The organism is Mucilaginibacter flavus (assembly GCF_030409315.1).
In the GTDB taxonomy this organism is placed as follows: domain Bacteria; phylum Bacteroidota; class Bacteroidia; order Sphingobacteriales; family Sphingobacteriaceae; genus Mucilaginibacter; species Mucilaginibacter flavus.
In genome coordinates this window covers 1-57,671 of record NZ_JAUFPS010000025.1, presented here as the reverse complement: position 1 = coordinate 57,671, position 57,671 = coordinate 1, and the positions used below count along the sequence as shown (strand labels likewise).

Genomic DNA, 57,671 nt, shown 5'->3' with positions numbered 1-57,671 from the left:
TTATAGTTCGCAATCAAGGTTTTTAACCAGGCTGGTTGATAAAATTCCGCTTATTCATACCAAGGCACCGTCATCGGTTAATTTTTCGGGCGAGTTTGCACAGCTGATACCGGGTAGCCCAGGGGCGTTAAATTTTGCAGGCTCCAAAAACGGAACATCATATCTTGACGATTTTGAAAACAGCCAATCCATTATCGATGTAAAAAGTGCTAATGCCTGGCAAATCTCGGGTACGCCGCAACTTTTTTCAGAGTCGGCTTTGTTTGATGATTTGAGTTACGGTTACAATCGTGCACGCCTGGCATTTTATAATATCGATCCTATATTTTACACCAACTCTGGTACTATCAATGTTTCCCGTAATGACCTATCCAACCATTATGCAAGGCAGGTATTGGAACAGGAAGTATTTCCTTATAAACAGTCGGCAACCGGGCAGCCTTTAAGTTTGGCTACCCTTAACATGGCATTTTATCCCAATGTGCGTGGGCAGTATAACTATACTACTACCGGCATAAATCCCGATGGTACTTTGCAAAATCCAAAATCGCGTTGGGGCGGTATGTTCAGGAAACTGGAGACTAATGATTTTGAATCGCTCAACGTGTCATACATTGAATTTTGGATGCTTGATCCGTTCATCTATAAACCCAATTCAACCGGTGGCGATCTGTATTTTAACCTGGGCAGCATCTCTGAAGATATTTTGAAAGATGGGCGTAAAAGTTTAGAGAATGCCTTACCCGTAAATGGCGACTACACCCAGGTTGATGAAACCAACTGGGGGCGCGTATCAAAATTACAGCCGGTTATTAACGCGTTTGACAATAACCCCGATGCCCGCCGCTTGCAGGATGTTGGTTTGGATGGGTTGAACGATGCGGATGAAAGAACTAAATTTGCCCCGGTGGTAAACCAAATTAAAGGCCAGTTAAATACCGCTGCCGCCACCGCCTTTGCCAATGACCCATCATCTGATGATTATCAGTATTACCAGGGAGCGGCGCTTGACCAGGCCCGTTTAGGTATCCTTGATCGTTATGCCAAATACAACGGCACCGATGGTAACTCCAAAACATCGGCACAATCACAGGCAGAGTTGGGCATCCAAAACTCGGCATCAACATCGTTACCCGATGGGGAAGATATTAACCGGGATAATAACATGAGCCAGGAAGATGCCTACTTCCAGTACAAAGTGTCTATCCGCCCGGGCGATATGGTGGTTGGGCAAAATAACATTAGCGATAAAGTAACGGCTAACGTAAAACTGCCAAACGGCACAACCCAGGCAGTAACCTGGTACCAGTTCAGGATTCCGATTAATGGTTACGATAGTAAAGTTGGTAATATAGATGATTTTAAAGCCATCCGTTTTATGCGGATGTTTATGACCAACTTTGCCGATACTTCCATTTTACGTTTTGCCACTTTGGAGTTGGTACGCGGCGAGTGGCGGGCCTTTAATACCGAGCGGAATTTGCTCAACGTAATTGCCGATCCATCCATCAGCAACCCACCTATAGATAATTCAAGTATTGATGTGCAGGCGGTAAATATTGAAGAAAACGGTAACCGCACGCCTATCCCTTATGTGGTGCCGCCGGGTATTCAGCGCCAGCGTAATTACAATAACCTGCAAACCAATACCAAACTTAATGAGCAATCATTATCAATTGAAGTAAAGAGTTTGCGCGATGGTTATTCAAGGGCTGCGTTCCGTACTTTTTATAATGATTTGCGCAAATACAAACGCATTCAAATGTTTGTACACGCCGAGGGCGATCAATTAAAGGATAATGATATTAACGCCTTCATCCGTCTTGGAGTTGATTACCAGGATAACTACTACGAGTATGAGGTGCCGCTTAAAATAACTAAACCAGGTACCGCCGACCCAGACGCGATATGGCCCGCTGATAACGCTGTTGATTTGGAACTTGGTTTGCTTACCCGCGCCAAACTGAAACGTAATCACTCAAACGTGCCTTACAACGAGGTGTTTAAATATACCGAGGGCAGTCAAACCGTATACATTAAAGGGCAGCCGGATTTGAGCAGGTTGCGAACCATTATGATAGGTGTACGTAATCCGCTCAAAGGCACCAACACCACGGTTACCGATGATGGCCTGGATAAAAGCGGAATAGTTTGGTTTGATGAATTACGCCTTACGGATTTTGATCAGCGCGGTGGCTGGGCCGCAACCGCCAGGCTGGATACCAAGCTGGCCGATTTTGCCGATGTTACCTTTTCTGGCAGTAAAACTACTGTTGGTTTTGGTACGTTGGATTCACGCCTGAATGACAGGAGCCAGAGCGATGACCAGATCTACGATATTTCGGCCACTGCCGAGCTTGGTAAGTTTTTCCCTGATAAAACAGGTATTCATATCCCGGCTTATATCAACGTATCATCGCAACGGAGCATGCCACAGTATGATCCCGGATCGCCGGATATTGAGCTGAAGCAAACCCTTGCCGCGGCTACCAGCAAACAGGAGCGCGACTCGATCAGGAATGCCGCTGTTGATTATACTTTGCGCCAGAGTATCAACTTTACCAATGTACATAAAGCTAAAACTAACCCCTCCGCGGCAAACCATGTTTGGGATGTAGAAAACTGGAACCTGAGTTACGCCTATACTCAGTTTTTGCATCATGATTTTACCACGCAGAATGATTTGGAGAAAACTTACCATCTAAACTTGTCTTACAACTATACCAACACGCCGAAGTATTATAGTCCGTTTTCAAAGATCATTAAAAGCAACCTGCTCGCGTTGGCGCGCGATATCAACTTTAGCATATTGCCATCAAGGTTAAATTTCAGCATTAACTTTGATCGCTTTTATTCAGAAAATACCCTGCGGGATAATGATCCTAATAACTTTATCCCGATACCAACCACCACGTTTAACAAGTATTTTAATATCACCCGGGTATACGGTATAGGTTGGAACCTCACCAAATCTTTACAACTGGATATTGATGCTACCAACTTATCGGTAGTTGATGAGCCAGCCGGCCGTATCAATGGTTTAAAACGCGATACGCTTTGGGATAACCTTAAAAAATTAGGCCGTACAACCAACTACAACCACACCATTAATCTTAACTACACCCTGCCGATTAGTAAAATTCCGGGTATGGATTGGGCATCGGTGGTAACCCGTTACAGCGCGCACTTTAACTGGCAAACCCAGCCGCTGTTTGCCATTAATGATCCATCATATGATGTTGGTAACAGCATTAGCAACCTGCGCGAAATTAACGTAGCGCCAACCTTAAATATGGTATCGTTGTATAATAAGTTTCCGTTTATCCGTAAGGCTAATAATCCTAATACACCAAACGGTATAAGCAAAGTATTGGTGGGCTTATTAACCAGCGTTAAAAATATAAGTGGTACTTACTCGCGCAAAGGGGGGATTTACCTGCCGGGCTACCTGCCGCAATCTGGTATTTTTGGCGAAAACTCCCAATACAACGCGCCGGGTATAGGCTTTTTATTGGGCAGCCAAACGGATATCCGTGCCAAGGCCGTAGCCAATGGATGGATCAGTACGGATACGCTGCAAAACCAGCTATATACCAAATCTGTAAACGAAGACCTGCATTTAAGGGCGGTTGTTGAGCCGTTTAAGGATTTGAGGATAGAATTGATTGCCCTTAAAACGCAGGAACATGATTACCAGTCAAACTTCAAATACCTGGCATCAAGCAATAGCATTGAAACCTTAAGCCCGGTAACTACGGGTAGCTACACCATATCATACTTAACTATAGGTACCGCGTTTAAAAAAACAGTGGGTATTGATAATACATCGCCCTTGTTTCAAAAAATGCTGGATAACCGTAAGTATATTTCACAAAAGCTGGCGTCCCAAAACCCAAACTCAACACGCTTGTTAGATTCGGTTGGGTTTTCGGATGGTTACGGGCAAAACTCGCAAAATGTGTTGGTGCCGGCGTTTATAGCGGCTTATACTGGTAAAGATGTAAAGAAGAGCAACCTTTCGCAGTTTCCTAAAATACCTATCCCTAACTGGGATATCAGGTATACTGGTTTAAGTAAGCTGCCCTGGCTATCGGATGTTTTTGATTCATTTGATTTGAGCCATGGTTACCGTTCATCATACAACGTAAACGGCTTCACCACTTTGCTTCAATACCAGGAAACCCATGGTGCCAGCAGCGCGCGCGATTTAAATAACGACTTTTTACCTTATTACCAGTTTTCGCAGGTTACCATATTTGAGCAGTTTGTACCATTACTGGGAGCCAATATGAGGTTTAAAAATAGCATGACCGCCAACCTGGAGTTCAGGCAAAGTCGTACGTTAAGCCTCAGTTTGCTCAATAGCCAACTGGCGCAACAAAATGAAAAAATAGTTGTGTTTGGTTTTGGTTACCATACCAAAAACTTCCATTTCCCATTTGGGTGGATGGAAGGAGGAGCGCCTAAGGATGTTAACTTTAAAGTCGATTTTTCGTTACGTGATAACAAAACGTTGATCTATCGTGCCGATGTGCAGGCCGCCGAAATATCATCGGGCGCGCAAAACATTACCGTTCGCCCATCAATTGACTACGTAATTAATCAGCGCTTTAACCTTAACCTGTTTTACGATTCAAACCTAACCAGGCCATATACTTCGCAAACTTTTAATACAGCATTTACCAACTTTGGTATTAACCTGAAATTACTACTACAATAAATTATATTAGTGACATGGAAGAAATTAAAATAGTAAGTGATATTGATTTAAAAACATATTTCAATATTTCTTTAAGGGCATACCTAAAACCCCGAAACATGTTGATTGTAGTGTTTTTCTTAATGATAGTCCAATATACCGTGATTATTGAAAAACCCTTTAAATGGTCGTCGGAAGTTATATTCCTTGCAATTTTTTTGACGGTATATGGAATAGTTTTGCCAGTAAAAATTTACTACGCCTGTAAGAGAAATATGACTAAAACTCCGTTCCTTGCCGAAACTTTAGTTTATACATTAAACAACGATGGCATTGAAATAACCGGTGATACAATAAAAACAACCACCGGTTGGAATTATATTGATAAGCTTGTCGAGCGGGAAAAATACTTTTTACTAAGATCTCAACGGTCTTTCCACTATTTACCTAAACATGGTTTTGGTGTAAAAGGAGATATAGCAAGTCTTAAAGAGACAGTTAAAGCAAAGGGTATAAAATTCTCTTATAAATAGACATTATCTCCCCTGCTCTTTTTCGAGCTTTCGTTCTTCCCTGTGTTTTTTTCGCTCAGCCTTTTTAATGAGCCTGTCCTTTTTGTTTTGGTTGTGTTGTGCTATCCGCTGATTGGCAGCAGATTTACTTTTTTCGTCGAGACCAACTGCAGGCTTTATACCGGTGAGCAGGGTACGCCAAATGGTTTTAAAAAATGGCGAATTTTTGGGACGCTCATAAACTACATGTGAAATCCTCGGTGCTACACCCGCGGCATCCGGGTTATTACGCTTGATTACAAACAGGTTGGCAAATATTGACATCAACGATTGTTTCTTCAGTTGATTATGCGCTGTATCCGCTTTTAAAAGCGAAACTTTCAAATCATTATATAACAGGGATACATCGCCCTTAAATACCTTGCTGTTGGCCTTAATATCAAAGTTGAACTGCTTAACAGAACCCGACGATATTTTGACCATGGCGAGCGCCATACTGGCCTGGTTTACTTTATTAGCCGCAAACGGACCAAGGGAGCCTTTGTAGCTAAAGGCGGCATCTTTATCGGTAAGGTTAAATAAAAATTGCGTGGTTAGGTAACCTCTATTCATAAAATAACTGCTCAAATCTGCCCGGGTGATGTTATTTTTTTCGATGGCTTTTTTGTTGGTGGTTACATTATAAAAACTGCCGCTGGTGTGATTAAAAAGCACAGTGCCCGTTTTTTTTGAGTCGCTGTTAAATTCGGCATATTCAACCCCGATGTTTTTTAGGCGAACGGTATCGATAGTAATATCGGCATTGGTATTACGCACTATCATGTTGGGGAAGGTAGATACCGCGTCGGCATCGTTCTTTTTTGTTTTGTTTGGGTTGTTGGATACCTTTAACCACCCGTTATGCAACTGAAGACTGGACGCGGCAACTATGCGGTATTTATGATAAAGCAGGTAATCAAAATTGTTAAGTTGTAATGAGTCTATGCCAACACTAACCCGGTCGCTTTCGGTTTTATAAAAAAAAATATCGGATTTTGCCGGCTCAAACTGAAGGCCTGTAATGTTAAGTTTTGAAGTTAAGGTAGACAGCTTCAGATATTTTATCTTGTAATCATATAAACCATTATCGGTTTTGCCGGTGTAATTATTTAATTCGGTAACGATCTCTTTACAATAAGAAAATCGCGATTTGTCAGTTTGCGTTAGCGAGTCTATCAGCAGGTCGGTAACGCTGATGTTCATTTCCTTTAAAGTAGATATGGCCAGTTTGTGGCCCGAGTAGTCCTCGTACTTGAACTTTACATCGTTTAAATAAATATGATCTATTTGTATAGAATGCAGTACTTTGGATATTTTTTGCCAGGCGGTGCGATGATCCTTCAGCACCGTATCCTGGGTATGGTTTAACGAATAGCTTACGTTTAACTCCGGTTCGTTCAAAATGATCTCGTTGATCCTTAATTTTTTTCTGAAATAATAGCTAAAAGGGTGTACATGTTGCAATACCAGCTTTTTCACGTGTAGGGTTACCAGGTTGTTGTTGGCAACGTGCTGTTGTTTTCTTTTGTTGTAAAGGGCGGTATCCGGTACCATGTTGATGTTGTAAAAGGTAACCTTACCTTCTAACAGGTGCAGTTCGGCCTTCGAAAAATCGGCATGATACAGGCTGTCGCTCCCGGTTAAAACGGCATCGCGCAACTCGGTAGCCAAAATAGGGGCCAGGTACTGATTGAGTATTAAAGCGATAATGAAGAGTACCGTTGCCGGGATCAACACAAAATTAAATGTTAGTTTTTGCCACTTTTGCTTTAAAAATTTAAGCTTCATTTATAGATGTTTCCTTCGGCTTTTAATGTTCCCGTTAACTTTATACGTATTACCTGAGGAATATAGTATATTTTTTTCGATTTTATTAAATACTGACAATATGTCATCCGTGTATTTAAAATTTGTGTATTTTTGCAAACTAATTTTTAATTGAATGATGGATTTGGTTCTTCCGGATAAGGCACATGACGAGAGCAGGCAAGGAGAGGCGTTGGTTTTGGAGCCAACAGGTAAAAACAATGGCCGTAAATTATATATAGAAAGCTATGGCTGCGCTATGAACTTTAGCGATAGCGAGATAGTTGCATCGATATTATCGGAGCAAGGTTTTGAAACTACCGGTGACCATAACCAGGCAGATGTTATTTTTATTAACACCTGCTCTATTCGTGAAAATGCCGAGCAGCGTGTACGTAACCGCCTTAAAGAATTTACTATAAGCAAGGTTAAAAACCCAGGACTGGTAGTAGGTGTGTTAGGCTGCATGGCCGAACGCTTGAAATCTAAATTTTTAGAAGAAGAAAAACTGGTTGACGTAGTGGTTGGGCCGGACGCGTATCGCGATTTGCCAAACCTGATAGACCAGGTTGATAGCGGCCAAAAAGCCGTGAACGTATTGTTATCCCGTGAGGAAACCTATGCCGACATTAGCCCGGTACGCCTAAACAGCAATGGTATCAATGCCTTTGTATCTATCATGCGCGGTTGTGATAACATGTGTTCGTTTTGCGTAGTACCATTTACCCGGGGCCGCGAGCGTAGTCGCGATCCGCAATCAATTATTGCCGAGTGTAAAGATCTTTTTGATAAAGGCTACCGCGAGGTAACTTTGCTGGGCCAGAACGTGGATTCGTTTAAGTGGAGGCCTCACCCTGCCCTCTCCAAAGGAGAGGGGGCTGATGAGCACGCTGTAACTACTACAGCGCAGGACAAAAAAGTCCTCTCCTTTGGAGAGGATTTAGGTGAGGCTGTCACCAACTTTGCCAACCTTTTAGAAATGGTAGCATTGATCAGTCCTGATTTGCGTGTACGTTTTTCAACTTCGCATCCAAAGGATATTACCGACGAGGTTTTATATACTATTGCCAAATACGAAAACATTTGTAACTATATCCACCTGCCGGTACAATCGGGCAATACCCGTATTCTGGATATTATGAACCGTACTTATGATCGCGATTGGTATATCAACAGGATTGATGCTATTCGTAATATTATTGGCGATTGCGCGATATCTACCGATGTGATCACCGGCTTTTGTACCGAAACAGATGAAGAGCACGCCGATACCGTAAGCATGATGGACTATGTAAAATACGATTTTGCCTACATGTTTAAATACAGCGAACGCCCGGGCACGTTAGCCGCAAAACGTTATGCCGACGATATCCCGGAGGAAGTGAAACAAAAACGTTTAACAGAAATAGTAGCCAAGCAGCAGGAGTATTCATACTACCGTGCGCAGGCCCGCATTGGTAAAGTAGAAAAGGTACTGATAGAAGGTTTCTCCAAAAAATCAAAAAACGACTATTGTGGCCGCAGCGATCAAAACGCTATGGTGATTTTCCCCGTAGGCGAAAACTACAAACCCGGCCAATACGTGAACGTGCTGATAGAAAGAACTACCACGGCTACGTTGATAGGGAAGGTGGTAGAATAGAGTCAAGAATCAAGAGTCAAGAATCAAGACCGAAGCCTGGAATGAGACATAATTTTAAGAATTTGAAGATATGGCTGAAGGCGATGGATTTGACAGATATGGTTTTTGATTTTAGCAGGGAATTGCCGGCAAATGAACGTTTTAATTTAATTGATCAAATAAACAGGAGTTGTTGTTCAATTCCTTCAAATATTGCGGAGGGGTCGGGAAAGAACACAGATAAGCACTTTGCGGAGTTTTTATCGATAGCGATTTCATCTTCGTTTGAATTGGAAACACAATTGTTAATATGTGAGCGTAGAAAATACGGGTCATTAGATAAACTGAAGGATTGTATAGATCTGGTATCTGAAGTTCAAAGAATGTTATTTTCTTTTAGGGAATACATCTTAAAAACGGAAGTAAAAAGTCTTAATTCTTGACTCTTGATTCTTGACTCTTTTTTAAACAAATGGAAATACAAGAAATAAAACAACGCTTCGGGATCATTGGCAATTCGCCATTGCTTAACCGGGCTATAAATATTGCCAACCAGGTGGCGCCTACAGATATCTCGGTACTGATAACCGGCGAAAGCGGGAGCGGTAAAGAGGTGTTTTCGCAAATAATACACCAGATGAGTCCGCGGAAGCATGGGGCTTTCATTGCGGTGAACTGCGGTGCTATACCAGAGGGAACTATCGATTCGGAATTGTTCGGTCATGAAAAAGGTGCTTACACCGGTGCCGTTGGCGAACGTAAAGGTTACTTTGAAACCGTTAACGGCGGTACCATATTTTTAGATGAAATTGCCGAAATGCCGCTGGGCACCCAGGCCCGTTTATTAAGGGTACTGGAATCTGGCCAGTACATTAAAGTAGGTTCATCAAAGGTTGAGAAAACCAATGTGCGCGTTATTGCAGCCACCAATGTGGATGTTTACGATGCCGTAAAAAGCGGAAAATTCAGGGAGGATCTTTATTATAGGTTGAATACCGTTCCGTTGAAGATTCCACCTTTGCGTGATAGAAAAGAAGACGTTTACCTGTTGTTTAGAAAATTCACTTCAGATTTTACCGATAAATACCGCACGCCACCCATTCAGTTAGATGACGACGCGCAACAGGTGCTCATCAATTATACGTGGCCCGGCAACGTAAGGCAGCTTAAAAATATGGCCGAGCAATTGGCTGTTTTGGAGCGCGATCGCATCATCACCGCGCAAACGCTGCTTACTTACATCCCGCATGAAACCGGTGGCCGCAACTTGCCAATGCGACTGGATAATCAGCCCAAAGAGGATTTTTCTGAGCGCGACATCCTGTACAAAGTGCTGTTTGATATGAAACGGGACATGGTGGAACTTAAAAAACTGGTAGCCGATATTATTGAGCATGGCGGTGTATCAACCAATTATGCCAATCATTCCCAAACAATTAACCAATTGTACCGCGATATTGAGCTGCCCGGAAATCCCGAATCGCAATTTACTTTGCAACAACCCGTTAATAATAACAATAACGGGAGCGACGCGTATAACATAACCCACGAGGCCGAAGAGGTGGAAGAATCACTTTCTTTAATTGAAAAGGAGTCGGACCTGATTCGTAAAGCCTTGAAAAAGCATAAAGGCAAACGTAAGCTTGCCGCTAATGAACTGGGTATATCTGAGCGTACATTGTACAGAAAAATAAAAGAGTTAAATTTATAGTTGATGAAAAGGTTATACGGATTGATCATTGTTTTAAGTTTTGGTTTGCTTTCATCATGCTATACACTTAAAAATCAAGCGATACCTGTTGATGTAAAAACCATCAACATCCAGTTTTTTGAAAATAACGCGCCGCTGGTAGTAAATAACCTGAGCCAAACTTTTACAGAGGCTTTAAAAGATCGAATCCGTACGCAAAGCCGCTTAAGTATTGTAAGGAATGAGGGGGATGTGGTTATGTCTGGTGCTATTGTTGGTTACCAGATAGCACCGGTATCTATTGAGGCTACCAACAACAATACCGCGCCAATTGCCGATGCCAATAAATTGAGTATCACCGTTAGGGTAAAATGTGTTTACGATAAAGATAAGAAGGATAAAAATCTTAACTTTGAGGAAAGTATGACACGGTTTGCTAACTACAGGGGGGATATAAACTCGCAGGAGCAAAACCTTATCCAGGAGATTACAAAGCAGCTAACCGAAGATATTTTTAACAGGGCCTTCTCTAATTGGTAGGCTTTTTGTAATTTCAGCCACGTGGATCAATATTTAAATAACAGGCAGAACGAGATTTTATGGGAACTATTGGCCAATCCGGCCAATAACGGCCAGTTGCATAACTATGATTTACAACAACTGGTAAGCGAGTTTCCGCAAAGCGGTATCCTTAGGGCCATGCTTGCCCATGCGGGTAACGGCACCGATTTAAAACATGCTGCCGCCTATTTTAAACCACAACTATTACACAAGCTGATTAATGACCCGGATAGTTTACCGGTAGTATTACCGGAGCAAATAGCAGGGCAAAAAAACGGTGTGCCGGTTTACGCTAATCATCAAGGCGAGAACTATTTTAATATAGGTACCACTGCCGAACCGGAGACTACAGATGATAGCCCGTCAACACATACCAACACTTTTGAAGCACAAGCCGAAACCCGGGTAGCCGAGCCTGAATTGGCCGGGCATGTAACCGAAACAGCTTCGCCGCTGCCGGCAAAAGAGCAATTACCTGCCGAACCTGTAGTAGCTGCAGCAAAACAAGAAGAAGATATTGAGGATGAGGTTTTTGACGAAATTGTAGGAATCGAAAATATAAGCTTTACCGAAAACGCGGCTGATGGCCAGGCGGAAGAAAAAGCTGAGGAATCTAAAGCTACAACACAAGAGCAGCCCGAACCTAAAAGCATCCCTAACGATTTTAATGATAACGCAGGGGCCGATATCAACTTTGAAACAGAAAAATGGGTTATTGGTAACGTAGCCTCTACTGATTATTTTGCATTTGATAATTCAATAGTCGATCATAAAGATACCGCCGAAACAAAGGCAGAAGAGCCCGCGGTTGCAGCGGAGCGTGTTGTTAATTTACCGGCATCTGTTGAGGCAGCGGCGGATGACATGCTGTTTGAAGCCGATACAGTTTCAAAATATCATGACGATAAGATGCCATATTCTTTTATGTGGTGGCTTGATAAAACCCGTAAAGAACATGCCGCAATTTACCAGCCATATTCGCCGGCCGGTCCGGTTGCTGCACAACCGGCAGCCGTTGCTGTAAACGAAGAGAAAAAAGCACAGGCTTCAGATGAACTGCAACAGCAGTATTTTGAAAATATTTTTCATGATAAATCGTTGCAGGATCTTGAAGGCACCCCGCTCCCCGATGCGCCGGAGGTGAAGCGTAAGGAAGATATCATTATTGAAAAATTCATTAAGGATGAGCCGCAGATAAGGCCACCATCTATCAATAAAATAGATAATGAGAATAAAGCCAAAAAAAGTTCTGAAGATAAAAACGACCTGGTGAGCGAAACCCTGGCGCATATTTATGCCGAGCAGATGCTATATCACAAAGCAATTGCTACTTATAAAAAATTGATATTGAAATTTCCGGAAAAAAGCCGTTACTTTGCCCACCAAATTGAATTGATAGAAAAGAAAACTAATTAATATAAATAAAGATGTTGTACCTTTTACTTGTTGTTACTATTATAGTATGTGCTCTTTTAGGGCTTATTGTATTGATCCAGAACCCTAAAGGTGGTGGTTTATCATCAAATTTTTCAAGCTCATCGCAATTAATGGGTGTGCAAAAAACCGGCGACTTTTTAGAAAAAGGTACCTGGTTTTTGGCCATTGGCGTAATGGTTTTAGCATTGGCTATTAACGTTGTTGCCAAAAGCGGTGGTGCAAGTTCAGACAACTCTGGCATGCGTGAGCAGGTAGAAAAAGCTTCAAAACCATCTACTACTGCACCGGTACAACAGCAAACAATACCATCGGTTCCGGCTAACCAGCCAGGCACTAAAAAACCATAACAGGATACTACTCTTTGATAGAGTAAAAAGGGCTTTGGAGATATCCAAAGCCCTTTTTTATTGTTATAATCATTACTGACACGATGGCACGACGACGTTAAAATTATGTTAACTTCAAAAAGGCAGTATACATTTTGCTGACAATAAAACAGGTTAAATGCCAATTTTTGCCATTACATTCGCTTGGCATAATTGATGTGTAATTGGGGTGAAACTTAAATAAAATAAACACATATAACTATGTCATTAAACATTAAACCAATCGGCGACAGAGTGGTTGTAGAGGCAGCAGCTGCCGAAGAGAAGACCGCTTCGGGAATTTTTATCCCGGATACCGCTAAAGAAAAACCTCAGCGTGGAACTATCGTTGCAGTTGGTAACGGTAAAGTAGATGAGCCTTTAACAGTACAAGTTGGCGACCAGGTTTTATATGGTAAATACGCCGGTACCGAAATTACCTACGAAGGCAAAGAGTACTTAATTATGCGCGAATCTGATATTTACGCGGTTCTTTAATTAATTATTGAATTATTGAAGGATTGATTTATTGAATTATCCTGCACAAACAATAGTTCTTCAACCTAAAATCAAAAGTTAAAACGAAAATAGTTATTGATCACTGTATGAAAAGATTGGCAACGCGCTTAAATCAATAATTCAGTAATTCAATAATTCAAAACTAAAATCATGGCAAAACAAGTTAAATACAATGTTGAAGCACGCGACGCCTTAAAACGCGGTGTTGATATTTTAGCTAATGCGGTTAAAGTAACATTAGGTCCTAAAGGCAGAAACGTAATTATCGATAAAAAATTCGGCTCACCGGCTATCACTAAAGACGGTGTAACTGTTGCTAAAGAAATCGAACTGAAAGATGCTTTAGAAAACATGGGCGCTCAAATGGTTAAAGAAGTTGCATCAAAAACTGCAGATATTGCAGGTGATGGTACTACTACTGCTACCGTTTTGGCTCAGGCTATTGTTACCGCTGGTATTAAAAACGTAGCAGCCGGTGCAAATCCAATGGATTTAAAACGCGGTATTGATAAAGCTGTTGCTGCTGTTGTTGAAAACTTAAAAGCACAGTCACAAACTGTAGGCGAAGACAATAACAAAATCAAACAAGTAGCTTCAATCTCTGCAAATAACGACGAGGTTATCGGTTCGTTAATTGCTGAAGCTATGGCTAAAGTTGGTAAAGACGGTGTTATCACTGTTGAAGAAGCAAAAGGTACCGAAACTGAAGTTAAAACCGTAGAAGGTATGCAGTTTGATCGTGGTTACCTTTCTCCTTACTTTGTTACCAATGCTGATAAAATGGAAGCAGAGTTAGAAAATCCTTACATCCTGATCTATGATAAAAAGATCTCTTCGATGAAAGAATTGCTTCCTATCCTTGAAAAACAAGTACAGACAGGCAAACCATTATTGATCATTGCTGAAGACCTTGATGGCGAAGCGTTGGCTACATTGGTAGTTAATAAAATCCGTGGCTCACTGAAAGTTGCTGCTGTTAAAGCACCAGGCTTTGGCGATCGCCGTAAAGCGATGTTAGAGGATATCGCTATCTTAACCGGCGGTACTTTAATTTCTGAAGAAAGAGGTTACAAATTAGAAAATGCTGATTTATCATACTTAGGTACTGCTGAGAAAATCATCATCGACAAAGATAACACTACCATCATCAATGGTGCTGGTTCTGCTGATGAGATCAAAGGCCGTGTTGGTCAAATCAAATCTCAGATTGAGTCAACTACTTCTGATTATGACCGCGAAAAATTACAGGAGCGTTTAGCCAAATTATCTGGCGGTGTTGCTGTACTTTACGTAGGTGCTGCTACAGAGGTTGAAATGAAAGAGAAAAAAGACCGTGTTGATGATGCTTTACACGCAACACGTGCTGCTGTTGAAGAAGGTATTGTTGCAGGTGGTGGCGTTGCCTTCATCCGCGCGGTTGCTTCTTTAGCTGATTTGAAAGGTGATAACGAAGACGAGAACACTGGTATCCAGATCATCCGTCGCGCTATCGAAGAGCCTTTACGTCAAATCTGTGCTAACGCGGGTATCGAAGGTTCTATCGTTGTGCAAAAAGTTAAAGAAGGCACTGCCGACTTTGGTTACAATGCACGTACCGATAAATACGAAAACCTGATTGGTGCAGGCGTTATCGACCCTACTAAAGTAGGTCGTGTAGCTTTAGAAAACGCGGCTTCAATTGCAGCTATGTTGTTAACAACAGAAGTTGTATTGGCTGATGATCCTGAAGATGCTCCGGCTGGTCCTCCAATGGGCGGCGGTGGCGGCATGGGCGGTATGATGTAAGATAAGCCCAAAGCTGAAGGCAGAAAGCTAAAAGCCGTTTAACAACGAGCGTATGCTTTAAACTTCACCTTCGTACTAAAATAAAAACCCTGTATGCTTTTGTATACAGGGTTTTGTTGTTAATGGCGTTCACTTTGGTCATTTTAAGGTAAATGGATGGTCATTAGTTAATCATTTGATTAATTCTGAAAACTATCTTAACATGCAATACGTAATTTTGTGTAACAAATCAGAAAGGTGGCGTATTAGGCACATGATTTGAATAGAATTAAGTACCATGAAAAATATTACACAAAAAACAAAACAACTGCACAGCACCCTGGTGGACTGGTTGCTGTTTAAAGGCCCTGAATTATTTGTTACCATTTACGGTAAGTAATTAATTTATACTTTTGCTTTCATAAATTTTTATGAAAGACAAAAGCATTTACAAAGTAGAAGATTTTTATACCGATTTCCACAACTGGTTGGTCACCCACGGCCCAAAATACTTAGGTGGAATAATCATATTTTTTATTGGTCTTTGGGTAATCCGGTTTCTGCGCAACAGGCTCCGTACCCGCATGCTCAAAAGAGGGGTGCACTCGTCGTTACAACCATTCTTTTTAAGTTTGTCAATTACCACCCTTTACATTTTACTCATTATTTGGGTGATGAATATCATCGGGTTGGAGATGACCATTTTCACCACCATCATAGGTGCTTTTTCGGTTGCTGCCGGTTTGGCCTTATCCGGTACTTTCCAAAACTTTGCCGGTGGAGTGCTTATTTTGCTGTTAAAACCTTTTGAGCTTGATGACAGCATTATTGCGCAAGGCCAGGATGGTAAAGTGGTATCTATCCAGATATTTTACACGGTGCTAATTACTGCCGATAACAAAACGGTTATTATCCCGAACGGGAAGCTTTTTAACGAGGTGATAGTGAACGTAACCCGCGAAGGAAAGCGCCGGCTTGATTTTGAGGTGAAGATAGCTTACGCCAATGATTTGGATAAGGTAAAAACCATCATTGATAATGCTGTTAAAAACACAGACAACCTGCTGCATGAACCCGCTGCCCGTGTTGGTGTCATCGCGATGGAAATTGACTCGGTACGGATCACCATCAACGTATGGGTTGAACCTGCAAATTATCTCACCGCTAAAATAGCCCTCATGGAAAAAATCTTAAAAGATTTTGGCGCGAATGGAGTGGCTTTCCCTAAAGCGGGGTAGGGGAAAGAGGCAAAAGGTTAAAGGCGAAAGGTAAAAGGTTTTCGCTTTTAACCGCTGCCATAATGTGCTGCCTTGTGGTCTGCGGTTAGATATAGGTTGTTTTGCTTGTGATCGGTGTTTTCACCGCACCATGCCAATGTGACGCAGCTTCAAAAGTTTTATGTATTACAACCGTGTATGTGAGTGGTGCGGTGAAACACCAACCACAGGCTGAACGGAGTATAGCTAATAAGTGATGTTAGCTATTTTATACTTTGCGAATAACTTGTCAAGATGATTGTCAGTTATCAGACCATGATTTAAAAATAATTCTTTTATACTTTCTAAGTTCAACGTCGATGGGTACTCTATTTTTTTCGATAATAATTTAAGTAAAGTAGATGCTTTAATTAGTGTTGTAACAACATTTGTTGCCTTCATTATATTTTTTAATGGAGTTTCTGCAATTGGTTTAAATTCACTTGAAACAATTACAAAATATACAATGCTATGCCCTGTTCTATTTAAATTATTAGTATGTGTTTTAATATATTCTATAAACTTTCGATCTTCCGTCCCAATTTGATAAACTTCTCTTCTTGCTTTAGCATCAATTAATAATGCATACCCAAATTGCGATGCTTTTGCTATGGTATCAGGGTTTCTACCTGTCCCTTGTCCAAAATAAGCAGTCTCAAATCCTAACATTTGAAATATCAAATTTACTTGTTTTTCAAATTGGTTATTTTTTCCTTCTTCTATAGAAAACGTCAAAAAGCTATTTAGTATGGGGGGTAAAAATTGAAGATACTTAAATTCTAATTGTGACGCATCATCATTTAGTTTAATAGCCTCATCTTTTTTTTCGAATAGAAACAAATGAATTATATCATTCCATTCCGATTTGTTTATTGCATAATTATAAAACAACGACGGTAGTTCAGTCCAATTCTTTCCGAACTTTTTAAAAAAAGATGTTTTTAGTGGTTTACATTTATAAAATAGCCACTCTGAACTACTTGGTATCTTATTGAGTTTTCTTGTTAAATCACCATAATTATTCCAATATTCTTCCACGTCATAATATTTCTCGCCGAACGATTTTTGAAAGTCTCCCATTTCAGCGACAAGAGATGTGTATTTATGGAAGTTTTGTATGACTTGATATTCAGAAATGCCTGTTTCCTTATAAAACTCTTTACTCCCAGGCTGTCTTCCCAAGAGAAGTTTTAACTTTAAATACTTTTCCTTGATTTGTTCCTTATCTATATTCATAAAATGTTCGCGATACTTTGTTGAATAATAATTAAAGCTATCAATCTTTATTACAGTATACCGTGAGTTTAGTCTATGGTCGGCATTTTCACCGCGCCCACCCGCAAATTTTAAATCTTCTGCTTAGCCTTTAGCTCCAGGTATTTATTAATAGTATTCACCGTTAAGTTTTGTGGCGCGCTCAGGATGGATTGAATACCATATTTAGCTAATTCTTTTACAATAAGTTTTTTATCGTGAGCAAATTTTTCGGCAATGGTTTTTATGTAGATTCCTTCCAGGTCGGTAGCTTGTTTTTCGCTCAGGGTTTTTAGTTCGGTGTTTTCAAAAAATACGACTAACAGTAGATGAAATCTGGCTATCCTTTTTAAATAGGGTAGTTGCCTGTTGAGGGCGTTCATGCTTTCGTAATTGGTGAAAAATACTACAAGGCTGCGTTGTTTTATTACGCTGCGCACGGTGGTATAAACCAGTTCCATGTTGGTTTCTAAATACCGGGTACGCTCCTTGTATAAAACTTCCAGGATCTTGTTCAGCTGCGAAGGTTTTCTATCGGCTGGTACTATAGCGCCTATTTTTTCGGCTGCGGTTATCAAGCCTGCTTTGTCCTCTTTAATAAGGGCCACGCTTGAAAGTACCAGGCTGGCGTTGATGGCATAGTCCAATAAGCTCAAACCATCAAAAGGCATTTTCATGGCCCTCGATTTATCAATTACGCAATATACGTGCTGCGATTTTTCGTCGGTGTAGGAGTTTACCATCAGGTCGCCGCGTCTTGCGGTGGCTTTCCAGTTAATGGTACGGTAATCATCTCCGGCAACATAGTTTTTTACCTGCTCAAACTCCAGGCTGTGCCCAATACGGCGAATCTTTTTAATGCCGATATCGGTTAAGCGATTGGAGATAGCCATTAGCTCGTATTTACGCATCTGCAGAAACGATGGATACACCGACAATGTCTCGGCCTGCTCAAAAATAAAGCGCCGCCTGATGAGTCCTAATGGCGATTTGGCGTACACCATCACATTGCCAAACTCATACTCGCCGCGTTTGGTAGGGCGCAGTACATAGCTAATGAGTTTACGCTCGTTGGGTTTTAAGCTACTTTTAAACCAGATGTCGCGCTTCTGAAACTGGAATGGGATCTCGTCAATAACAGCGACACCTATGTTAAAAGGGTACCAGTTTTCAATATATACGCCCAGGTCGTTATCATCGCTGTTGCTTAATCTTTCGGGCGCGTGGCGTTTGGCAAATACACCTTTATTGGTGCGGTAAAGCATCAGCACATCAATTAAAAACAGCGCTATCAACGCCCAGAATATAAGTACAGGTATAATGCCCAGCCACGGAAAAAAGAAGGAGAGTATAAACACAACGGCGCTGATACCTAAACCGGTAAATAAGCGGTTGGTAAAAAAAAGATTTTTATAAAACAGGCCGAAGAATTTTTTCACACAGGTATATTATCGGGGTATCTCTATTTTTTGAATGATTTGCGCTATTACGTCGTCCGGCGTTAAGCCTTCCATTTCCTTATCGGGTGTAAGCATTACGCGGTGGCGTAAAACCGGCGCGGCTACATGGGTAATATCATCAGGGGTAACAAAATCACGACCTTTAATAGCCGCCAGCGCCTTAGCTGCGTTAATCATAGCCAATGATGCCCTTGGCGAACCGCCCAGGTACAATGATTTGTGGTTGCGGGTTTCGTACACAATTTTGGCTGTAAACTCTAATAATTTACGCTCAACATGCAAAGCTTTTACCTGATGCCTTAAAGCGATCACTTCGGCGGCAGATAGCACCGGACTTAGGTTACTAAGCTGATCTGTTGTTTTTTGCTGATGTTGCTGGCTGATGATCTGAATTTCTTCTTCCAGCGTTGGATATTTGATCTCTATTTTAAATAAAAACCTATCTAACTGCGCTTCGGGCAGGCGGTAAGTGCCTTCCTGCTCAACCGGGTTTTGGGTGGCTAATACGGTAAATGGCTCCTGCATTTTATAGCTTTTGCCATCAATAGTTACCTGCTTTTCTTCCATCACCTCAAACAAGGCCGATTGGGTTTTGGCAGGCGCGCGGTTAATCTCGTCAATGAGGATGATGTTACCGAAGATAGGCCCTTGCTTAAACTCAAACTCGGTGAGCTTGGGGTTAAATACCGATGTGCCCAGGATATCAGAAGGCATCAAATCGGGCGTAAACTGTATGCGCGAATACTGGGCGTCAATGGCCTTAGCGATTAATTTGGCAGTAAGCGTTTTAGCCACACCGGGTACACCCTCAATTAAAATATGCCCGTCGGCCAGGATGCCGGCAATCAGCAGGTCAATAGAATCGTGCTGACCGACAATAATTTTAGCCAGGGTAGCTTTAATCTGGTCAACCGCCTGGCTTAGCCTGCTCATGTCGGTTCGTTGTTCAAAAAAATCATTTTCCATTATATCCGGTTTGGCTGTAAAATTTTTCTATCAGTTTATTAAGTCGTATCAATTCAATATCAGTAACGTGATGCTGGGCGCTTATGAAAATAAGGGCATGTACCAGGTCGGTAATAAATGCCACCTCAAGGCCGGTTTTTTTTGTCAACACCTCAATAAATTCAGGGTCAAGCCTGTTTGTCTTTAGGCGGTACTGATCCCTTAAATGTTCCAGCATGTAAATCACCTTTTTATGGGCTATGTTGGCGTTATCACGTTTCTCGTAATATACCTGCCCCACAACGTTCACAAACTCCAGGGTGGAGTTTTGCAAGGGCTCTATTACCGGGATCACGCGCTGGCGGCGTTTCATCTCATAAATAACATAAACCAAAATGCTAAAAAGACTAATGTAATAAGCCCACTGCAATGCAGGATTAGCAAAAAATACCCTCAATGGCGATAGATCTTCCGGAAGATCTCCGTTTTGAAACTGATCCCAGTATACGTAACCGGCCTGCGGCATATATGATAGTGCTTTTTCGGCATAGTCGGCACCTTGTTTGGTAAGCAGGCTGTAATTTGTAAATACAGCCGGCGTTGAGCATAGGTAAAGTGTACCCTTGCCAAATTTGTAGCTGATGAGTGTACAATGATCAGCATAGTTTTTACCTAATATGGTAACTTTTGCAGTATCAAGACTGCTGAAATACTGGTTGTTAATGTCGCGGTTAAACACATAGTTTTTGCCTGCTTTTAGCCTATCGTTAACAAAATTGAGAGATACGTTTTTTGTTGAGTTTTCGGCCCGCGATTCAATCTGCAATGAATCGGCAAAGAACCCCTTAAACTCAAATGCCGACATGAAAACAGAGTTACCGGCTTTGATATACTTCAGCATCTCTTTAAAATCAAACTTGTTAAGCGTGATATTTTTAGCAATAATGATGTAGTTACCCTTTTGCAGGCTATCGTTATGAAACGCATTGTAAACCGACTTATTGGTATTGACTATTGCAGCTTCGGGGTATAGCGTGGTAAGTTGGTTGTGTAAAATAAAAGTGCCAAAAGGAATCTTATCATTTTTGGCCAGTGTAGGCTGCCAGTTAATAGCGCTGGGTTTATTGTATTGCGCTACCAGGTAAATAATAAGCAGTATGCTGGCGATGCTTACATAAATTTTAAAATCCCTCATGCAATGCCTTTTTTAAAATCCATAAATAAGGCGTTAATATTTTTAAAAACAACGGCATCAATGGCAAACTCGCCATACCAGGTGTACTCAAACTGTAGGGTGAGCATTTTAAAAACGCGGCGCTGCTCGGGGTTACTTAACTCATTGATGTAGGCGCTGTTGGTTTTATCTATCTGCCATTTAATTAAATCGGCATCGCTAAGCTGTTTTAAGCATTTTAGATAAAGCAGGCGTACAGCCAGGCGATAGTTATGCTGAGCGATGGCTTTCTCCAGCTCGTCATCAAAATTAATATCGTGAATGTTTTCAAGCGATTCGAGGTAGGGCAGGTTGGCGCTCATAGATTTTTTTCGGAACACGTTGAGCATATCTATGCCCGCCAGTTTTAAGCCAAGAAAAACAATGGCACCCAAACCCGCGCCAATGGCCAGGTATCGCAAGGCATAAAGCAGGAACCTGATAAACGGACTATAGTTGTGCTTGCTCAGTTTCATGGGCTTAAACAAATCAAGCACCCAATTCCAAAACCAGCGCCAAAAGCGTGTCCACCAGGACGGTGTAGATTGCGCATCATCTTCCTGGTATTGAAATTCGGGATGTTTGCTATAGGCTTTTAAAGCCGTGCTATCAAAATGGCGCACGTTAACCTGCGCGGTATCCATTTTTAATACCAAAGGCACCTTTGGCGCTTTTTTTATTTGAACAGGTACGGGAAGCACCAACGGCGTCGTCGTTGTTTTTTTTGCTTGAACGGGTACCGCTGTTTTGCCGGTATTTACAAATAAGACCAGGAAAAGGATACAGAGCAATCGCAGCATACTAATATTCTTCAGCTGGTAAATCAGTATCGGGTGCTATGTTGCCCAGTTTGTTAATTCTGCTTAACAGGTTTGTGCCATCCTTACCTTCGGTTAAGTTAAAATAACAAAGCCCAACTGCTACGCAGGGAATTATAATTAATACAAGCCCCATCTCCTTAATTACCGCTGTAGCAATGGCAAAAGGTAAGGATGTTACCGTAGCCGCGGCGCCTTTTTGAGCCTGGACAACCGTGCTCACAATGGTGTAAATGCTGGTTGGTAAACTAAATACCGTAATGCCTACATATACAATAATCCATATTACTAACTGTGCACCAAAATTTGACCACCAGTTTTCTTTTACAAGTACAAAGCTGCGATTAAACGCATAGCCAAAGGATGTGTTTTCTATCACCATAATAGGCAACACCAAAGCAAATATTGGTGCAAGGTAAAGACCCGGGAAAAAGCAAAAAAGAAAAGCGAATAACATTAATATATTAAGCAGAAGTGAACTCCCCAGCCCCTTAAAAAAATAGTATTTAAGATAACCCCATATTTCTTCGCTGGTAGGCACCTGGTTGCCCTTTTCTTTATAAAGGGCCATGTAGCTTAATACGGTTATTTCTAAAACTATAATACTTAATGTGGAGGTAAGTACCACCACAACGTACTCCCAGCCAAATACCCGCCATACCGATGGACCGTATTCGCGGCTCCCTTCTGCCGAGATGCGACTATTGCTTACGGTAAAACCAAGTACCTTCAATTGGTACATCGTTGAACTTATAACTCCGGCGGCTAAGAAGATTCCTCCAAATATGAAAAAGTATTTGAGCAGCGGTTTAAAGTTTTGCCGCATAAATAAAAAAGTGTCGCTTATCAGTTCACCAAAATCACGGGTTTTGGCTAATTCAACTTTTGGAGGCATTGTGATTTAGGGTTTTATAAATTTTATTAGGGTATATAATTACGTACCATACAATAAACAGGAACGATAAACTTAAAATACTAACGCTAAGCCAAACCGGCATTTCGGTGTGGCGCGTAACAAAGCCTTCAAAAAAAGCGGCTACAATTAAAATAGGAATAATTCCTATGGCTATTTTCATGCCATCTTTGGCTCCTTTTTTTAAAGATACTAAACGGGTGTAAGTTTTTGGGAACAAGAAGCTGTTACCTAAAATTAAACCGGCCGCCCCGGCTATCACAATAGATGAAATTTCTAAAGTGCCATGTATCCAGATCACCAGGATTGATTTTACGCCCAGGCCCTTGCTAAAAAAATAGTACTGGAAAGAACCCAGCATAATTCCGTTACGAAATAAATTATAAACCGCGCCAACAGAAAATATAATGCCGCTTACAAAAGTTACAAGCGATACATAAATATTATTGCCTGCTATGGCCAAAAACATCAGAGCTTCGCCGCCGGTTTTGTACACACCGAAAGGATCGCCTTTGGCTATGTTGGCATTGGTCATATCTACATATTCGTCGCCTAAAATTAAGCGCACAAAGTTTTCATCGTACTTGGCCGAAAGCGCGCCTATAGCGCAAAAAACAATGAAAAATATAAAAGCATACAGCAGTTGCTTTTGGTAAGTTTTAAAAAGTATCGGCAGCTCGTACTTCCAGAAGGTTAAAAAACGGTTGCTTTTTTCTGTTTTGTTTTTGTAGATAGATTGATGCAGGCCCGCTGCCAGTCCGTTTAAATAGGTGGTAGTTTTTGATTTGGGGTAAAAGGTTTTGGCGTAAGCCAAATCGTCGGTTATTTGAACAAACCTGTCGGCAAGTTCATCCGGGTCTTCTGTTGGCGATAGCTCGTAGCTGCTCCATTTGGCAGAGTTTTGCTTTACAAATAGAGGTTCGCGCATGGAGTGACCTGGGGTTTAAATTTTTTGTTAAAATAATTACAAAAGCGAAATATATCAACTAAAAAGAACATATTTAGGTTTTATATTTGATGATATGCAAACCATAAGAATAACCACATCACAAAATATTGATATTGACTACGAAGTAGCCGGCCTTGGCGAACGTATTGTAGCCTACCTTATTGATATGGCTATGTTTATTGCCATTATGATAGCGGCTATTATTGTGATGAGCGCCACGGGCGGCATGGAGAATAAGATAGTTTGGATTATACTGGCTGTAGTTTACGCAACGCTTTTTGTGTTTTATGATTTGATTTGTGAAAGCACCATGAACGGGCAAAGTGTTGGCAAACGGGTAATGAAAATTAAGGTGATCAGTTTAGATGGTGCCCGCCCGCGGTTTAGCCAGTATTTGTTGCGTTGGCTGTTCCGGATAGTTGATTTTAGTTTATCCTCTCATTTATGCGGACTGATTTGCGTGGCAGTATCCGATAAATCGCAGCGATTGGGCGATATGGTTGCCGGTACATCATTAATCCGCACCGTACCGCGCACCAAAATGAATAATATAGCTTTTAAACCGGCCGAAGATAATTACGAACCCGTTTTTGCCGCAGCCGCAAACCTTAACGACCAGGATATTGAATTGATAAACGAAGTAATAAACAGCTACATTAAAACCCGCAACAGTGTTTTGGTTTATAACATGGCCGAGCGAATACGAGAGTTGTTAGGTGTGACCACCCCGCCCGAAATGAATGATATGCTGTTTTTACAAACCATTATTAAAGACTACAGTCACATTGTTGCCCAGGCCGATGTATTGTAATGTTGGTATAAGCCATACATTTTTAGGCCGTAACTAATAAGCACAATACTGCCCACTATCATAAACAAGGTTTTCTTTACTGTCGACTTTTTATTATCGAGCTTGAAATAGCTATCGGCAATGCCGTAAGCAAAAAATAGCAACAGGGGTATGGCTGGTGGATATAGGCCGAAGCTTTTGTGAAGATCGCCCTGCATAAGGGCAACTATTGATCGCTGAAAGCCGCAACCGGGGCAATCAATACCTGTAAGATATTTAAATGGGCAGGGTAATAAATGATTTTGCAGCCAGTGGATAAAACCCAGCTGACTGCAAAATATTTGTAATTTGATATAATTTGGCAGCATTAAACCTGCGGCGGTGTGTTTGGATTAAAAGGGTCTTTATAATCAATTGATGGATCATAAGGTTTAAAACCACCCGCAAACCCAGCACCGGCAGGGCCTATGTATTGGTAGTTTTTGCTAAAGCCAAGAATAGGGAAAAATATAAACGGTAAAAGTATAAGACCGATTGTGAAACCTTCACTTTGGCCAAAGCTTTTGCTGAAAAGATTAATTGTCCAAATGGCGAAAACGATGTTTACGCATGGTATAATAAATAGTATCAGCCACCATATAGGTTTGCCAACAATTTCAAGCATCACTATAACATTGTAAATAGGGATAATTGAGGCCCAGCCAGGTTTGCCAGCTTTCTCAAATGTTTTCCACATGCCAACAACGGTAATTACCCATGCAATTAAACCTGGAATCATCATAATACCAAAGAATGCTGCAAATAGCGCCGGAGAGCCAGAAGACGGATCGTAGTTTTCCATTTTTTGAGGTTTGGTTTTTGTTTTTAATAAGTTTTAGTTACCGCAAATTATAAATTTTTTAAATAACAATTAACTAATGCATCATATTTATTACAGGACCATTTTGCCATATTATTTTTAATTTTGAGCCGATGCAAAGAGAACAGATTTCGGTATTTGATATGTTTAAGATAGGCATAGGCCCGTCAAGTTCGCACACACTTGGTCCCTGGCGTGCTGCCGAGCAATTTGTACAATCGCTTGTGCAACAAGATGTATTGCCATTGGTTGAACAGGTACAGATACTGCTTTACGGCTCTTTGGCCAAAACCGGGCATGGTCATGGTACCGATATCGCCATTTTGCTGGGCCTAAGCGGTGATGATCCTGTGACTTTTGAGGTTGACCAGGTTACCCCCAAAATTGCTAATATTACCTTATCGCATCAGTTAATATTAGGTGGTGTTAAACCAATTGGTTTTTCGGTGGCTAATGACCTGTTGTTTTTATATAACGAAAGTTTGCCATTCCATCCCAATGCGGTAACCTTCCAGGCATTTTTATTAAATGGAAAGGCCATCAGTGAAACCTATTACTCTATAGGTGGCGGTTTTGTGGTAAAAGATGGTGCATCGACACAAAGCAAACAAGAGGTTGATTTACCCTTCCCCATAGATACCGCGTCAGATTTATTACATTGGTGTATAAAAACCGGTTTGAAGATATCGGAAGTAGTGATGGAAAACGAGCTGGCCTGGCGTACCGAACAGGAAACTCGCACAGGTGTGCTTAATATCTTCAAAGCCTTAAAAGAGTGTATGTACCGGGGCTGCCACACCACCGGGCATTTACCCGGCGGTTTAAATGTAGCCCGTCGTGCTTTTAAACTCAATAGCAAGCTAATAGGTAACAATGCTTATACTAATTATGATGAATGGGTAACCGCCATCCGTAAAACCGGCGAAGGCTTCAAAAATACCTTAGATTGGGTAAGCTGTTTTGCCCTGGCTGTTAATGAAGAAAATGCCTCTTTTGGCCGTGTGGTAACCGCACCCACCAATGGGGCCGCTGGTGTTATCCCGGCAGTACTGCAATATTACATTGTATTTTGCGATGGCAACACGGAAGAGAAGATCATCCAGTTCCTGTTAACCGCATCTGAAATTGGCAGCATCTTTAAAAAGGGGGCTACCATATCTGCCGCCATGGGTGGCTGCCAGGCCGAAATTGGCGTATCATCGGCAATGGCCGCTGCTGCCTTAACCGAATGCCTGGGCGGTACGCAACGACAAGTATTAATGGCTGCCGAAATTGCCATGGAACATCACCTCGGCCTAACTTGCGACCCAATTGGTGGCCTGGTACAAATCCCCTGCATCGAGCGTAATACCATGGGCGCGATAAAAGCCATCACCGCATCGCAATTAGCCTTACAAAGTAATCCCGAAAAAGCCAAAGTAAGCTTAGATGCTGTGGTCAAAACCATGTGGCAAACCGCCCTGGATATGAACTCTAAATACAAAGAAACCTCCGATGGCGGCCTGGCCATCAATATTCCTATAAGCTTGCCGGAGTGTTAGGGTAGATAGATGTGCAGATTTTAGATTACAGATGTGCAGATGGGGGGGAATTGCAAATGACGCTATAGGATTATATTGTTGCTTCATTCTTCCCGTGATAAGTTATTGTTATTAACAAGGGGCGGGTCATCCTGAGCCTGTCGAAGGACGTGCGCAGAGGTTCGCGAGCTTCGACAGGCTACCCATGACGTGATGGATATTTACACAAACACTGACTTTGAATGCCGGCTAAGACTCACCCGGCTACGCTACGCTGGCCACCCTCTCTTCGGCTTCGGTGATTGTTGCGCAACTATTAGTAATTACCGTCGTGAGATAGTAAAGCGTTCTTTGAGATATTGATTAAAACGATATTATCGGATTTAAGGTAATATCGGTTAAATAAGATAAACAAGCAATAAATCAGATCGTTTATCCCTTTTATGACGGTTTTTTCTACTTCTTTGATCTTTTTAGGCTTGTGAGCAAGCAGTTTTTTAATATTGTATGCTACAGCAGCCACAAGCATTCCCCTTGTTTGCTTGTTTGAGGCCTTTGGTATTTATTCTTTTTAAGCCGGTATAGTTGATTAAGGAACCAAAGACAGGCTCCACAGTACTGGATCGAAGCGATTTCATTTGTTTGCCTTTGGGGCTTTCTACCCGCTTTCGCATATATTCATACAGGGGCTTGTCTGCTGAATCAACCAGCTTTTTGAACCCTTTGTTATTCGCGCAGATCTCTTTGAAAGGGCAGTTCTTGCAGTCGCTGATGTTTGATTCATAGATTTTTTTAAATACGGATGGCTCGCCATATACCGACTCGACACGCCTGAAAGGCAATGGCACACTCATTAAACAGATGTATCTGTCGTATTTATCGTCATACGTAAAGCCGTCAGCTTCCCTCGAAGATTTATAACTTCCGGGATTAGGAATATATCCTTTAAGCTTGTTGGCTGTTAAAGCCCTGATCGCTTTACCGCTACTATAACCGGTATCTGCCAGGATTTCCTCTGGCCGGGAAACATGAGCGCCGGAAAGGTTATCTACAATCTGCGGCAACATCGCCGGCAGGCTGGTATTATCAGTTTCATTCCCCTTAAAAGCCTGTATATAGGTAATAAAGTGACTGGCAGTATCTACACTCATTTGCGCCCGGTAATACAACCTCATCGGCTTGCCCGGTTTAGTAGTTAAGCGGGCATCAGGATCTGAAGGACTGTAATGGGTTTGATTGGTAGGTCCTTTTTTATCCTTTTTTTCCTGGTCATTCTTGTCATTTTCTTTCGGTGCTTCCGGTTTTGCACGCTCTTGTTCTATGTTCTCATTCAGTTCCCGGCTAAAAACGGATGCATCTTCCATTACTATCCGTTCAACCATGCTGTATTTGGAAGCATTGGCCGGTATTAAAGCACTGTCGACCGCTTGCCGTTTACCCGCAATCAGGCCTTTATCAATGCACAACTTTAACACCTGTTTAAACAACTCAAGAAAGATTTTCTCGCCAAATAGCTTACGGGTGCGGCTTAAGGTTGAATGCCATGGTAACTCTTCACCGAGATTGTATCCAAGGAAATAAAGAATATCCATCCGCATCCCTGACGAAGTAATGATACGGCGGTCGCTGTTGATATTTTCCAGGTACCCCACCAGCATCAATTTCATAAACACAACCGGATCGATACTTTTCTGACCTTCCTTACCATAATATTTTGATGTGCTTTGATATAGGAAATCCAAATCAAGCACGCCCTTCAGTCTACGATAGAAATTATCGGCTGGAACATGGTCCGAAAGTTGAAACTGGATGAATAAGCTTTCCTGATGTGCTTTTTTCCCTTGCATGCCTTTAATTTACTAAAAAACAACGTTTTAATCAATATTTCAAAGAACTTTATTATACAGTTGCGCAACAATCACCTTCGCCGGAAAGAGGGATTTGAACGACTGATAATAGATAAATTATATAATCCGTATTCAGACCCCTCTTTCCACCGCAGGTGAAGAGAGGGTGGCGGGCGTAGCCTCGCCGGGTGAGTCTTCTACGCCATGCTATCTACGTCATTCCCACTTTTAGTCTCTACTTTGTAAACGCCTTCGCCACCTGTGGTGCTAACTGCTGCACCCACATTTGGTACATTTTGGCCGATGGGTGCAGGCCGTCGTTAGCAAGTAGTGTAAGATCATTGGCGGCTAATTTTGAGATGGGGGTGATGTTGATGTAGTTAACACCCGCTTTGTTGCTTTCTTCCAGATTTATGGCGTTAAACTGGTCAATCTGCGGGCTTATTACAGCGTCATTGCCATTGGCAAAGGGTGTAACACCATAATCGGGGATGGATAGTACAAATACATGGTTTTTGTTTCCTTTGGCAAATTTAACGGCCGTGTTCAAAACATCTATAAACTTTAAACGGTAATCATCCTGGCTGTTGCCGCTGTATTGGTCGTTTACGCCGATGAGCAGGGTTACAAAATCATAGGTTTTAACATTGGTGTCGCTGCTTTTTATGGCTTGTATCAACTGACCGGTAGTCCACCCGGTGCGGGCAATAATAACAGGTTCTTTTATTTTAAACCCGGGAATTTGCGCCGCAAGCTGATAAGGAAACGATTCCTGCGCGGTAACCGATTGACCAATAGTATATGAATCGCCAAGGGCAAGGTAACTCAGTGTATCTGTTGCTGCTACGGGTATGGTTGTAGCAGGCGGCGTGGTGGTGTTCGTATTGGTAAACATCGGGTCGGGTTTTTTAGAGCAGGCCGATAGGCTGCTTATCGATAATAAAATTAAAATAATTGCTTTCATTACAACATCTCCATATCAAACAATACGGAAATATGCTGTTTAAGGATTTTTTTAACTTCATTAATATCAACTTCATAGCCCAATTCCTGCTGCATGGAGGTTACGGCCTTATCGTCGATGCCACAAGGTACTATATTTTTAAAATAACTTAAATCGGGATTAACGTTAAACGCCAGCCCATGCATAGTTACCCAGCGGCTGCAACGCACACCCATAGCGCAAATTTTGCGGGCTTTTTCATTATCGGCATCAAACCATACGCCGGTATAGCCGGGGTAGCGGCCTGCTGTTAAACCATAATCGGCCAGGGTAAGGATCACCGCCTCTTCTAAGGTACGCAGGTACAGGTGGATGTCGGTAAAAAAGTTGTCAAGGTCCAATATCGGGTATGATACTATCTGGCCCGGACCGTGATACGTAATATCGCCGCCGCGGTTAATGGTATAGTAAGTAGCTTGTTTATCTTTAAGGCCCTGTTCATCTAACAATAAATGATCGGCTTTGCCACTTTTGCCTAAGGTATATACGTGGGGATGCTCGCAAAAAACAAGATAGTTGAAAGTTTCATCAGGTTCAAAAAGCGCGTACGCATCGGCCAAAACATGCTCTTTGGTGGCTTCGGCGTAGGCAAGTTCGCTGTTGCGGTTGTTTAACTTGGTTTTTACCGTTGCCGAAAACAGGTGCTCCTGCTTATCCCAGGCCTGTTGATAATCTATCAGTCCCCAGTCTTCAAAAAAAACTCTTTTATTTTTCATTATACATTTCCCTTTACGTAGCCTATCATATAATCCTCGTATTGCATGTAGCCTACGGTATAATCAAGGTTGAGCTCATTTTTACGCAAACTGGCATCTAATACGCCATGGTGCTCAAAATTAAAAGGCTCTAAAAAAATATTATCTACAAAAGATACTTCTTTTTGTCCGTTACATTTATAAACCGCTTCTTTGGCACACCAGCAAACGTACAACTGCTCAATTTTCTTTTCGTCGCTTATAAAAGCAAGTTCCTGAGGCTGCATAAACTTATGGGCAATGCGCTCTACCTTCTCTTTAATCTGCTCAATATCAATTCCCACCTTATTGGTTTTGCTGATCATCACCGCGGCATAATCAAAAGAGTGACTTAAGGAGATATGGTAGGGCAGGTTTACGAGGTATGGCTTGCCATGCGCGTCAACTTTGCAATCAATATACTCATCAGTACGTAGCATTTTACGGAGGAGCACACGGGTACCCAGCCAGTGTAAATGGCGCTTGCCATTGCTCAGTTTTTCAACGTAGGCTTTCTCTTCTTCGTTTAGTTGTAGCTGTACATACAGGTCGTTGGCTTCCTCCTCAATTTTCCAGAGCGCGAACTCCGTATCGTCATCAATATGCTGCCTGAATGCTATAGCCATAGAAGTAAAAATTGCAAAATAGGATGCAAACTTATGTGAAATAAATTTAATTATAATAATTGCTAACTCATATTCATAAACGGTTCATTTTTAGTAGAATGTGCTGGTTTTTTCAATGTGCCATCAATTTCCACATTGTTTGATTAAAAGGTACGGCGGCTTACCTTAAATTTTATATTTTTGCCGCCTCACAAAAACACCTGCCATGATATTATCTGATAAGCGCATTCTGGAAGAAATAGAAAAAGGAACCATCATTATTGAACCCTTTACGCGCGATTGTCTTGGCACCAATTCATACGATGTGCATTTAGGCAAGCACCTGGCTACCTACCGCGATAGGGTGCTTGATGCCAAAAAACACAACGAAATAGACGCCTTCGAAATCCCGAAAGAAGGTTTTGTATTACAACCCAATACGCTTTACCTGGGTGTAACGGTAGAGTATACCGAAACCCATAAACACGTGCCCTTTTTAGAAGGTAAATCAAGCACCGGCAGATTGGGCATAGATATTCACGCTACCGCTGGCAAAGGCGACGTAGGTTTTTGTAATACCTGGACGCTGGAAATCTCCTGCGCACAGCCTGTACGCATTTACCCGGGTATGCCCATCGGTCAGCTTATTTATTTTGTGGTTGAGGGAGATATTGAAACCCTGTATAACACCAAGGATAACGCCAAATACAACAACCCCACTACCCGCCCGGTTGAAAGCATGATGTGGAAGAATAAGTGGTAGGGAATAGAGCCAAGAGTCAAGAATCAAGAGTTAAGACTTTTATAAATATTCCCCCGCTGCCGCAAGCGTCCCGCTTGTGGCCCGCGTTTAGGTAGCCGCTAACCTCCCTCCCCTGGTTCGGAAAATATTTCTCAAACTCGTTAAACCTTCCTTCCAACCCTACGTCTAACAGCCAAACCTTATAAACCTACAACATCGTGAAAGCTGAAACCTTATTAAATTCATCTGCCTGAAAACTGCGGACTTGGAATTTCCACACATCCGTAACATACATGTTATTATATTATTATAATATTTTCTGTAGATTGAATTTTATTTACCTTGATGAAACACAAACAATTATTTGCCGGTTTGCTTACCGCTATCGCGGCTGTTGCTATGCTCAGTTTTACCGGTCCGGGCGATGATCTTTTGCATAAAATGGTCGATCAGCTTTATAAATGGCGGGGCGATCATCCGCAGGAAAAAGTTTACCTGCAGTTTGATAAACCCAATTATGCCATAGGCGATGATATTTGGTTTAAAGCTTACGTAACCATAGGCAGCAAACACCAGTTATCGGCCCTCAGCGAAATTTTGAATGTTGATTTGATAGATGAAAACGATTCGGTAAAGCGCAGTCTTAAACTCCCCGTATCAAACGGACTGGCCGCCGGCGATTTTGCCCTTGCCGATTCAATGAAGGAAGGGAGTTACCACATACGCGCCTACACCAACTGGATGCGGAACGAAAGTGAAGGCTATTTTTTTGATAAAACTTTTACCGTTGTAAACAGCATTAATAATACCGTATTTACCAAAACAGCTTTTACGTATAGTACGCAAAATGGCAAGCAAAAGGTAAACGCGCTAATAAACTATACCAATATTGATGGCGAGCCCTACAGCGTAAAAGAAGTAAACTACCGTATTGAGTTAAATAACAAAAATATAGCCCATGGCAAAGGGATCACCGATGATAAAGGCAGCCTTAACGTAAGTTTTATAAACACCACAACCGATATGGCCGCTACCGGCAGGGTGGTAACCAATATTAAGCTTGATAAAAAAGTAGTAGAAAAAAGCATCATATTAAAAGCGGTATCAAATAAGGTTGATGTACAGTTTTTCCCCGAAAGTGGTAACCTGGTAAATGGGGTGTACAGTAAAGTTGCCTTTAAGGCTGTTGCCGCCGATGGTTTGGGTGCCGATATAAAAGGTACCGTTGTTGATGATCAAAATCAGCAGGTAGCAACATTTAATAGCACTCATTTAGGGATGGGCGTTTTTAAAATGATACCCCTTAGCGGCAAAACATATAAGGCTCACGTTACTTATGCCGATGGCTCGGAAGGAGTTTACGACTTACCCAAAGCCATCGATAATGGTTATGTGTTGGATGTTGATAATTCATATGACGACAACATAGTTGTTAAAATTATGGCCGGGAAGGCTTTACTGGAAAGTGCTGCACCAACCAGTGGTTTGCTCCTGGTGGGCCAAAGCGGTGGCGAAATTTATTATGCTGGTAACAGCGCTGATGGTGGCAAAACTTTTACCAGTACAATTGCCAAAAGTAAGTTCCCTTCGGGCATCATACAGTTCACGTTGTTTAATGATAAGGGCGAACCCTTGAACGAACGTCTGGTATTCATAAGAGCTAAAGACGAGATGGCCCTCACCGTATCAGCCGATAAACAAAAGTACGCCCCCCGCGAAAAGGTAAAGATAAGCCTGAATGCTAAAAATCCTAAAGGTGTGCCGGTTGTAGGGAGCTTTTCGGCATCGGTTATCGATCTGTCTAAAGTTAAGATTGATGAAACTGCCGAAGAAAGTATCTTATCCAACGTTTTACTTACATCTGATATTAAAGGCTATGTCGAAAAGCCTGGCTATTACTTTCACGATCCCAACCCCACTACCGATGCCGATTTGGACGTGCTAATGTTAACCCAGGGCTACCGCCGTTTTGAATGGAAAAAAGTACTGGCCGATAATTTTGCCCCTATAGTTTATCAGCCTGAAAAAACGCTGCAGATAAGCGGGCACATCAAAACCTTTAGCGGCAAGCCCGTAGCCGGCGGCAAAATTACTTTAATGAGTACAGCCGGCGGTACTTTTATTATTGATACAGTTGCCGACGATAAAGGCAACTTTGCTTTCAAAAACCTGGTGTTTAGGGATAGCATCAAATTTGTAGTGCAGGCCCGTACTGTTAAAGACCGTAAAAATGTGGAGATAGAGCTGGATAATATTGCCGCGCAGCCCATCGGTAAAAACAAAAACGCAGCCGATGTGGAGGTGAGTATCAGCGATGGCTTATCTGCCTATCTTAAAAACAGCAAAAGCAAATATAACGAAGATATTAAGTACGGTTTAGGCAACCACACTATTCTGTTAAAAGAAGTGGTAGTGCGGGATAGAAAGGATAAAAATGCCGAATTGATGAAAAATTCCAACAACCTTAATGGCGGCGGCAACGCCGACCAGGTGCTTACCTATAAAGATTTTGAAAATATTGGCGGAACATTTGCCACCGCGCTGCAAATGAAAGCGAGCTTTGTGCTGGTAAGGCGTGGTGCTGATGGTTTAAACAGAGCTTATTCAACCCGTAGTCCCGGCCAACCTATGCAGCTTATTGTTGATGGAGTGTATGTAGAACCAGATTTTTTAGATAATTTAAACACCAACGAAATAGGCAGTGTTGAGGTGCTGCGCACCATTGGCAACACGGCCATTTATGGTTTCCGTGGCAGCGGCGGCGTATTGGTGATTACCACCCGCCGTGGCGGCGAGGGTGGTGTATATAACCGCTATGCACCTGGCGTGGTTACGTATTCGCCCAAAGGATATTACAGGGCAAGGGAGTTTTACTCACCGCAATATGATGATCCTAAAACCAATATCCAGATGCAGGACTTGCGCACAACCATATACTGGAATCCTGGTGTGGTAACCGATAAAGATGGTAACACCACGCTGTCATTCTTTAACGCCGATGGCAAAGGCACTTACAGGGTTTTAATTGAGGGGATAGATATTGAAGGTAACCTTGGCAGGCAGGTTTATACTTATAAGGTGGAATAGAAAGCTCCCTCCAAATCTCCCCCGCCAGGGGAGATTTTAAAAAACTTCCCTATCGTAGAGGTTGGCTTGAGCTTAATAAAGATGGCAATGCTTCAATTTCGTTTTTCAACGCGGATATAAGGGGCATCTATCGGATAACTATACAGGGTATTGATGTTGATGGTAATATTGGCAGCCAGGTTTTTACCTACCAGGTAGAGTAACCGGTTTATCGGCGGGGAATAAATTATTTATTAAGATTAACTTTTAGCTGTTTATGAAAATAATTCGGACGCTGATTTTATTGGGCCTGATGTTTGGTGCTTTTAATTGTATTGCGCAAACAATTATATCTGGCAGGGTTTTAAACCAGGCCGATGGTAAACCTGTTGCCAATGCAAGCGTTTTTATAAGTAATGCTACTATTGGCGATAAAACCGCTGCCGATGGTACTTTTAGTCTGCAAGGTTTAAAGGCCGGTAAATATGATCTGGTAGTTTCTGTTGTAGGTTTTGAACTTTATACGCGCCGGCTTACCGTAAGCAACAGCGGCATTAAAATGCCCGATATATTGATTGCCCCAAAAACAATGCAGCTTAATGAGGTTAAAATAAAACCGGTACATGATAGTAACCGCGGTATGTACGTAAACTGGTTTACCGACGAGTTTTTAGGAACATCAGAAATTGCTAAAGATTGTAAACTTATTAATCCCGAGATGCTTGATTTTGATTACGATAACGTGAAAGACATTCTGAAAGCATCGTCGGTTGATTTTTTGGTGATTGAAAACAAGGCCTTAGGGTACAGGGTAAAATATCTCCTTACTGATTTTACCCTGAATAGGAGCGGCCTTGAAAAAAGCCTTTCATATAAAGGTTTTGTTTTATTTGAACAGCTGCAAGGATCTGAGTTGCAAAAAAAACGTTGGTTAAAAGCCAGGCAAGGTGTTTATGAAAACTCTATGATGCATTTTTTGCGGGCTCTTATTAACGGTAATTTGGCCAGCCAGGGTTTTCAAATGCAACAATTATCGGTATACTATAATCCCGAAAGATTGCCTGATACGCTTATCAAATCAAAACTCAAATATTATACAGGCTTAACTTCACCAACGCCGGCCAACCACGATTCTCTGGCTTTCTGGATCAAAAAATCAAAAGTAAAAACTAATCTGCTAAAGCTTAATACTTACCCGTTAGATGGTAGGGAAATAGTGCAAACAACAAGCGAAGATGGGATTTTTGCTTTAGGGTGCGAAAACGATGCATTGTATATAACCTATAATAAATATGGTCATTTTAGTGAAAAAGGCAGGATAGATAATGTAGATGATAAGTACAATGCCGAAAATTCAATCATCAAATTTAACAGTTCTTACGCGTTGTTTGATGCCAACGGATGGGTAAGCAATCCCGAAAGTATCCTTGTGAGCGGCATATGGGGCAAAAACAGGGTTGCCGAGCTGCTTCCCGAGGATTTTGATGAAATGCCCAAACTGCAAACAGATACTTCGGTTTTATCCAGTTCAGTTGCCGCGCTTGGTAAATTCACCGACGCCAACCCCACAGAAAAAGTTCATTTGCATTTTGATAAGGATAATTACATGCCTGGTGATACTATTTGGTTTAAAGCCTACGTTGTGGCGGGCCACGACCATAACTTATCAACCATAAGTAATGTGTTACATGTTGAGCTGCTTAACAACAGGGATTCGGTAATAGCCCGGCGGGCCTTGCCACTTGATAACGGGGTAGGCTGGGCGGATTTTGAGTTGCCCGTTTTACAAAAAAACGGGAATTATCACATAAGAGCCTATACCAACTGGATGCGCAATTGGGACCCGGCTTATTTTTTTGATAGTGCAATCCATATTGGCGATTTAACTGCAAAAGAGCCGTTAAAAAAGCAAAAGGAAGATGTGCAGCCGGATGTTCAGTTTTTTCCGGAAGGAGGAGCGATGGTAAATGGTTTACGAGGCAAAGTGGCTATCAAAATAACAGGTGGGAATGGATTAGGGCTTGATGCCGGCGGAGTTATTGCAGATAATGATGGTAATGAAGTTGCGGTATTTAATACCCGGCATTTAGGTATGGGCGTATTTGCAATTACACCACAAGCGGGTAAAACCTACCAGGCCAGGCTAACTTTTAAAAACGGAGAAAACCTTGCTGTAAAATTACCACCCGCGCAGGATGATGGTTTTACCATAGCGATTAATAATAGCGCGGCCGATAGTATAGGTATCAGGATAGCGGCATCAGCTAAATCACTCGAAGCAAAAAAAGGCGCTAAATATTACCTGTTGGCGCAGGTGGGGGGTAGGGCTTATTTTACGGCTGATTTATCATTATCAACCCAAAGTTTCAGTACACGGGTAGATAAAAGCCGTTTCCCAACCGGGATAGTGCAGTTTACCCTGTTAGCCGAAAACGGTGAACCCTTAAATGAACGCGTGGCCTTTATACAACGTCAGGACGGTTTAAAGCTTGATGTATCATCATTAAAAGAAACATTTGCAACAAAGGAAAAAACAGGAATCAGGTTAAATGTTACGGATAAGGATCTTAAGCCGGTAACCGGAAGTTTCTCGGTTTCGGTAATCAATGAAGATATTGTTGATAGTTACCAGCCCCTTGCAAACAGCATACTAAGCGATTTGCTGTTAACATCTGATATTAAAGGGTATATTGAGCAACCTGGTTATTATTTTACCAACGTAAACGAGGAAACCAATGCCGATCTTGATTTACTGATGCTTACACAGGGTTATCACAGGTTTACCTGGAAACAGGTTTGGGCAGGCAATAATGAGCCAATGACGTTTGAACCCGAAAAAACATTGCAGTTGTTAGGCCATGTAAAAACTGCCTCGGGTAAAACTGTTGCCGATAGTAAAATAAAATTACTTACCACCACCGGAGGTGTAGTAATAACAGATACGCTCACCAATCAAAATGGCAGGTTTATTTTTAAAGATCTGTTGCCTGACGCTGGGGCTAAATATGTAGTGAGGGGTAACCCCGGAAACGACAAAAAAAACCTGGTATTGCAATTGGATACTATAGCGGCTTTTAATACTGCAAAAAAAATAACTACTGGTTGGGTAATCGCCACAGACACTGTAACCAATCCGGCATACAGGCAACAGGTAAAGCAACAACTTAAACTAAGCCTTGATAAACGCACCATCGCCCTAAAAGAAGTAGTGATAAGGGATAGGCAGGAAAAAGAATACCGCCCTTATGTAAATGCCATTCATCCGGATCAGGTGATCAATGATTTTCCGAAAGAGGGTACAGGCGAAACCTTAAGCTCATTTTTATCGGTAAGGCTAAAAGGAGTTCAGGTACACGTAAACGACGATGGCAGCCTTGGCTTTTATACTTATCGTGAATTAGCCAGAAGAAAGCCACAGGATGTTCAGCCAATGTTGGTAAAACTGGATGGCAACCCGATAGGTACCAGTTTATACAGCGATATTATGCTAACCAATATTGAAAGTGTAGAAGTTACCCGCACAACCGGTAAAAGGGATATAATAACCGGTGCCGACGAAGTAATTTATTTTGTATCGAGGAGGATACCATATTCATATAAATGGCCGGTAACTGATGTAGCTAACTTTCAATCCGGTGGGCTTTATAAAGCCCGGGAGTTTTACTCACCCCGATATGACATCGTCAACGAAAGCAGCAGCAAAGCCGACCTGCGCACCACCATTTACTGGAACCCGGCTATAGTAACCGATAATGGCAAGGCGGCTTTTGAATATTACAACGCCGATACCAAAGGCACCTACCGCGTAACCATTGAAGGTATTGATACCGACGGAAATTTAGGTCGGCAGGTGTATACTTATACCGTTAAATAATAAAACCAACAACATACCATGCGCATAGCGTGTTGATGGTTTTACCATTATTTTGAATCCTTTTTATAATCCATATTTTAAAGGTGCTCCATTGGTGCAAGAAAGGTGTTTATAAAGGGTGTAGTGAGCGCGTTAAAGGTATGTGGCAGATATGCGAAAGGTGTTACAAAAGATGCGTTTTAAAATATTGATTATCAAATTTTTAATCTTAAAGTTGTAATGAATGTTTTACCTTTTACCTTTCGCCTTTATCCTTTCACTTTAATTAATATTCAAATAAAACTTCTCCCAAAAATCAGTCGATTTTGATAGTTCTGTACGGTCGCTCTGGGCATTGCCGCCGCCTCCCATACCGCCACCACGGCCGCCTCTGCCTCCGCGACCTCCGCCGCCGCCCATTCCTCCGCCTCGGCCACCACGACCGCCGCCTCCGCCACCAAAGCTGCTGCTCATACCGCCATCTGCACCTTCACCTGGCTTAGGCCGCTGAATACCGTTGATCTTAAAGTTAAACGCCCACTCCGTTTTGGCCAGATCACCGGAATGGAAAAAGTGCAGCGGGATAGCCAATTCACAGATCAGGTTACCTTCGACGTCATAATCAATCGCCGCTTTAATGCCATAAGTGTTTGAGGTAGTGATCATATCACCTTCGATATCACTAAAGCCAACTACTTTAATATTGCGCAGTTTGGTCATTCGTTCGCGCATCAAATCGTCGCGGTCTCGTTGGGTAACTTCGGTGTTGTCATCGGGTTTTTTGCCAAAATCGGGCTTGGTGCCTGGTTCTGCCAGCGGGAAGGTTAGCGAATAGGTTTCCTTTTTTTTGCCCTTGGTATCAATACTTAGGGTAATACCGGCGTTAAGTGCGCGCATCTGGTCGGGCTTATCAGCAAGTTTAATTGCTGCGTAAAGCATTGTTTTATCATTAGCCAGGGAGTAATTATATTTTTTTTCGGCATTAAAGTAGCGTAGGCTATCGCCCCATTCCTTTGGGCTGCCGTCTACAGTAACATTGGGTGGCGGGGTTTGTAGTGTGTTTTGGGTTGTTTTTGTTTCCTGCGCGTTTGCTCTTGTAAAACTGAGCAGCTGCATAGCTGCCGGGATAATCATGCACTTGGCAATTTTGTTCATGGGGTGTTTGTTGTGTGGGTTTGGTAACTTTATTGTTAGTGCAGGGATTTTTAAGCTAATTGAACACGATTTTACCACTTTTATTATTGTTTTTGAGTAATTTTGTAGTTACGATGTCAACCGAAACACAGGAAGAAACATTCACTCTCGAAGAATTATTAGCCGGGCTTAAAGAAGTTCACCGCCTGATACTATGGAACGATGATTTTAACACGTTCGATCATGTGATCCATTGCATGATGAAATACCTCGATTACTCTGAAGCCCAGGCCGAAAAGATAGCCTGGAAAGTACACAATGAGGGCAAATGCCCCGTACTGGAAGGCTCGTTTACCGAAATGGAAATCTACCGTAAAATTTTACAGCAGGAAGGCTTAACCGTATCTGTAGACTAAGTTTGAAACAGGGCTATACTAATTGTATATTGCCTTTGTTATGATCAAAAAACTTTTATTACTACCCACAGTAGCATTACTGTTATTTATAACCGCCTGCACCGCCGGTGCCCAGGATAAAAATACCAAACTAATATTTATCCGTCACGGCGAAAAGCCGGATGATGGAGATAACTTGTCATGCAAAGGTTTAAACCGGGCTTTGAAACTACCCGAGGTATTGAAAGCCAAATTTGGCATCCCTGATCGCATATATGTTCCGGCTTTGCATTTGGGTAAATCAACCCCAAGGGGGAGAATGTTTCAAACCGCTTCACCATTCGCTGTTAAATATAATTTACCTATCAACAGCGATTTTGAAGAAGAAGACGCTAAAGACCTGGCCGCCGATCTGGAAGGAAAAAAAGGGACTTCACTAATTGTATGGGAACATAACAATATTAAACCCATACTGAAAGCATTAGGCATTACCGTTAAAGGCATAAACTGGCCCGATGAAGATTTTGATACCATTTGGGTTGTTACCTATAAAAAAGGAAAACCTGTACTTACCATCGATAAAGAGGGGATAGTGCCTGCGGGGAATTGCAGCTTTTAGGAAGTTTATAAAATCCTGGATTCTGATACATAATTGTTACCCGGCGAAAGACTTACGAAGTTTTTTAAAACTTCGTAAGTCTGGCTTCTGCGACTTGTCAGGGCTGTTCGATAGGCTCAGATTAGTAGCCCTCTTGGCTAAACCGAAATTACCAAAACAAAAAAGGCGCACCAACCGGCGCACCTTTCCATATAAGGTTAATGTTTAATTATTGTACCAGGTAATTCCAACCATGCGTATCAGGTGCGTTGCCGTATTTAACAGCATCAAGCGTAGCTAAAACCTTTTGCGAAAATTCGCGTGTTTTAGGATCGCTCAAAAAGTATTCTTCGCCATCAACGCTGATAGAACCTACAGAGGCGATGGTAGCGGCGGTGCCGGCACCAAAAGCATCAGTAAGTTTACCGTTTTTGGCACCTTCCACAATCTCGGCAACAGAAACCTTACGGGTTTCAACCGGGATACCCCATTCTTTGGCTAAAGCGATAACGGTATCACGGGTAACGCCATCAAGGATGGTATCTTTAGCTTCGGCAGTTATCAATTTGCCATCTAACAGGAACATGGCGTTGGCCGCGCCCATTTCTTCAATGTATTTGTGCTCTTTGGCATCTGTCCAAATCAGTTGGTCAAAACCTTCTTCGGCAGCTTTACGTGCCGGCAGCATAGATGAACCGTAGTTACCGGCAGCTTTTGCATAGCCCATACCACCTTCGGCGGCGCGGGTGTAATGAGTTTCTACCTTAACACGTAAGGTTTTTGAAAAATATGGTCCAACAGGGCCGGCAAGTACCATATATTTATAAGTTGCCGATGGTGTTACGCCCAAATATGGATCTGTAGCAAACATAAACGGACGGATATATAAAGCGTGGTTAGCTTTTGCAGGTACCCAATCACGGTCAAGGTCGACCACGGCGGCCATGCTTTGTAAAAATATTTCTTCGGGCAGGGTTGGCATACAAAGCCTCTCTGCCGATTTGTTGAAACGGATAGCGTTTTTATCGGGACGGAAGATGGTTACTTTACCATCGGCATGTTTGTAAGCTTTTAAGCCTTCAAAAAATGCCTGGCCATAATGTAAGGCCGAAATGGCGGGGCTCAGTGCAATCTCGCCGTAGGGAATGACCTGCAGGTTTTTCCATTCACCATCAGCATAATCGGCCACAAACATGTGGTCAGAAAATGTTTTTCCGAAAGGTAAGTTGTCAAAATCCGTTTCTGCTAAACGGGAATGCGTAGTCTTGGTGATCTTGATGTCCAGCGTCTCTGTCATGGCCTTAAGTATTATAATTTAGAAAACGGCAAGTTAGGAAAATTTTTATTGAGTTATGTTAAGGAATTGATTGTAAGGGGTAAAATGACATCTGAAATGCGTAATTTGGAAATAATTCCCCAAAAATCAATTTCTGAATTATTGTATGTTTGTAATAAGAAACAAGTAAAACTTAAATGATAAATAAAATTTCGATAAGTAATTTTAAATCAATCTATAAACAGGAGATAGAATTAGGTCGGGTTAATATTTTTATTGGCGAGAACGGGTCGGGCAAATCAAATATTTTGGAGGCTATTGCAATGGCGTCGGCTTCAAATAACAATGAGTTAAACGTAGAAGGATTATTTAATAGGGGAGTTAGGGTTACAAAACCATCCCTTACATTTAATTCGTTTTTAGGTAGTCAAGCTAGAACTGAGATTAAAATAACTCTAACTACATTAGATAAAATACTAAAATCAAGATTGATATCGGAGAATCCGGATGATATTTATTCTAGCTGGAATGATAACGGAACTAACTTTGGGTCAAATTACATCCTTAAGTATGTTAGCGATGAAGCGTATAGGGTTCTTTTTGAGCAATTTAGTGATTTTTTAGACAAGCACAATAATCTTGATTTTAAGAGTAATGTGTTAGAAGCTCAAAAAAATGAAGTTTTAAATGGCTTTTTAGAAGAATCTATTAGGGAGAAAGCGGAAGAATTATCAAAGTCAGCAATAGATGATGAAAAAAAATATATAACTGACTTTGTTATTTATAATGTTAATACGAACTCGTTAAGAGGTATAAACAATGAGAGTAAAAAACAGCCTTTGGGAATAAACGGGGAAGGATTGGACGTCCTACTTTCGACTTTTTCAAAAAAACAATTAGAATACCTGACAGATCTCAACTTCATTTCGTGGTTAAAAGGAATCGAGGTTGATGCTAGTGATAAGTTGAAGAAGAAAGGATATAAATTGGGTCGAAGTACTTCTGATTTATATTTTACCGATAAATTTATGCAGAAGAAGAATAATATGTTTTCTGCTGAAAATGCAAATGAAGGTGCTTTGCATGTTCTCTTTTATTTAGCTCTTTTTATAAGTGAAAGAACACCATCTTTTTTTGCGATAGATAATATCGAAACCGCCTTAAATCCTTTATTGTGTAGACAAGTAGTGAAAAGTATAGCAGAGCTTTCTAAAAAGAACAATAAACAGGTTTTAATTACCACACATAATCCCGCTGTAATTGACGGGTTGAATTTATATGACGACGAGCAACGCCTTTTCGTAGTAAAACGAACCGACGAAGGCCAGACCAAAGTCGAGCGTATCAAAATAAAACCTGAAACGAAAGACGGAAATTTAAAGCTTTCTGAACTGTGGATGCGTGGCTATTTAGGTGCTTTACCATCTAACATTTTTTAAATGATTGTTGGTATTTATGCAGAAGGCAGGGCCGACCAAGCTGTCATAACAAATATTTTAAAGGGGGCCTTAAATATAGATAGGTCTGATTTAAGATATGAACTTCCCGAATATCATTTAGATCAAACTGATCTGCACACAATGCCGGTGGAGCAACATAGCAGTTGGACGGTTGTGAAAAAAGTTTGCGAAGAACGTAGATTAATAGATACTTTTTTCGATAATCCCATTGTTCAGGAATCATTCATCGTTATTCAAATAGATACAGCCGAACGACATTTAGTAGGATACAACGTAACTGAACCAGTTAAAAGTAAGGAAAATGATCCTGAAGAATATTGCCTGGAGCTTAGAGTTAATGTCATAGATAAAATAAATGGATGGCTTGAAAATTCACATCAGGATAAAATTGCATACGCAGTAGCTATCGAAGAAATTGATGCGTGGGTTTTAACAATATATGATTCCAAAACTGCCGACACCTCTGGTTATTCAAACCCTAAAGAAAAACTTAGTAACGAGATAAATCGTGTATTTAGTAATAACTCACGAAGGGATTTAAACAATAAGAAAGCATTTGAAAAATATGATGTGCTAAGTCAGGATTTTAGAAAAAAGAAAAAGCTTGCCGTTTGCATGACAAAAAACGAAAGCTTGAAATTGTTTTGTGAATCGTTAGCAATTTTTAAATCGGACGAAGAATAAAAGCCGGATTTACTTTGAAAAATAAATCCGGCTTTCAATATACAATACAAAAGTCTTCCGCTAACCAGCGGAGAGATTTGGAGGGGCTACGCTGTTAATTTTTTATACTTAATCCTTTTCGGCGCCACATCACCTAAGCGCTTCTTGCGGTTTTCTTCGTAATCGGAGTAGTTACCTTCAAAGAAATATACTTGTGAGTTGCCTTCAAAGGCCAGGATGTGGGTACAGATACGGTCGAGGAACCAGCGGTCGTGGCTGATCACTACCGCGCAGCCGCCAAAATTTTCCAGGGCTTCTTCCAGGGCACGTAAAGTATTTACGTCAATATCGTTGGTAGGCTCATCCAGCAGCAATACGTTCGATCCTTTTTTAAGGGTGATAGACAGGTGTACACGGTTACGTTCACCACCCGATAGTACGCCTACTTTTTTCTGCTGATCGGCACCGTTAAAGTTAAATTTAGATACATAGGCACGTGAGTTAAGCGGTTTATTACCTACCATGATGGTTTCAAGGCCGCCAGTTACGTTTTCCCAAACAGATTTATTAGGGTCAAGGTCGTCATGCATCTGGTCAACATAACCTAAGGCTACGGTTGGTCCAACGCGGAAGGTTCCTGCATCAGGCTCATCCTGCCCGGTGATTAAACGAAATAGCGTGGTTTTACCGGCACCGTTGGGGCCAATGATGCCAACTATACCTGCAGGAGGTAAGGAGAAGCTAAGGTTATCAAACAATAATTTATCGCCATAAGATTTACTTACGCCGTTGGCTTCAATCACTACATTACCCAAACGTGGGCCAGGCGGAATAAACAGCTCCAGTTTTTCTTCGCGTTCTTTGGTTTCTTCGGATGCTAATTTCTCGTAATTGCCTAAACGGGCTTTTGATTTGGCGTGGCGGCCTTTTGGTCCCATGCGCACCCATTCCAGCTCGCGCTCCAGGGTTTTCTGACGTTTGCTTTCGGTTTTGTCTTCCTGGGCTAAACGCTTGGCTTTCTGATCTAACCATGAGGAATAATTTCCCTTCCATGGGATACCTTCTCCACGGTCGAGCTCCAGAATCCAACCGGCCACATTATCAAGGAAGTACCTATCGTGCGTTACCGCTATAACAGTACCTTTATATTGTTGTAAATGTTGCTCCAGCCAATCAATTGATTCGGCATCCAGGTGGTTGGTAGGCTCATCTAACAGCAATACATCCGGTTCCTTTAATAAAAGGCGGCATAAAGCTACGCGGCGGCGCTCACCGCCCGATAATACCGAAATTTTGGTATCCGGCTCGGGGCAGCGCAGGGCGTCCATAGCCCGTTCAAGCTTGGTATCCAGCTCCCAGGCGTTAACAGCATCAATCTGGTCCTGCAATTCGCCCTGGCGGTTCATCAGCTTATCCATTTTATCGGCGTCGCTGTAGTATTCTTCCAGGCCAAATTTTTCGTTGATCTCTTCGTACTCCTTTAATAAAGCGGTGGTTTCGGCAACGCCTTCTTCCACAATTTCGCGTACGGTTTTCTCAGGGTCAAGCTCTGGCTCCTGGCTTAAGTAGCCAACGGTGTAACCCGGCGAAAAAACAACTTCGCCTATATTGGTTTTATCAATGCCTGCTATAATTTTTAATAAAGACGATTTACCAGAGCCGTTTAAACCGATAACGCCGATTTTAGCACCGTAAAAAAACGATAGGTAAATGTTTTTTAATACTGTTTTTTGCGGGGGGTAGACTTTGCTAACCCCGGCCATTGAAAATATGATCTTTTCGTCTGCCATTATAATTTATTGTAATCCCGGTAAATAATCGGGACAAATATGAGTGAAAATTGATGGAATACCTACGAAAATAATTTGGCAGAAAAAATATTTACTGCCATGAACAGCCGGCACCATATCTGAACATACTTGTTAATATTTAATTACGTTTAACAGAGTAATTTGGCAACTGTTTTGCATGGTTTTGCGTAAATAAGTTTAACAGAAGGTAAATATTAGGTTAATGCCGTTATGGCATAGGTTATGACGAAATGCCTGTTTTGGTGCGAACGTTATAATTTATTAACACAATGTTTAAACTATTTTGAGTTTTTTGTATCAAATAGGTGGATTTCGTTCGTATATTGTAAAAGAATTTGCTGATTGTTGAATTTTTTGACAAAAATTATCGATTACCCCCAAACTTTAATAGCTTGCGTATCATCTGAATGTCTGTTTCTGCTAAGCATTAAATGTTGGCAATATTGTTGATAAAAGTTAAGTCACGCGCCGTGTTTGTAAAAACAAAATTTATAGATTGCGGCGTTCATAATAATTGAAAGGTATATATGGAAGCTAAATTTTCGCCGAGGGTTAAAGATGTCATTCAATACAGCAGAGAAGAGGCATTACGCCTTGGGCACGACTATATAGGAACGGAGCATCTTTTACTGGGCCTCATCAGGGATGGTGATGGCGTAGCAATTAAATTGCTGAAAGGTTTGAACGTTGATACTGCAAAGCTTCGTCGTGCTGTTGAAGATGCTGTTAAAGGTACCATTGGAACCAATGTGCACATAGGCAGCATCCCACTAACCAAGCAAGCCGAAAAAGTATTAAAAATAACTTATCTGGAAGCCAAAATATTTAAAAGTGATGTAATTGGAACCGAGCACCTGCTGTTATCCATATTACGTGATGAGGATAACATCGCATCGCAGATACTGGTACAGTTTAACGTAAATTACGAGGTGTTTAAAGGTGAGGTTGAATCACATAAAAACGATGTAACCGACGAAATGCCAGGTTCGCCAACCGGCGGCGATGACGACTTTAAAGAAGAAGAGTCATTTAGCCAGCCAAAAAAGGTATCTGATATTAAATCAAAAACACCGGTGCTGGATAACTTTGGCCGCGATTTAACCCGTGCTGCCGAAGACGGTAAACTTGACCCGATTGTTGGCCGCGAAAAAGAAATTGAAAGGGTATCCCAGATCCTGTCGCGCCGTAAAAAGAATAATCCTATATTAATAGGTGAACCAGGTGTAGGTAAATCGGCCATTGCCGAAGGTTTGGCATTGCGCATAGTTCAGCGTAAAGTATCGCGTGTATTGTTTAACAAACGTGTGGTAACGCTTGATCTGGCTTCGTTGGTTGCCGGTACAAAATACCGTGGCCAGTTTGAAGAGCGTATGAAGGCCGTGATGAACGAACTGGAAAAATCACCTGATGTAATTTTGTTTATTGATGAGATTCATACTATTGTAGGTGCAGGTGGCGCTTCAGGTTCGCTTGATGCTTCAAACATGTTTAAACCTGCTTTGGCAAGGGGCGAAATTCAATGCATCGGCGCGACTACTTTAGATGAGTATCGCCAGTACATTGAAAAAGATGGCGCTTTGGATCGTCGTTTCCAAAAGGTAATGGTTGAGCCCGCTACCCCGGCAGAAACTGTTGAGATCCTTAACCGCATCAAAGAAAAATACGAAGAGCACCACGGTGTAACTTACACTCCGGAAGCTATCAATGCCTGCGTTAACTTAACCACCCGTTATATTACCGATAGGTTTTTACCAGATAAGGCTATCGATGCTTTGGACGAATCGGGCTCTCGCGTTCACTTAACCAATATTCACGTGCCTCAAAACATACTGGATATTGAGCAAAAGATTGAGCAGATCAAGATTGAGAAAAACAAAGTTGTTCGCAGCCAGAAATATGAAGAAGCTGCCCAGTTGCGTGATACCGAAAAGAATTTGATTGCCGAGCTTGACCAGGCGAAAGCGCTTTGGGAAGCCGAAACCAAATCAAAACGTTACACCGTAACCGAAGATAATGTTGCCGAAGTAGTATCAATGATGACTGGTATCCCTGTACAAAGGGTTGGCCAGGCCGATAGCCAAAAGCTGTTGAACATGACTGATACTGTGGCCAGCAAAATTATTGGCCAGGATGATGCCATCAAAAAATTAACCCGTGCTATACAACGTACCCGTGCCGGCTTAAAAGATCCTAAAAAACCAATTGGTTCATTTATTTTCTTAGGCCCTACAGGTGTTGGTAAAACCGAGTTAGCTAAAGAGCTTGCCCGTTTTATGTTTGATACCGAAGACGCGCTGATACAGATTGATATGAGCGAGTACATGGAAAAATTCGCGGTATCACGTTTAGTAGGAGCGCCTCCGGGCTACGTAGGTTATGAGGAAGGCGGTCAGCTGACCGAAAAAGTACGTCGTAAACCATATGCTGTAATATTATTGGATGAGATTGAAAAAGCTCACCCTGATGTGTTTAACATTTTGTTACAGGTATTGGATGAAGGCCAGTTAACCGATTCATTAGGCCGTAAGGTTGATTTCAGGAACACCATCATCATCATGACTTCAAACATTGGTGCCCGCCAGTTGAAAGACTTTGGCCAGGGTGTAGGTTTCAGCACCAACGCTAAAAGCTTACAGGCCGATACACATTCAAGAGGTGTTATCGAGAACGCTTTAAAACGTGCTTTCGCTCCTGAATTTTTGAACCGCATTGATGATGTTATCGTATTTAACTCATTGAGCAAAGAGGATATCTTCAGGATCATCGATATCGAATTGGCATTCCTGTTTAGCCGTGTAAATGGTTTAGGTTTCAAAATTGAACTGACAGAAGCCGCTAAAGAGTTTATCGCCGAAAAAGGTTACGATTCGCAATTTGGTGCACGTCCGTTAAAACGTGCCATTCAAAAATACCTGGAAGACCCGATTGCCGAAGAGATCCTTAAAGGTGAGCTAACTGAAGGCGATATCATGAAAGTTGATTTTGACCAGGAAACCAAAGAGATTAAAATCACTGATGAAAAAGGTGAAAGCAAAACACCAACAGAAGAAGAACAAAAATAAGTTCGACCTTAATAAAAATTCAACCCCGTTTGTGCAAGCAAGCGGGGTTTTTTGTTGAGGAAAATTTAAGGTTGATAATCTGGTGGAAGCAAATTTGCCACACCCGTATCTCCCCACTCGCCTTCAAAAGAGATACTTTGAGGGTTGGTAATTACTCCATCTATGCCAAACAATGCATAAGCCTCGTTGAAAGATACAATGGTGGTAGCAAATTTTGGAAGGTTCGGTGGCATGCCAACTGTGTTGATGTTAGGGTATTGTTTCTTTTTGTTGTACGTAATATAGAGTTGATCTGAAAACTTGAGCGCGAAAACTCCCCGTTTGTTAGTGTGATTTATAAAACTATCTATTGGCAGTGAATCACCGTTGTAAATACCTTTGTAGGATGTGCGTGCAGTTAGTTTATAATAATCGGTGTCAAGTCTGCGGATAAGGCGGGATACTTTAAAGCCATCTTCATCAAGATGATTGCCAATGATAGCGCGTAAAAAATGCATTAGCGAACCTTGATATACCGCCAGACGCTCCTTTTTCCATTTTCTTTTTTCAGATTCGCTTCCTGATAAGTCTTCAAATTTTTGTACTCCGTCAAAATACACTGAGCCATTTTTAAGATAATGGAAAGTTCTTAATTGATATTTTATCAGGTATCCCAGCGCCCTGTTTTCGATGTTTATATATTCGTCAGAAAAAGCAGTAAGATTTTTGAGCATGTTATTATACTTAACAAAAACAACATCGGGGTTTAGAATTTTGCATTGTTTTGCATTTGCCGATTCGCCCAAAAACATCATTTTAAATATATTCAGATCTCGCTCCCGGTTGGCGTTATATTTATCGTTAGTAAGGTCTAATTCGTCTATGCTTAACAATTCTATATCAGGTATAACAATACTATTGTCGTAAACAAGCCAGGTATTAGCGTAACTTTCATATTCATTAGATGTAATCAACAAAGTATATTCTCCCGGTTTTACATTTGGGATAATATAAACCCCTTCTTCGTTTGTTTTATACTTTGTGGTGTCGCCTGTTAAAACTATCCTGGCATTTAGTATTGGTGTTTTATATCGTTTGTCAATAACTCTCCCGGTAATTTTGAGCTGAGCGAAGCTTGCTACGGGGAGTAATAACAGCAATAAGAATAAAGGTTTTAGCATTTCTAAAGCTAAAAATAAATCATTTATTTTTCAGCCGCTTTTTCGGGTTCATAATCCACCGGCAATAATTCTGCAATCCGGCTATTACCCCATTCGCCCTCAAAAATTATACTGTGCGGGTTGGCTATAATGCCGTTGTTATCAAAAAAAGCGTAAGGCTCTTCAAAGGCCAAAATGCTTACCGGGTAATTGGGCACTTCTATAGGGTGATAAATGGAAAGATCGGTTTCCACTCGTTTATTTTTAAATATCACATATAGGCAATCGGCAAAACCAATTGCAAATAAACCAGGCTGATCGGTGGGATGCGCAAAATCGACCGGAGTAAGTGGCTGTTTAATATATAACGATTGTATATATTTAAAGTTGTTATTGCCAATGCGGCCTTCTTTATAATCGGGATTGGGTTTGCGGGTAAGTCGTAATACTTCAAAGCCCTCTTTATCGGGTTGCCCGGCAATTACCGATCGCAAAAAATGCATCGATGAACCCTGGTAAGCCGCCATCCGGTTCTTTTGCCATCTACGCTGCTGCGATTTACTTCCCTTTAATTCCTGGAACACCGAAATACCCTCGTAATAAAACATCCGTTTAGCATCATAGCTAAAGCTGGTGAGCTTGTACTTAATTAAATAACCAAGGGCTTTATTTTCTACTTCGATGAAATCATCCCTGCTGGAGGCTGATAGCACAAATGTTTTGGAGTCAAAATCTACATCGATCACATCCGGATTAAGGATTTTACATTGAGCCGCATTTGCCGAAGTGCCCAGGAAGAGCCGTTTAAAATCCTGGTAATTACGTTGTCGGTTTGGATCTGGTTTGATGTTAACCTCCTGCAGCATGATAGTTTTGGAAGCCAGGGCAATCTCCGGCAGGCTGATGTTGGTAGTACCGGCCATCAAAGTAACACTATGGGTTTCAAAACCAACGGCCGTAACAATAAAAGTATATTGACCAGGCTTTACGTTGCGGAGCGTAAATGTACCGTCGTCGGCAGTTTTATCGCCGACAATAGCATTATTCAAAAATACACTGGCGTTGGCTACCGGTTTTTTGTCATCAGCATTGATGATCTTCCCGGTAATTAATACCTGGGCGAAGCAAAAGGATGGAAAAATAAAGAATAGAAAAAGAAGATACTTGCGCATAAATAAAGTTAAACTAAAATATTAGTTTATGGCAAAATGCTTTGGAATTTTATCGAAAGACACCAATTTGAAATAAATTATCTCAAATTACGTTAAACCTTTTTTAATTATATTGTTCTTACAGTATATACAATCGAAACATTATGAAAAAAATCTTAACTCTTATTTGCTGCACTATACTGATCGCGGCAACCTCATGTACTAAAAAATACATTACACCGGCAAATGTTACTGCTTTTTATGATGTAAAAGGAACCAGTGGTTGGGTAGTTTCTACAGACAGTGGCGGCAAAACTTCTTATTCATCAACACTCAATAATTTGCCGGAGAATGATAATTATTCACAGGCAAATGGTGGTGTATTAGTTTATATATCTTATGATAACGGCGCAACCTATGAGGCACTCCCTGAAACTTACAATGGTATCGCTTACAGCTATACCTATTCGGTAGGTAAAGTTATACTTTATGCCCAAAACTCAAATGGAACACAGCTTTCGGCTGCGCCTTCACTGGACATCAAAGTAAAAGTTGTATTAGTTGATTCAACCCCAGCTTAAACAGAAACGATGCAAGCACTAACAAAAAGAGCGATGAGGTGAAACCTCATCGCTCTTTTTGTTAGTCTTTAGTCTTTAGTCTTTAGTCTTTAGTCTTTAGTCTTTAGTCTTTAGTCTTTAGTCTTTAGTCTTTAGTCTTTAGTCTTTAGCCTTATTTCCCCATCTGATCAATAACAGCTTGTGTTACGCCGGTGAAAGAGAAACCACCATCGTGGAAAAGGTTTTGCATAGTAACCATCTTGGTCAAATCGCTAAACAGGGTTACGCAGTAATCAGCGCACTGATCTGCATCAGCATTACCAAGCGGACTCATTTTTTCTGCAAAATCAATAAAACCATCAAAGCCTTTAACGCCCGAACCTGCAGTTGTGCGGGTTGGTGATTGTGAAATAGTATTTACACGTACTTTTTTGGTTACGCCATACTCGTAACCAAAGTTACGTGCAATGCTTTCCAATACTGCTTTGTTATCGGCCATATCATTATATCCAGGGAAGTAACGTTGAGCGGCAATATAGCTTAACGCCAAAACAGATCCCCACTCATTAATGGCATCATGTTTCATGGCAGCCTGCAAAATGCGGTGTAAGCTCAACGCCGAAATATCAAAACCTTTGTGGGTAAAATCGTAGTTGTTTTCGTAGTAAGGGATGTTTTTGCGCACGTTTACGCTCATACCAATAGAGTGTAAAATAAAATCAACACCACCACCAAAGTGTTCTTTGGTTTTGGTGAAAAGGTTGTTGATATCGTCGCCATTGGTAACATCGCAGCCGATAACTGGCGCGTTGCACTCTTCTGCCAATTTATTGAGTTCGCCCATGCGTAACGCGATAGGAGCGTTTGATAATACAATTTCGGCACCTTCCTGTACTGCGCGCTGCGCAACTTTCCAGGCGATGGATTGCTCATTTAAGGCACCAAATATGATCCCTTTTTTGCCTTTTAATAAATTATAAGCCATGTGTTGAGTTTATGTAATTGAGGCAAAGATAATATTAGTATCAAGTAGTTAGTATCAAGTAGCAAGATTTTTGTAAAGTAGTAAGTAGTAAGACAAGAAGTCCGAAAGTCTTTTGTCCGAAAGTCCAAAAGTCAAAAATCTTACTACTTGATACTTACTACTTACTACTCAATAGTTCCCTCGCATTTTGCAAAGCGCTTTCGCCGGGTTTGTCGCCGCTTAGCATTTTGGCAATTTCGGTTACACGCTCGTTATTATCTAATTGTTTAATGCGGGTGTAGGTTACAGCGGCGCTGTCATCTTTGTAAACAAAGTAATGGTTTTTGCCTTTGCTGGCAATTTGCGGCAGGTGAGTAATGGTAATCACCTGCAGGTTGTCGGCAAGGCGTTCCATAATCTGGCCTACTTTATTGGCCACTTCGCCAGATACACCGGTATCTATTTCATCAAAAATGATGGTAGGCAAAGCCGTATATTTTGCAATGATTGATTTGATGCTCAACATCAGTCTGGAAAGTTCACCACCTGATGCTACCTTGCTCATTTCTGCCAAGGCATGGCCTTTATTTGCCGAAAACAAGAAACGTACGTGGTCAACACCATTTTTGGTGAGGTGGTCCGAAAGTCCGGAAGTCCGAAAGTCCGGAAGAACACCTAACTTTCCGACTTCCGGACTTTCGGACTTTCCGACTATGTGTTCAATCTTCAACGTCGAATTCCCCATGCCCATTTCGGCCAGCGTATCAATTACTTGTTTCTCTATAGAAGGAATTGCTTTAACCCTGTTGGCGGTAAGTTTAACCGCCAGCTTTTCTAATTCAGTCTTATCGGCTATCAATTGCTTTTGTAGTTTTTCAATAGCTTCATCGCCAAATAAAGCCTGCTGTATTTTTTCAGATAGTTCGTCCTGAATTTGCAATAACTCGGCATTGCTGTTTACGCGATGTTTTTTTTGCAGGTTATAAATAAGGCTTAACCGAAGATTTATTTCTTCAACGCGAGCCTCATTGGTATGCGTTTTTTGTTCAATGGCTTCTACCTCGGCAGCAATATCTTTCAGTTCGATGATGGTACTGTTGAGGCGTTGGTGTAACTCCTCAATCTGCGGGTCGAACTTTTCAAGTGCGGCTAATTGTTGCCCGGCCTCGCGTAATTGCGAAAGGGCGGCCGTTTCGCTTTCTTGCACCAGGTAGTAGGCGCCATAAAGGTGACGTTTAATTTCCTCTGCATTGTTTAGCGCATATAATTCCCGCTCCAAAGGTTCCTGCTCATCGGCAATTAAACTTACTTTTTCCAGCTCATCAAACTGAAACTGAAAATAATCAAGATCAGCTTTGGCCTTATCGCTATCGGCAATTAACTCGTTGAGTTTACTTACCGATTTTTTATAAGTGCGGAATTTGGTCCGATAATCATTGAGCAAATCATCATGCTTAGCTACCGAATCTACAACCAATAGTTGAAACTCCGGGTCGTTAATCTCCAGCGTAGCATGTTGCGAGTGGATATCAATCAGCTTTTCGCCTAATTGTTTAAGGGTAGTAAGGTTAACGGGCGTGTCATTTACAAAAGCGCGCGATTTACCATCGGCAGAAATTTCACGCCTTAAAACAGTTTCGGCTTCATGGTCCAGGTCGTTATCTTCAAAAAAGGAACTTAAATGAAAATCGTTGATCCTGAAAGAACCTTCAATAACGCATTTTTTTTGCTGATTAAAAAAGTAACGACTTTCGGCACGCTGCCCTAAAATAAGCGAAAGAGCACCCAGTATAATTGATTTACCGGCGCCGGTTTCGCCGGTGAGGATGTTTAATCCCTGGCCAAAACTAATCTCCAGGTTATCAATCAGCGCGTAGTTATTAATGGTTAGCTTCTGAAGCATAAAAAAAGTATCCTTATTTTATTTAGGATACTAAATTACGAATTAAGGTTACTTAAATTAAATTTTTGTAACTGATTGCTAAATTATTTAGTTAATACCATCGGTTTTATTGTCGCTTTCAGAAGCGTTTTCATCCAATACTTCAACTTGCTTACGAGCGTCGGCCATACGTTTCTTAAACTCCGGACTATTGGTGTATTCTCTGAGGCGTTTGCTGGCGTCGCGTAAATTTGCCTGCGCCTTTTTCAGTTCGGGGTTGTTATTAAAGCTGCGCATTTGTTGGCTTAGCTTTCTCATTTCCTCTTTTTGCTGTTGCATAGCTGGGTTGTTATAGGCTTTTCGCATGCTGTCGCCCATTATCCGCAACTCATCACGTTTTTTGATAAACTCCGGCGAATTGTAATGACTGCGCATATCCTGGCCCATTTTTTTCAAAAGCTCGGTTTGCTCTTTTACTTCGCCCGGTATTTTGCTTTGCAGCTCGTCCTGGTATTTTTGGTAGTTCTCCTCTTTGCGGTCGTCATGATATTCGCCTTTAATGCCATACTTTTTCCTAAGTTCCTCGTTCATGCGTTTAAACTCGGGGCTGTTATAGTAAGCCCCAATCTTTTCGCCTATTTTGCCCATATCTTCACCAAGTTTAGTGGTTTCGGAAGTAGCCCCCCAGTTTTTCTGAAAGTCTTCGCTCATTTTTTCCTGCTCTTCCTGCATCCTCTTCAATTCCGGGCGATTATAAAACTTCTCCATTTCCTCGCCTTTTTCTTCAAGTAGCTTTTGCTGTTTTAAAAAGTCGTCGCTTTGGTAGTATTTGCCAACCTGGTTTGAGTATTTCTCAACCTCGGCGGTTAGCTTATTTAGTTCCGCATCGTTAAAGTTGGATGAGTAAATGGCTTCGGCAGCTCTTTTGGCCTTTATCGCTTTAGCAACTTTTGCCGCCGTGATGGCTTTTTGCACTTTTACCGCTTTTTTATATGTGGTATCATCGTTAAGCAAATGGGTCAATACCGCAGGGTAGCTGATATTTACTTTTTTGATAGCTATTTTACCGTTGGCTACGGTAGGGTTAAGCCAGGCAATACTGCTGATGCCGGCGGCCATTATTGCAACAGCCACTAAAAAATGGCGCACGTTGCCTATGGGTTTCTGGGTTTTCATGATTCGTTCAATTCTGGTTAATAAATGATATTTTTTACCGGTGGCGGCAAGTGCCATTTGCAGGTGTGCCTGCCTTGTTTGCTCCAGCTTTAATAGCGCATGCGCATACACTAAGGGCTGTGCGGTTGTTTGTACTACCAGGTCGTCGCACCGGTTTTCGCGTTCCTGGTTTATTATCCTGTTAATTAACTGGGCAAAGGGATTAAAGAAAAGCAGCATACTTATAAACTGCTGTACCAGGTTAAGGAGGTAATCGTTACGCTTAATGTGCGATAACTCATGCAGTAAAATCGCTTTTACTTCCTCGGCAGATAACTGGGTTGATAGGGTAATGGGCAACAATATTATCGGACTAAAAAAGCCAATCATGCAAGGCACATCAACAAAGCGGCTGATGTTTACGCTTACATATCTGCTAATTTGCAGTTGATTGCAAAGTTCGTCTACATAATCCTGCAACCTGTCGGCCGGGATCATGCTGCGTTTAATCTGACTTAGTTTCTGCCAATTCAGGCCCATCCTTAAAATATTAAATGCAAGGCCAATAAAATAAATAGCTGATACATAAGGCAGATAGCCTTCAATTACATAATAGTAATAATTGTTTTGCGCGGTGTAATGGATGTTAACCAGCGGAAAGTTAATATCGGGCAATAAAGCCTTGGTATTGGCCGCGGCTAAATTTACCCAGTTGTGTGCCTGTACCTGGTTTATAAAGGTGTAAATAAACCAGGTGCCTATAAGCAGCATAGCCACCATACCCGCGTTATGTTTTTTAATGGGCGATAGCGATGGAGCGCAAATAAGCAACATCCGTAACGCGAACCAAACCAATAACCCCTGCCATAGCGAGTGGATAATGGTGATGCCCAAAACCTGGCTGATATTATAGAACACACTTTCCATAATGTTTTATTTTTTATGCTGATCAAACTTATTCAGGAAACTCTTAATGGCATCAATTTCATCTGGTGATGCCCGGTGCTGGCCAAGGGCCTGGATCACCAGATCGGATGTTGAGCCTTTAAACACAGTAGACAATATTTTATCCAAAGCGTTGCTTTGTGCCTGCTCTTGGGTAAATAAAGCTTTATACAAATGTGTTTTTGAAGTAGTATCGCGTTCAACCAGGCCTTTATCATGCATAATCTGCATCAATTTAAGGGTGGTAGTGTAACCGGCATCTTTGGTTTTGGTAAGTTCCTCGTGCACATCGCGCACGGTACATTGGCCCATTTTCCAAATCACCTGTAAAATTTCCAGCTCGCTTTCTGTTGGTTTGATATCCATCTTAAATCTGTTATACGAATTTCTTCGTACAAATATCTACGATAGGTTTCGTATATCCAAATGAATTTTAAAAAAAGTTTTTTTGATGTGCAGATTTTAGATGTGCAGATAATTTTTCTGAACCAGGATTAAGCAGATTCATCAGATTTTTTGGATTTTGATTTACCTGCGAGAGGTGTTGCACCATGATGTCTCGTCCTGAAATAGGTTTACTAAATTAGTAAATCATTTAAATCATGATCAGGCGAGAAATAGTATCAAAGAAGCAGC

45 protein-coding genes (1 of these 45 running past the window's edge) are annotated in these 57,671 nt (G+C 41.5%); 22 read left to right on the top strand and 23 right to left on the bottom strand.

From position 1 onward, the window contains the following. Positions 1-4,720: the 3' portion of a T9SS outer membrane translocon Sov/SprA gene (gene sov, locus QWZ17_RS09600; protein ID WP_290304969.1), read on the top strand. It extends 2,303 nt beyond the left edge of the window; only the last 4,720 of its 7,023 coding nucleotides appear in the window; its start codon lies off the left edge, out of view; the stop codon is at positions 4,718-4,720. A gap of 14 nt (positions 4,721-4,734) precedes the next feature. After that, positions 4,735-5,232, top strand: coding sequence for a YcxB family protein (locus tag QWZ17_RS09595; protein WP_290304968.1), 498 nt, complete (start codon positions 4,735-4,737; stop codon positions 5,230-5,232). Positions 5,233-5,235: 3 nt separating this feature from the next. Here the strand turns inward: QWZ17_RS09595 and QWZ17_RS09590 are convergent, their stop codons facing one another. After that, on the bottom strand, positions 5,236-7,038 hold the full coding sequence (locus QWZ17_RS09590; RefSeq protein WP_290304967.1) for a hypothetical protein: 1,803 nt from the start codon (positions 7,036-7,038) through the stop codon (positions 5,236-5,238). Between the two features lie 154 nt (positions 7,039-7,192). On the opposite strand from QWZ17_RS09590, the gene QWZ17_RS09585 reads away from it, so the two are divergent. The 9 genes from QWZ17_RS09585 (at position 7,193) to QWZ17_RS09550 (ending at position 16,251) form a co-directional block, all read left to right on the top strand. Next, positions 7,193-8,698 carry a MiaB/RimO family radical SAM methylthiotransferase gene (locus QWZ17_RS09585; RefSeq protein WP_290304966.1) on the top strand — a complete coding sequence of 502 codons (1,506 nt, stop codon included), beginning with the start codon at positions 7,193-7,195 and terminating at the stop codon, positions 8,696-8,698. A 41-nt stretch (positions 8,699-8,739) separates the two neighbouring features. After that, positions 8,740-9,120: a four helix bundle protein gene (locus tag QWZ17_RS29635; RefSeq protein ID WP_353959479.1), complete on the top strand. Its 381-nt coding sequence runs from the start codon at positions 8,740-8,742 to the stop codon at positions 9,118-9,120. Between the two features lie 29 nt (positions 9,121-9,149). Then, positions 9,150-10,388 (top strand): sigma-54 interaction domain-containing protein, encoded by a 1,239-nt coding sequence (locus QWZ17_RS09580; protein ID WP_290304965.1) that lies wholly within the window; start codon positions 9,150-9,152, stop codon positions 10,386-10,388. Between the two features lie 3 nt (positions 10,389-10,391). Next, positions 10,392-10,907, top strand: a complete 516-nt coding sequence (locus tag QWZ17_RS09575) for an LptE family protein (RefSeq protein ID WP_290304964.1) — start codon at positions 10,392-10,394, stop codon at positions 10,905-10,907. 21 nt (positions 10,908-10,928) lie between these two features. Then, positions 10,929-12,344: a hypothetical protein gene (locus QWZ17_RS09570; RefSeq protein WP_290304963.1), complete on the top strand. Its 1,416-nt coding sequence runs from the start codon at positions 10,929-10,931 to the stop codon at positions 12,342-12,344. An 11-nt stretch (positions 12,345-12,355) separates the two neighbouring features. Further along, positions 12,356-12,712 carry a preprotein translocase subunit SecG gene (secG, locus tag QWZ17_RS09565; RefSeq protein ID WP_290304962.1) on the top strand — a complete coding sequence of 119 codons (357 nt, stop codon included), beginning with the start codon at positions 12,356-12,358 and terminating at the stop codon, positions 12,710-12,712. 240 nt (positions 12,713-12,952) lie between these two features. Next, the gene (gene groES, locus QWZ17_RS09560; protein ID WP_290304961.1) at positions 12,953-13,228 is read left to right on the top strand and encodes a co-chaperone GroES; all 276 of its coding nucleotides are present in this window, start codon (positions 12,953-12,955) and stop codon (positions 13,226-13,228) included. A gap of 171 nt (positions 13,229-13,399) precedes the next feature. Continuing rightward, positions 13,400-15,034: a chaperonin GroEL gene (groL, locus tag QWZ17_RS09555; RefSeq protein ID WP_435404577.1), complete on the top strand. Its 1,635-nt coding sequence runs from the start codon at positions 13,400-13,402 to the stop codon at positions 15,032-15,034. Between the two features lie 410 nt (positions 15,035-15,444). After that, positions 15,445-16,251, top strand: a complete 807-nt coding sequence (locus QWZ17_RS09550) for a mechanosensitive ion channel family protein (RefSeq protein WP_290304960.1) — start codon at positions 15,445-15,447, stop codon at positions 16,249-16,251. A 225-nt stretch (positions 16,252-16,476) separates the two neighbouring features. Here QWZ17_RS09550 and QWZ17_RS09545 read toward each other — a convergent pair whose 3' ends face one another. The 7 genes from QWZ17_RS09545 to QWZ17_RS09515 all read right to left on the bottom strand — a co-directional run bounded on the left by QWZ17_RS09545 (position 16,477) and on the right by QWZ17_RS09515 (position 23,800). Continuing rightward, positions 16,477-17,505 carry a restriction endonuclease FokI C-terminal domain-containing protein gene (locus QWZ17_RS09545; RefSeq protein ID WP_290304959.1) on the bottom strand — a complete coding sequence of 343 codons (1,029 nt, stop codon included), beginning with the start codon at positions 17,503-17,505 and terminating at the stop codon, positions 16,477-16,479. A 110-nt stretch (positions 17,506-17,615) separates the two neighbouring features. Then, positions 17,616-18,962 carry a DUF58 domain-containing protein gene (locus QWZ17_RS09540; RefSeq protein WP_290304958.1) on the bottom strand — a complete coding sequence of 449 codons (1,347 nt, stop codon included), beginning with the start codon at positions 18,960-18,962 and terminating at the stop codon, positions 17,616-17,618. A 9-nt stretch (positions 18,963-18,971) separates the two neighbouring features. After that, positions 18,972-19,949 (bottom strand): AAA family ATPase, encoded by a 978-nt coding sequence (locus QWZ17_RS09535; protein ID WP_290304957.1) that lies wholly within the window; start codon positions 19,947-19,949, stop codon positions 18,972-18,974. After that, positions 19,939-21,123: a DUF4350 family protein gene (locus QWZ17_RS09530; RefSeq protein ID WP_290304956.1), complete on the bottom strand. Its 1,185-nt coding sequence runs from the start codon at positions 21,121-21,123 to the stop codon at positions 19,939-19,941. The genes QWZ17_RS09535 and QWZ17_RS09530 overlap by 11 nt, the downstream gene beginning before the upstream one ends. Further along, complete coding sequence (locus QWZ17_RS09525) at positions 21,120-21,941, bottom strand: hypothetical protein (RefSeq protein ID WP_290304955.1); 822 nt, start codon at positions 21,939-21,941, stop codon at positions 21,120-21,122. Before QWZ17_RS09525 ends, QWZ17_RS09530 begins: the two co-directional genes overlap by 4 nt. Before the next feature lies 1 nt (position 21,942). Beyond that, a complete protein-coding gene (locus tag QWZ17_RS09520; protein WP_290304954.1) occupies positions 21,943-22,854 on the bottom strand; it encodes a hypothetical protein in 912 nt (303 codons plus the stop codon). Next, the gene (locus tag QWZ17_RS09515) at positions 22,838-23,800 is read right to left on the bottom strand and encodes a stage II sporulation protein M (RefSeq protein WP_290304953.1); all 963 of its coding nucleotides are present in this window, start codon (positions 23,798-23,800) and stop codon (positions 22,838-22,840) included. Before QWZ17_RS09515 ends, QWZ17_RS09520 begins: the two co-directional genes overlap by 17 nt. Positions 23,801-23,894: 94 nt before the next feature. On the opposite strand from QWZ17_RS09515, the gene QWZ17_RS09510 reads away from it, so the two are divergent. Continuing rightward, positions 23,895-24,632 (top strand): RDD family protein, encoded by a 738-nt coding sequence (locus QWZ17_RS09510; protein ID WP_290304952.1) that lies wholly within the window; start codon positions 23,895-23,897, stop codon positions 24,630-24,632. On the opposite strand, the gene QWZ17_RS09505 is transcribed toward QWZ17_RS09510, so the two are convergent. Then, positions 24,602-24,979, bottom strand: a complete 378-nt coding sequence (locus QWZ17_RS09505) for a DUF2752 domain-containing protein (protein ID WP_290304951.1) — start codon at positions 24,977-24,979, stop codon at positions 24,602-24,604. The genes QWZ17_RS09510 and QWZ17_RS09505 overlap by 31 nt on opposite strands. Beyond that, positions 24,979-25,452 (bottom strand): DUF5684 domain-containing protein, encoded by a 474-nt coding sequence (locus QWZ17_RS09500; protein ID WP_290304950.1) that lies wholly within the window; start codon positions 25,450-25,452, stop codon positions 24,979-24,981. The genes QWZ17_RS09505 and QWZ17_RS09500 overlap by 1 nt, the downstream gene beginning before the upstream one ends. 131 nt (positions 25,453-25,583) lie before the next feature. Here QWZ17_RS09500 and QWZ17_RS09495 point away from each other — a divergent pair, with 131 nt between their 5' ends. Next, the gene (locus QWZ17_RS09495; RefSeq protein WP_290304949.1) at positions 25,584-27,011 is read left to right on the top strand and encodes an L-serine ammonia-lyase; all 1,428 of its coding nucleotides are present in this window, start codon (positions 25,584-25,586) and stop codon (positions 27,009-27,011) included. A 476-nt stretch (positions 27,012-27,487) separates the two neighbouring features. On the opposite strand, the gene QWZ17_RS09490 is transcribed toward QWZ17_RS09495, so the two are convergent. The 4 genes from QWZ17_RS09490 to QWZ17_RS09475 all read right to left on the bottom strand — a co-directional run bounded on the left by QWZ17_RS09490 (position 27,488) and on the right by QWZ17_RS09475 (position 31,200). Then, positions 27,488-28,837 (bottom strand): IS1182 family transposase, encoded by a 1,350-nt coding sequence (locus tag QWZ17_RS09490; protein ID WP_290304948.1) that lies wholly within the window; start codon positions 28,835-28,837, stop codon positions 27,488-27,490. A 235-nt stretch (positions 28,838-29,072) separates the two neighbouring features. Beyond that, positions 29,073-29,801 (bottom strand): SGNH/GDSL hydrolase family protein, encoded by a 729-nt coding sequence (locus QWZ17_RS09485; RefSeq protein WP_290304947.1) that lies wholly within the window; start codon positions 29,799-29,801, stop codon positions 29,073-29,075. After that, positions 29,801-30,556 carry a lipoyl(octanoyl) transferase LipB gene (gene lipB, locus QWZ17_RS09480; protein WP_290304946.1) on the bottom strand — a complete coding sequence of 252 codons (756 nt, stop codon included), beginning with the start codon at positions 30,554-30,556 and terminating at the stop codon, positions 29,801-29,803. Before lipB ends, QWZ17_RS09485 begins: the two co-directional genes overlap by 1 nt. After that, complete coding sequence (locus QWZ17_RS09475; RefSeq protein ID WP_290304945.1) at positions 30,556-31,200, bottom strand: 4'-phosphopantetheinyl transferase family protein; 645 nt, start codon at positions 31,198-31,200, stop codon at positions 30,556-30,558. Before QWZ17_RS09475 ends, lipB begins: the two co-directional genes overlap by 1 nt. Positions 31,201-31,405: 205 nt before the next feature. On the opposite strand from QWZ17_RS09475, the gene dcd reads away from it, so the two are divergent. The 3 genes from dcd to QWZ17_RS09460 all read left to right on the top strand — a co-directional run bounded on the left by dcd (position 31,406) and on the right by QWZ17_RS09460 (position 38,861). Next, a complete protein-coding gene (gene dcd / locus QWZ17_RS09470) occupies positions 31,406-31,942 on the top strand; it encodes a dCTP deaminase (protein ID WP_290304944.1) in 537 nt (178 codons plus the stop codon). Positions 31,943-32,266: 324 nt separating this feature from the next. Further along, positions 32,267-35,008, top strand: a complete 2,742-nt coding sequence (locus QWZ17_RS09465) for a TonB-dependent receptor plug domain-containing protein (RefSeq protein ID WP_290304943.1) — start codon at positions 32,267-32,269, stop codon at positions 35,006-35,008. Positions 35,009-35,264: 256 nt separating this feature from the next. Beyond that, positions 35,265-38,861: a carboxypeptidase regulatory-like domain-containing protein gene (locus QWZ17_RS09460; RefSeq protein WP_290304942.1), complete on the top strand. Its 3,597-nt coding sequence runs from the start codon at positions 35,265-35,267 to the stop codon at positions 38,859-38,861. Between the two features lie 261 nt (positions 38,862-39,122). Here QWZ17_RS09460 and QWZ17_RS09455 read toward each other — a convergent pair whose 3' ends face one another. Continuing rightward, positions 39,123-39,995: a hypothetical protein gene (locus tag QWZ17_RS09455; RefSeq protein ID WP_290304941.1), complete on the bottom strand. Its 873-nt coding sequence runs from the start codon at positions 39,993-39,995 to the stop codon at positions 39,123-39,125. A 113-nt stretch (positions 39,996-40,108) separates the two neighbouring features. Between QWZ17_RS09455 and QWZ17_RS09450 the strand changes: the two genes are divergently transcribed. Both QWZ17_RS09450 and QWZ17_RS09445 read left to right on the top strand, forming a co-directional pair. Beyond that, the gene (locus QWZ17_RS09450; RefSeq protein ID WP_290304940.1) at positions 40,109-40,390 is read left to right on the top strand and encodes an ATP-dependent Clp protease adaptor ClpS; all 282 of its coding nucleotides are present in this window, start codon (positions 40,109-40,111) and stop codon (positions 40,388-40,390) included. Positions 40,391-40,430: 40 nt separating this feature from the next. Next, complete coding sequence (locus QWZ17_RS09445; protein WP_290304939.1) at positions 40,431-40,988, top strand: histidine phosphatase family protein; 558 nt, start codon at positions 40,431-40,433, stop codon at positions 40,986-40,988. Between the two features lie 208 nt (positions 40,989-41,196). On the opposite strand, the gene QWZ17_RS09440 is transcribed toward QWZ17_RS09445, so the two are convergent. After that, positions 41,197-42,264 carry a branched-chain amino acid aminotransferase gene (locus QWZ17_RS09440; protein ID WP_290304938.1) on the bottom strand — a complete coding sequence of 356 codons (1,068 nt, stop codon included), beginning with the start codon at positions 42,262-42,264 and terminating at the stop codon, positions 41,197-41,199. A gap of 176 nt (positions 42,265-42,440) precedes the next feature. On the opposite strand from QWZ17_RS09440, the gene QWZ17_RS09435 reads away from it, so the two are divergent. Both QWZ17_RS09435 and QWZ17_RS09430 read left to right on the top strand, forming a co-directional pair. Next, the gene (locus tag QWZ17_RS09435) at positions 42,441-43,682 is read left to right on the top strand and encodes an AAA family ATPase (protein ID WP_290304937.1); all 1,242 of its coding nucleotides are present in this window, start codon (positions 42,441-42,443) and stop codon (positions 43,680-43,682) included. Continuing rightward, a complete protein-coding gene (locus QWZ17_RS09430) occupies positions 43,683-44,387 on the top strand; it encodes a hypothetical protein (protein ID WP_290304936.1) in 705 nt (234 codons plus the stop codon). A gap of 86 nt (positions 44,388-44,473) precedes the next feature. On the opposite strand, the gene ettA is transcribed toward QWZ17_RS09430, so the two are convergent. Then, positions 44,474-46,156 (bottom strand): energy-dependent translational throttle protein EttA, encoded by a 1,683-nt coding sequence (gene ettA, locus QWZ17_RS09425; RefSeq protein WP_290304935.1) that lies wholly within the window; start codon positions 46,154-46,156, stop codon positions 44,474-44,476. 548 nt (positions 46,157-46,704) lie between these two features. Between ettA and QWZ17_RS09420 the strand changes: the two genes are divergently transcribed. Further along, positions 46,705-49,239, top strand: coding sequence for an ATP-dependent Clp protease ATP-binding subunit (locus QWZ17_RS09420; RefSeq protein WP_290304934.1), 2,535 nt, complete (start codon positions 46,705-46,707; stop codon positions 49,237-49,239). Positions 49,240-49,304: 65 nt separating this feature from the next. Here QWZ17_RS09420 and QWZ17_RS09415 read toward each other — a convergent pair whose 3' ends face one another. Then, a complete protein-coding gene (locus QWZ17_RS09415; RefSeq protein ID WP_290304933.1) occupies positions 49,305-50,399 on the bottom strand; it encodes a carboxypeptidase regulatory-like domain-containing protein in 1,095 nt (364 codons plus the stop codon). A 23-nt stretch (positions 50,400-50,422) separates the two neighbouring features. After that, positions 50,423-51,550, bottom strand: a complete 1,128-nt coding sequence (locus tag QWZ17_RS09410; protein ID WP_290304932.1) for a carboxypeptidase-like regulatory domain-containing protein — start codon at positions 51,548-51,550, stop codon at positions 50,423-50,425. A 143-nt stretch (positions 51,551-51,693) separates the two neighbouring features. Here QWZ17_RS09410 and QWZ17_RS09405 point away from each other — a divergent pair, with 143 nt between their 5' ends. Further along, entirely contained in the window at positions 51,694-52,110 is a 417-nt protein-coding gene (locus QWZ17_RS09405; RefSeq protein ID WP_290304931.1) for a hypothetical protein, read from the top strand. Positions 52,111-52,261: 151 nt separating this feature from the next. On the opposite strand, the gene QWZ17_RS09400 is transcribed toward QWZ17_RS09405, so the two are convergent. The 4 genes from QWZ17_RS09400 to QWZ17_RS09385 form a co-directional block, all read right to left on the bottom strand. Next, the gene (locus QWZ17_RS09400; protein ID WP_290304930.1) at positions 52,262-53,074 is read right to left on the bottom strand and encodes an enoyl-ACP reductase FabI; all 813 of its coding nucleotides are present in this window, start codon (positions 53,072-53,074) and stop codon (positions 52,262-52,264) included. A gap of 157 nt (positions 53,075-53,231) precedes the next feature. Next, positions 53,232-54,956, bottom strand: coding sequence for a DNA repair protein RecN (recN, locus tag QWZ17_RS09395; protein ID WP_290304929.1), 1,725 nt, complete (start codon positions 54,954-54,956; stop codon positions 53,232-53,234). A gap of 87 nt (positions 54,957-55,043) precedes the next feature. Then, positions 55,044-57,017 carry a M56 family metallopeptidase gene (locus QWZ17_RS09390; protein ID WP_290304928.1) on the bottom strand — a complete coding sequence of 658 codons (1,974 nt, stop codon included), beginning with the start codon at positions 57,015-57,017 and terminating at the stop codon, positions 55,044-55,046. Between the two features lie 6 nt (positions 57,018-57,023). Further along, entirely contained in the window at positions 57,024-57,401 is a 378-nt protein-coding gene (locus QWZ17_RS09385; RefSeq protein WP_290304927.1) for a BlaI/MecI/CopY family transcriptional regulator, read from the bottom strand. Between the last annotated feature and the right edge of the window lie 270 nt (positions 57,402-57,671).

Bases quoted from the DNA above. Each gene is read 5' to 3' on its own strand.
- QWZ17_RS09595 (WP_290304968.1), top strand. From the start codon at position 4,735: ATGGAAGAAATTAAAATAGTAAGTGATATTGATTTAAAAACATATTTC.
- QWZ17_RS09590 (WP_290304967.1), bottom strand. From the start codon at position 7,038: ATGAAGCTTAAATTTTTAAAGCAAAAGTGGCAAAAACTAACATTTAAT.
- QWZ17_RS09585 (WP_290304966.1), top strand. From the start codon at position 7,193: ATGATGGATTTGGTTCTTCCGGATAAGGCACATGACGAGAGCAGGCAA.
- QWZ17_RS29635 (WP_353959479.1), top strand. From the start codon at position 8,740: ATGAGACATAATTTTAAGAATTTGAAGATATGGCTGAAGGCGATGGAT.
- QWZ17_RS09580 (WP_290304965.1), top strand. From the start codon at position 9,150: ATGGAAATACAAGAAATAAAACAACGCTTCGGGATCATTGGCAATTCG.
- QWZ17_RS09575 (WP_290304964.1), top strand. From the start codon at position 10,392: ATGAAAAGGTTATACGGATTGATCATTGTTTTAAGTTTTGGTTTGCTT.
- secG (WP_290304962.1), top strand. From the start codon at position 12,356: ATGTTGTACCTTTTACTTGTTGTTACTATTATAGTATGTGCTCTTTTA.
- groES (WP_290304961.1), top strand. From the start codon at position 12,953: ATGTCATTAAACATTAAACCAATCGGCGACAGAGTGGTTGTAGAGGCA.
- groL (WP_435404577.1), top strand. From the start codon at position 13,400: ATGGCAAAACAAGTTAAATACAATGTTGAAGCACGCGACGCCTTAAAA.
- QWZ17_RS09550 (WP_290304960.1), top strand. From the start codon at position 15,445: ATGAAAGACAAAAGCATTTACAAAGTAGAAGATTTTTATACCGATTTC.
- QWZ17_RS09545 (WP_290304959.1), bottom strand. From the start codon at position 17,505: ATGAATATAGATAAGGAACAAATCAAGGAAAAGTATTTAAAGTTAAAA.
- QWZ17_RS09535 (WP_290304957.1), bottom strand. From the start codon at position 19,949: ATGGAAAATGATTTTTTTGAACAACGAACCGACATGAGCAGGCTAAGC.
- QWZ17_RS09530 (WP_290304956.1), bottom strand. From the start codon at position 21,123: ATGAGGGATTTTAAAATTTATGTAAGCATCGCCAGCATACTGCTTATT.
- QWZ17_RS09525 (WP_290304955.1), bottom strand. From the start codon at position 21,941: ATGCTGCGATTGCTCTGTATCCTTTTCCTGGTCTTATTTGTAAATACC.
- QWZ17_RS09520 (WP_290304954.1), bottom strand. From the start codon at position 22,854: ATGCCTCCAAAAGTTGAATTAGCCAAAACCCGTGATTTTGGTGAACTG.
- QWZ17_RS09515 (WP_290304953.1), bottom strand. From the start codon at position 23,800: ATGCGCGAACCTCTATTTGTAAAGCAAAACTCTGCCAAATGGAGCAGC.
- QWZ17_RS09510 (WP_290304952.1), top strand. From the start codon at position 23,895: ATGCAAACCATAAGAATAACCACATCACAAAATATTGATATTGACTAC.
- QWZ17_RS09505 (WP_290304951.1), bottom strand. From the start codon at position 24,979: ATGCTGCCAAATTATATCAAATTACAAATATTTTGCAGTCAGCTGGGT.
- QWZ17_RS09500 (WP_290304950.1), bottom strand. From the start codon at position 25,452: ATGGAAAACTACGATCCGTCTTCTGGCTCTCCGGCGCTATTTGCAGCA.
- QWZ17_RS09495 (WP_290304949.1), top strand. From the start codon at position 25,584: ATGCAAAGAGAACAGATTTCGGTATTTGATATGTTTAAGATAGGCATA.
- QWZ17_RS09490 (WP_290304948.1), bottom strand. From the start codon at position 28,837: ATGCAAGGGAAAAAAGCACATCAGGAAAGCTTATTCATCCAGTTTCAA.
- QWZ17_RS09485 (WP_290304947.1), bottom strand. From the start codon at position 29,801: ATGAAAGCAATTATTTTAATTTTATTATCGATAAGCAGCCTATCGGCC.
- lipB (WP_290304946.1), bottom strand. From the start codon at position 30,556: ATGAAAAATAAAAGAGTTTTTTTTGAAGACTGGGGACTGATAGATTAT.
- QWZ17_RS09475 (WP_290304945.1), bottom strand. From the start codon at position 31,200: ATGGCTATAGCATTCAGGCAGCATATTGATGACGATACGGAGTTCGCG.
- dcd (WP_290304944.1), top strand. From the start codon at position 31,406: ATGATATTATCTGATAAGCGCATTCTGGAAGAAATAGAAAAAGGAACC.
- QWZ17_RS09465 (WP_290304943.1), top strand. From the start codon at position 32,267: ATGAAACACAAACAATTATTTGCCGGTTTGCTTACCGCTATCGCGGCT.
- QWZ17_RS09460 (WP_290304942.1), top strand. From the start codon at position 35,265: ATGAAAATAATTCGGACGCTGATTTTATTGGGCCTGATGTTTGGTGCT.
- QWZ17_RS09455 (WP_290304941.1), bottom strand. From the start codon at position 39,995: ATGAACAAAATTGCCAAGTGCATGATTATCCCGGCAGCTATGCAGCTG.
- QWZ17_RS09450 (WP_290304940.1), top strand. From the start codon at position 40,109: ATGTCAACCGAAACACAGGAAGAAACATTCACTCTCGAAGAATTATTA.
- QWZ17_RS09445 (WP_290304939.1), top strand. From the start codon at position 40,431: ATGATCAAAAAACTTTTATTACTACCCACAGTAGCATTACTGTTATTT.
- QWZ17_RS09440 (WP_290304938.1), bottom strand. From the start codon at position 42,264: ATGACAGAGACGCTGGACATCAAGATCACCAAGACTACGCATTCCCGT.
- QWZ17_RS09435 (WP_290304937.1), top strand. From the start codon at position 42,441: ATGATAAATAAAATTTCGATAAGTAATTTTAAATCAATCTATAAACAG.
- QWZ17_RS09430 (WP_290304936.1), top strand. From the start codon at position 43,683: ATGATTGTTGGTATTTATGCAGAAGGCAGGGCCGACCAAGCTGTCATA.
- ettA (WP_290304935.1), bottom strand. From the start codon at position 46,156: ATGGCAGACGAAAAGATCATATTTTCAATGGCCGGGGTTAGCAAAGTC.
- QWZ17_RS09420 (WP_290304934.1), top strand. From the start codon at position 46,705: ATGGAAGCTAAATTTTCGCCGAGGGTTAAAGATGTCATTCAATACAGC.
- QWZ17_RS09415 (WP_290304933.1), bottom strand. From the start codon at position 50,399: ATGCTAAAACCTTTATTCTTATTGCTGTTATTACTCCCCGTAGCAAGC.
- QWZ17_RS09410 (WP_290304932.1), bottom strand. From the start codon at position 51,550: ATGCGCAAGTATCTTCTTTTTCTATTCTTTATTTTTCCATCCTTTTGC.
- QWZ17_RS09405 (WP_290304931.1), top strand. From the start codon at position 51,694: ATGAAAAAAATCTTAACTCTTATTTGCTGCACTATACTGATCGCGGCA.
- QWZ17_RS09400 (WP_290304930.1), bottom strand. From the start codon at position 53,074: ATGGCTTATAATTTATTAAAAGGCAAAAAAGGGATCATATTTGGTGCC.
- recN (WP_290304929.1), bottom strand. From the start codon at position 54,956: ATGCTTCAGAAGCTAACCATTAATAACTACGCGCTGATTGATAACCTG.
- QWZ17_RS09390 (WP_290304928.1), bottom strand. From the start codon at position 57,017: ATGGAAAGTGTGTTCTATAATATCAGCCAGGTTTTGGGCATCACCATT.
- QWZ17_RS09385 (WP_290304927.1), bottom strand. From the start codon at position 57,401: ATGGATATCAAACCAACAGAAAGCGAGCTGGAAATTTTACAGGTGATT.